Here is a 55,767-nt window from a genome sequence, read left to right as displayed (position 1 = left end):
TGGCCTTCGATCCCCGGCTCGGCCTGCCGATCGTGCTGACCTTCATGGCGGTTTCCGCCTGGCGCCGCCTGTGGGCCGTGCCGGCGGCGCTTGCGGCTTTCGTTCTCGTTCTGCTGCTGGGCGGAGAACTGCCCGCCGATGCGCTCGCGCGGCTGGAAGGGGCCATCCATCCCGATCTGGTGTTCGTGATGCCGGACTTCACGCTGAGCGGATTCGTCTCCGTGGCGCTGCCGCTCTTTATCGTCACGATGGCATCGCAGAACATTCCGGGGATCGCCATTCTCAAGGCGCATGGTTACGAGCCGCCTGCCGGACCGCTCTTCGCCGCGACAGGCCTCTTTTCGGCGATCAGCGCGTTCTTCGGCGCTCTTCCCACCAATCTGGCGGCGATCACGGCGGCGATGTGCGCGGGCGAGGACGCCCATCCCGATCCGGCGCGCCGTTACTGGGCGGCGGTGATCGGCGGCGGCGCCTATATCTTTCTCGGCCTGCTCGCGGGCGGGATCATTGCGTTCGTGGCGATGTCGCCGCCGATCCTGCTTCAGGCGGTCGCCGGTCTGGCGCTGATCGGCGCGCTGTCGAATGCGGTGCATGCGGCCTTCCACGAGCGGGAAACCCGCGAGGCGGCGGCGATCACCTTTGTCGTCACGGCCTCCGGAATCAGTTTCGCGGGCATTTCCGGCGCCTTCTGGGGGCTTCTGGCCGGCGGCCTGATGCTCGGCCTGTCGAATTTCGTGCAAACGCTGAAAAAGTGATCGGGCGCTTGCGTTTTTTCGAGGCGCGGCTATAAGGGAATTCATGAAGAACACGGGCGAAACCATCGGCGGAAAGATCATGCGCGGCGCTACTGTCGTCGTCTGCCGTTCGCGTGCCCTGTCCTCGCTTCTTCTCCTCGACCTTACTCGCGGTTGCCGGGTCCGTTGAGGAGCGCCCGGCGGCCGATAGCCCGCCAGGTCAAGGCTCCTCGCAAAAACACCCCTATCGACAGATTTCCGGACCGAGAAAGGTCCGATCCGCAAGCCGGACGCCCCAGATGACAAGGGCAGGCCGCGGAGACCACGAGGAGAATGACAATGGACGCACGCACCCGTTCCGCCGGAAAGGGCATGCCGGACGCCGCCGCGAAATACCGGCCCTATCCGCAGATCGACATTCCTGACCGCACATGGCCGTCGAAGACCATCACCAAGGCGCCGATCTGGTGTTCGGTCGACCTGCGCGATGGCAACCAGTCGCTGGTCAACCCGATGGGTCACGACCGCAAGGCCCGCATGTTCAGGCTGTTGCTGGACATGGGCTTCCGCGAGATCGAGATCGGCTTCCCCTCCGCCTCGCAGACCGATTTCGACTTCGCCCGCTGGTGCGTGGAGCAGGGCAACGTGCCCGATGACGTGTCCTTGCAGGTGCTGGTCCAGTGCCGCCCGGAACTGATCACCCGCACCTTCGAATCGCTGGAGGGCGCCAACCGCCCGATCATCCATTTCTACAACTCCACCAGCGAGTTGCAGCGCCGCGTGGTGTTCGGCAAGGATGTGGCCGGCGTCAAGCAGATCGCCGTCGACGCCGCGAAGATGATCACCGACATGGCGGCGAAGGCCGGCGGCGGCTATCGCTTCGAATATTCGCCGGAAAGCTTCACCGGCACGGAACTGGAGGTGGCGCTGGAGGTTTCCAACGCCGTCATCGAGATCGTCAGGCCGACCCCGGACAACAAGTTGATCCTGAACCTGCCGGCGACTGTCGAGATGGCGTCTCCGAACGTCTATGCCGACATGATCGAATGGATGTGCCGCAATATCGACAACCGTGAGAACGTGCTGATTTCGCTGCATCCGCATAACGACCGCGGCACCGGCATCGCCGCGACCGAGCTGGGCCTGCTGGCCGGCGCCGACCGCGTCGAAGGCACGCTGTTCGGCAATGGCGAGCGCACCGGCAATGTCGACGTGGTGACGCTGGCGCTCAACATGTACACGCAGGGCGTCGACCCGGAGCTGGATTGCACCGATGTCGAGCGCATCAAGCACGTGTTCGAATATTCCAACGAAATGCGTGTGCCCGAGCGTCATCCTTATGTCGGGGAACTGGTCTATACGGCCTTCTCCGGCTCGCATCAGGATGCGATCAACAAGGGCATGAAGGCGATCAGGAAGTCGAACACCGGCCTGTGGGAAGTGCCCTACCTGCCGATCGATCCGCAGGATGTCGGCCGCACCTATGAGGCGATCATCCGCATCAATTCGCAGTCGGGCAAGGGCGGCATCGCCTATATCCTGCAAGAGGATTACGGCATCAACATGCCGCGCGGCCTCCAGGTGGAGTTCCGCGAGGAGATCCAGCGCATCACCGACGAGGAAGGCGTGGAACTGCCCTCGAAGCGCATTTACGAGCGCTTCGTCGATTACTATGTCGAGCAGCCGAAGGGCCGCCTGAAATTCGTCGATCACCACACCTGGCCGGCGACCGACGCCAAGGGTGCGCGCATCGTCGAGGCCGAGATCACCGACAACGGCGAAACGCGGAAGATCGAGGGACGCGGCAACGGTCCGATCGACGGTTTCGTCAACGCGCTGTCGAACCATCTGGGCATCGAGCTGTCGGTGGCCGAATATTCCGAGCATTCGCTGAAGCAGGGCTCTAACGCGCAGGCCATCGCCTATGTCGAGATCACCTATCCGGGCGGCAGGCTGTTCGGTGTCGGCGTCAACGAGAACATCGTGACGGCCTCGCTTTCCGCCGTCGTTTCGGCGGCTAACCACGTTCTGGACCGTCAGGGCCGGTAAGTGCATTCCGTTTGAACGATGAAGGCGGCGTCTCCATTGAGGAGGCGCCGCCTTTTCGCATGGAAGAGGGAAGGAAAGCGGTCTATTCGATCAGTATCTGCCGGTGTTCCGGCCCGATCGTCATCGAGCGTGGATCGAGGCCGTAACGGTCGCAGGCGAGTTTCCAGGCGCCGGGAGCGCCGGAGACGGTCAGCAGGTTGTAGGCAGCGCACGGCCTGTGGCTGCCCGGCCCCTGGGAGGCCGATGCGATGCCGAGGACCGGAACCTGGCCGCCACCCCTGAGCCTGATCCAGTGGAGCGTGTTCAGATGGGTGTGGCCATGCAGGACGAGTTCGGCGCCGCCCAGCGACAGCGCGGCCGCGAAGCGGCGGATGCCGAGCATGCGCTTGTAGGCGGTGGTCGCGCCGCGGATCGGCGGATGGTGGATCATGACGATCCGGAAAAGACCTTCCTCGCCGGCCTGCCGCAAAAGCTTCACCAGATCGCGTGCCTGGCGGGGACCGAAATAACCGCTGGCCGTAAAAGGCGGGGTGGCGACGGCGGTGGAACATCCGATCAGCGCCACGGGGCCGCGGCGGCGCATATAGGGAAAGGCGTGTTCGCCGAGATTGCGCTCAGCCGGGGCGTCGTCGCCGCACATGTAGGGATACCAGGCGCTCGTCGAACGGCTGCCGGCGCCGGGCACATAGGCGTCGTGATTCCCGGGAACCACGGAAACGTCGGCGGGGGCGCCCACGGTCGCCAGCCATTCCGTCGCCTTGCGGATTTCGGTGCCGGTGGCAAGATTCACGAGATCGCCGGTGATGGCGATATGGTCGGGGGCGCGGCTGGCGATATCGGCCAGGATCATCTCCAGCGTGCTGCCGAAAAGATGCTTGCGCCGGTTCCGGTGCCAGTTCACATATCCGGTGATGCGCTTGGAGGCCAGTTCTCTCAAGGTCAGGCGGGGCAAGGGTCCGAGATGCACATCGGAAATATGGGCGAGTGTGAACATGGCACGAGCAATAAAGCCCGTCCGTTCAGGGAGCAAGGAAAATGAGCGATACCGGCAGCGGGAATGACGGGTTGCAGCTTCGCCACAGGCTGCTGCTGCGGCTGGTGCATCCGGTGCAGTTCTTCCTGCGCGGCATGACGCTCGGCGTTCGCGCCGCCTGTTTCAACGAAAGGGGTGAGGTCTTCCTGGTCCGCCACACCTATGTGCCCGGCTGGTATCTGCCGGGCGGCGGCGTCGAGCGTGGCGAAACCGCCATGCAGGCGCTGCTGAAGGAACTCCGCGAGGAGGGAAACCTGGAGCCGGTCTCGACGCCCGTTCTCTTCCATGCCTATTTCAATCACCGGGTCAGCCGTCGCGATCACGTCCTTCTCTACCGGGCCGAGGTGCGCCAGACCGCGCCGCGCCCGGCGGACCGCGAGATTGCCGAAAGCGGATTCTTCGACCCGGAACGCCTTCCGGAGAATGCGACGAAGGCGACGCGGCTGAGACTGGATGAAATCCGGGGCCTCCAGCCGCCGCCCGACCATTGGTGAACGGATCGCGGCAGGCCGATTGCTTCAATTTTACATCTTCGGATTTGCGTAATCTCAACTTTTGGTCGCTATGGGTGACAGAAGGCGGAGTCGCATTCCCTGTCGTGTGTCTGGAGTATCGTAACGCTGGAATGAGAAAAAGAATTCGACTTCATCAGGTCCGGATCGGAATGTTCGTGGAGGATCTGGAATGCACGCCGGGGGTGACGGACCCGCCTTTCAGCCCGTTTCTGATCAAGGCGCAGTCCGATGTCGCACGCATCATGAAGAGCAGCGCCATGAGCGTGGTGATCGACACGCGGCGCGGCATCGATACCGGCGAGGCGGGACCGCTCGTCACCGTGCTCGACCCCGAGCGTTTCGAAAAGTCGCTGCGCGGCCGGTTCTCCCCGGATGAAATCCGCGAAGCCCGGCAATCGGTCGAGAAAACGGTTCCCTATATCCGCAATCTTTTCGGCGAAGCGCGGATGAACGGCGTGTTCGCGGTCGATTCGGCCCACGCGGCGGTCGAGCAGGTGATGGCGAGCGCCGTCAGCAATACAGGGGCGCTGGTCGGTATCCTTCGCCTGAAGAACGCGGACGAGGCCTCGTTTCTTCATTCGCTCGCGGTCAGCGCCCTGATGATCGGCTTCGGCCGCAGGCTGGAACTGAATGACGCGGATATCCAGCTTCTCGCCTTCGGCGGGCTGGTGCACGATCTGGGCAAGATGCTGATGCCCAAGGGTATTCTGCTGAAGGAAGGCGAGCTGAGCATCCGGGAAATGGCGGTCATACGCCGGCATCCGGAGCTGGGCTACGAGATGCTGAAGGGAATCGAGGGCATTTCGCAGACGGTGCTCGATATCTGCCTTCACCACCACGAGCGCTGGAACGGCACCGGCTATCCCTCGGGCCTGGCCGGCAAGACTATTCCCCATGCGGCCCGGGTGGCCGCGATCTGCGACGTCTACGAGGCGATGACGACGATCCGGCCCTACAAGCGGGCATGGTCGCCGCAGGACACCATCGACATGATGCGGCGTTCCGAGGGCCATTTCGATCCGGTCCTTCTGCGGATGTTCGTTTCGAACATGATCAATGCCGGCGTCCTGCGATAACGGGCGGCAGGTGGCTTTCCCGGCCTGCGCCAACGCAAAAAAGCGAGGCGGCGCGGATTCCCCTCTGGACAGCGCCGGAAAATCTGCTACCCATTCCGCACCTGACAAGAGGATATTCGATCGATGACCGGACCGCGGACCCTGCGACGACGCTGATGCTCCCGACGCCCTGACGGGCGAAGCATCACCCATGTCCTGTCCGCTTTCATATTCCGGTCTCTCCATGCAGCAGCACGCGCTTGTCTACCTCACCGAGGATACGTCGCACGACGCCGTTATCGAATTCATCAACGACGAGGCCTTCGGCCCGGCCCGGTTCGCCAAGGCCGCCCAGCGGATCCGCGAGCAGGGGGGGCACGACCGCTCCCTTTCCTATGTCTGCACCGATGGCGGCGAGACGATCGCCTCCGTGCGGATGACGCCGGTGCTGGCCGGTTCGGTGAAGGGCCATATGCTGGGGCCGCTCGCCGTGCGGCCCTCGCACAAATGCATGGGCATCGGCCGGGAACTGGTGCGCATCGCCATCGAGGCGGCGCGGCGGAAGGGCTCCGAGGCCGTCATCCTGATCGGTGATCCACCCTATTACATGCCGCTCGGTTTCGAGAAGGTTGCCTATGGCGCGCTGGAGTTCCCGGGGCCGGTCGATCCGGGCCGGGTTCTGGTCGTGCCGATGGCGGACGGGGTGCATGCCGGGCTGAGGGGCGTCATCGGCTGGCGGCCCTACGACTGAGCGCCATCGATGCGGTTGGCGAGCCAGGTGAGCGTGTGGCCGCCCTTCAGCGCCCCGAGCGTTCCGGCGATCTCGAAGCCGTAGCGCCGGTAGAGCCTCAGCGCATCCGGGTTCATGGTGTCGATCTGCATGCCGGTGCAGCCGCGCTTGCGGGCTTCTTCCTCCGCCAGCGCCAGAAGCCGGGTCGCGAGACCGCGGCCGCGGCAGGCCTCGGGCACGTAGAGCAGCTTGACGAACAGCCAGCCGCGCGCCGTTTCGCCGGTCAGGCCGCCGATGACATTGCCTTCGCCGTCGCGCAGCACGATCTGCAAGGGCTTTTGGTCCGAAGGGCCGAAGCGGTCGATATTGTAGGCGCGGAGTGCGCTGTAGACGGCGTCTTCGGCCGCCTCGTCCGCGTCGGCAAGAAGTTCCGGTTCTGGCAGCGGGTTCACCGTCCTTCCCGCCACCATGTCGTGGAAAGCGCCAGAAGCAGCACGGCGAGGCCGAGGAAGCCGGCGAAGAGCGGCAGCGTGTCGATGCCCTTCAGCACCGTTTCGCCGGTCATGCGGATCGCCAGCCGCGAGGGATCGGAGACGCGCACCTCGCCGTTGACCGGCAGGACCGACGGCAGGGTGACGCCACTGCCCGAAGCGGGGGCGACGCGGGTCACGATGCCGTGCGTGCGCTCGGCGTAGGGCTGGAGCGTTTCCGTGGTCGAGACCATCGCCTTGAATTCGGGGGCGTCGACCGCGCCGGCGTGGACCAGTGTCGTCAGGTCGCCGTTGGTGATCTCGTAAAGGCCGGTTTCCTCCATGCGCCTTTCGGCGCGGTAGAGGCCGGGCGAAGCCTCGGCAAGCGGCAGGCTTTCCGTGCGGCCGGACGGATACTTGACCGTCGCGGGACCGGGATCGTCGCCGATCGTCTGGCGCAGCACCGTCAGCGTGCGGCCGGAGGCGCGGGCGGTCAGCGCCTCTTCCTCCAGTTCGGGCTGCTTCATCAGCCAGTGGGCGATACGCCGGTAGAGCGCCACATGCGGGCCGCCGCCCTCGAAGCCGCGTGCCCACAGCCAGCCCTGATCGGACAGCAGCATGGCGACGCGACCTTCGCCCTGGCGGTTCAGCACCAGAAGGGGCTTGTCGTCGTTGGCGACCATGACGGTCTGGCCGCGCGGCTGGTCGACCTCGACGGTGCGGAACCAGCGGCCCCAATGCGGCGGTTCGTCGGCCGCCCCTTCCAGACCGCGCGTCACCGGATGCTTCTCGCCCGCCTCGGACAGGCGCGGATAGAAGGGGGCCTCGTTCATGCGGCCGGTCGGGGCGGCCGGCAGCACGGAGGAAAGCGGCGTCAGCGCGATGGAGGCCTCGCTCGCATGTTCCGGCCCGGCGGCGATCAGCAGCGCGCCGCCGTTTTCGACATACTGGGAGATATAGTCGTAGTAGAGGATCGGCAGCACGTTGCGGTGCTGGTAGCGGTCGAAGATGATGAGGTCGAAATCCTCGATCTTTTCGACGAAAAGCTCGCGCGTCGGGAAGGCGATCAGCGAAAGTTCGTTGATCGGCGTGCCGTCCTGCTTTTCCGGCGGCCGCAGAATGGTGAAGTGGACCAGATCGACGGACGCGTCGGATTTCAGGAGGTTGCGCCAGGCGCGTTCGCCCGAATGCGGCTCGCCGGAAACGAGAAGCACGCGCAGGTTCTGGCGGATGCCCTCGATGACGTGGACCGCGCGGTTGTTGGCGCCGGTCACTTCGCCGGGGCGTTCGGCGACCGAGAATTCCAGCACGTTGGCGCCGCCGCGCGGCACGTTGAAGCGGAAGGAGGTTTCCGCGCCCGGTTGGGCCCTCAGCGGCGGCTGTTCCTCGCCGTTGATGCGGACCGAGATATCGGCGGGAGGGGCGTCTGCGGCCTGCGCGCCGTCGTCGAAGACGCGCAGGGTTATCTCCTGCTCCTCGCCGACGATGCCGAAGCGCGGGCCGCGAATGACCTCGATGCGCCGGTCGAACTCGTCGGCGCGGCCGGTGATGAGCCCGTGGATCGGGGCGTTGAAGCCGAGATTGGCATCGGGGCCGGGCAGATCGTGGATCTGGCCGTCCGTCAGGAAGACCGCGCCGCCGATCCGGGCCGAGGGCACGTCGGCGATGGCATCGGAAAGGGCCGAAAAGAGCCGCGTCGACGGCGTATCCGTGTCCGGGTCGTCACTGGCCTCGATCACCCGCGTCTCGATCTGCGGGAAGGCGCTGAACCGGTCGAGCAGGCCGGCCAGCGCCGCATCGGTCCGCTCCGTGCGTTCCACCGTTTCCTGGCTGGCGGAGCGGTCGACGACGATCGGCACGACGGTCGACAGGGCTTCGCGGCGCTCGTCGATCAGCAACGGATTGGCGATGGCCGCGAGCAGGGCCGCAAGGGCAAGCGCGCGCAGCGCGCTGCCGCGCATGCCGCGCCAGAAGCCGAGGGCGGCGAGCACCGCCGCCACGACGGCCAGCGCGCCGATCACGGCCCAGGGCAGGAGCGGGGAGAAGGTGAGCGCCATTCTACTGCCCCAACCGTTCGAGCAGTGCCGGGATGTGAACCTGATCGGCCTTGTAGTTGCCGGTCAGCATATACATCATGATGTTCACGCCGGTGCGGAAGGCATGTTCGCGCTGGACCTCGTCGGCCGGCACGGTCGGCAGGACGGGGTTTCCGGCATTGTCGACGGCCCAGGCTCCGGCGAAGTCGTTGCCGGTGATCAGGATCGGCGAAACGCCGTCGCCCGACGAGGAGAGCGAGGTCGAGCCGCCGTTGCGGCCATCGGGCCGTGCCTCCACCCAGAGCGGGCTGCCCGTGTAGCGGCCGGGAAAGTCGTGCAGCAGATAGAACGAGCGCGCCAGAACATGGTCCTCCGGCACGGGCTCCAGCGGCGGAATGTCGATATTGCCGAGGATCGCCTGCAACCGTTCCGTATTGGGGCTGGTCTGGCCGCCGTCGATGCCGCCGATCTGGTCGCGCGTGTCGAAAAGCACGGTGCCGCCGGCGCGCATATAGGCGTCGATGCGGGAGATCGCCTCGGGCGAGGGCATCTGCGCGCTGGCCGAGACCGGCCAGTAGATGAGCGGATAGAAGGACAGCTCGTCCCTGGTGATGTCGAGGCCGACCGGCTTGCCGGGTTCGAGCGCCGTGCGCCACAGGAGGAAGTCGGTCAGCCCCGCGAGGCCCTGCTCGGAAATGCGGTCGACATCGGCTTCGCCGGTGATGACGTAGGCGAGCCGGGTCGTTTGCAGATGGTCGAGGATCACCTCGTCGCCCGGACGGCTGTCGTCGGCGCGGGCTCGGTCCGGGGTAAGCGGTGCGAGGAACGCCAGCGCCGCGATCATCGCGGCGGCGGTGCGGGCCTTGGGAAGGCGGCGGAATGCGCCGTTCATGAAGAGCATGATGAGACTGTCGGCAAGAAGCATCAGGAAGGCCGCGAGATAGAGCCAGGGAGCGAGCGGACGGGCGGTGTCGCCCGCCAGTGCAAGCCGTGTGGCCGTCATCTGGCCGGCGGACGGGTCGATGGGCGCCAGGCTGGCGTCGGCGGCCAGAAGGTTCAGCGCGGTGAAGCCATCCTCGGATCCGTAGAGGCCGGGCGGTGTGTCGAAGCTCGCCAGCGGCGCGGCGGAGGGCGCAAGTGTCAGCGGGCGGGCATTGCCGGTTTCGGCCGTCAGGCTGCCGCTGGCGGTCAGGAGGCGCCACGGCGGCAGCGTCGCGGCGGCTGCGGCCTGCGATTCCGCCGATACGCCGCCCGAGCGCGAAAGCTGGACGAGCCGGCGCAGCATTTCCACGAAATGACCGGACAGCGGTAGGTTCGACCAGGTCGCCTCAGCGCTGACATGGAAGAGGATTACATGGCCGGAGCCTTCGTCCTTCATGGTGACGAGCGGTGTGCCGTCGGCAAGGCTGGCGAGCGTCTTCTGGGCGAGATCGGGCACCGGTTCGGCCAGAACCTGACGGGTGACGGTCACGTCGTCCGGGTTCGGGAGGCCGGCGAACGGGCCAGCTGCGGGGAAGGGAGCCAGCGGCTGCGGCTCGCTCCAGGAGAGTGCGCCGCCGAAGGCGCGTTCGCCCTGCCGCAGCAGCACCGGCACCAGCGGATCGTCGGCGGGGGCGGCGGCGAGGCGCGGCCCGGCGAAGCGGATCAGCGTGCCGCCGTTGGCGAGCCAGCGCTGCATCGGCTCGTAGACGCCGGCCGGCAGGCGGCCGACATCGGCCATGACGATGGCGGAGGGGTTCTGTTCCAGCAAGGCCGGGATGGCGGCGGCGAGATCGGGGTTGTCCGGCTTCACCAGATCGGCATAGGGGCCGAGCGCCCGTTCGATATAATAGAGCGGCTGGAGAAGCGGCTGGAAATCGCTGCCGCTTTCGCCGGAAATGAGCGCGACGCGGCGGCGCTTGAAGCCGTCGTCCAGCAGGCGGACGGCGCCGGCCGTCTGGATGCCGTCGATCTGAAGGCGGGCGAAATCGTTGCGCAATTCGAAGGGCACGGCGATTTCGGCCGTCGTTTCGCTCTGGCCGGGGCCGAAGTTCAGCGGTCCGGAGGCGATGGCGCGGCCCTGGGCGTCGAGCGCGGAGACGGTGGCGGCCAGCGGGGCGGCGGCATCGAGGCGCACGGCACGGGCCGTCATGGTGGTCGCGCCGTTGTTGACGGCCGTCAGCGCCACGGTGCGGGCATTGTCGCCCTCGACGATGCGCAGCTCGCCGGGCTCAAGAGCGGACAGGCGCTGGACGACGGGTTCGTCCGCGTCGTTCTCGATGCCGTCGGCAAGGAAGACCAATGTACCGGGACGGGCACCGGCCAGCGCGGCGGATATGGATTCGATGGCGCGGGCGCGGTCGGGTTCCAACGGCCGCGGCCGCGCGGCGGCCAGTTTCTCGCGGGCGGCGAGGGCGCTTTCCGGCGTGGCGTCGTGGGCGGTTTCGGCGGTGAAGGTGATGGAGACCGGCAGGTCGGCGCGCTCGGCGGCGTCGATCAGCGTTGCCGCCGTCTCGGTGCGTTGTTCCCAGTCGGGCGCCGCGGCCCAGCCGTTGTCGATCACCAGCGTCAGCGGCCCGGCGCTCGAAAGCGCAGTCGTATCCCGGTTCAGCACCGGCCCGGCGAGCGCCAGGATGACGGCGGCGGCGAGCGCCATGCGCAGCGCCGTCAGCCACCAGGGGCTCTTTGCCGGCGTTTCCTCCCGCTTGAGGATACGTTCCAGAATTTTCAGCGGCGGGAAGACCTCCTGCTGCGGGCGCGGCGGTGTCAGCCGCAGCAGCCACCAGATCAGCGGCAGGGCCAGAAGGGCTGCCAGAACGGCGGGGGTGGCGAAAGACAGGGCACTCATCGCTTCTCCTTTCTGGCCGGCGTGGCCGGCTGGCCGGAGAGATAGGAATGAACGGCCACCAGCGCCTGGGAGGCGAGCGCGCCGGTGGAGTGGGGGACGAAGGTCCAGCCGAGATGGCGCAGGCCGTTGCCCAGCGCTTCCCGGCGCGCGAACCAGGCGCGGCGGTAATCTTCGCGGATGGTCTCTGCCCGCCCGAAGGTGAGCTTCGCGCCGGTTTCGGGGTCGGAGAACTCGGTGCGGCCGTTATAGGGGAAGTCTTCCTCGGCCGGATCGTGGACCTCGATGACGTGGCCGCGCAGGCCGCGCCGGGCCAGCGGGCCGATGCGGGCCATCAGGGCGTCGGGATCGTCGAGGAAATCGCCGATCAGAATGATGTCGCTGGCGCCGCGGATCATGCCCGTTTCCGGCATGCCGGCGGTTTCTGGCGCATGGAGCAACGCGGTGGCGAGCCGTTCGGCGGCGTTGCGGGCGGCGACGGGCTCCATGATGCCCGGGCAGCCGATCCGTTCGCCGGAGCGGGCGAGGATTTCGGCCAGCGCCAGCATCAGGACCAGCGCGCGGCTTTCCTTGGAGACCGTGCCGAAGCGCGACTTGTAGAGCATCGACGGGGACAGATCGGCCCACAGCCATACGGTGTGGGCGGCTTCCCATTCCCGGTCGCGGACATAGAGATGATCGTCGCGGGCCGAGCGGCGCCAGTCGATGCGGGCGATGGACTCGCCTTCCGCATAGGGGCGGAACTGCCAGAAATTCTCGCCGATGCCGCGGCGGCGGCGGCCGTGCCAGCCGGCGATCACCGTGTTGGCGATCCGGTGCGCCTCGACCATGCAGTCGGGAACCAGCATGGCCCGCTGCCGGGCCCGTGAGACGACATCGCCTGCCGGTGTCGATTCGACGCTTTCACCGATAGAAGCCAAAAGGCGTCCTTCCTTCCCGGTTCATTGGCCCCGCGAGGGGATTTTATCCGCGTGCCTCTTTCACGAGGCCCGCGATCACGTCACGTATGGAAATGCCTTCGGCACGGGCGGCGAAGGTCAGCGCCATGCGGTGCTGAAGCACCGGTTCGGCGAGCGCCAGCACGTCGTCCACGGAGGGCGCGAGGCGGCCGTGGTAAAGGGCGCGGGCGCGGGCCGTCAGCATCAGCGATTGCCCGGCGCGCGGACCCGGGCCCCAGGCGACGTGCCTGTCGGTGAGTTCGCTGCCTTCGCCCGGGCGGGCCGAGCGGACCAGCGAGAGAATGGCGTCGACGACACCGTCCGGCACCGGCATCTGGCGGATGAGGCGCTGGATTTCCAGCAGGCGGACGGCATCGATGACCGCCAGCGGCTGGGTTTCCGAACTGCCGGTCGTTTCGAGAAGAATGCGCCGTTCGGCGGCAAGGTCGGGATAGCCGACGTCGATCTGGAGAAGGAAGCGGTCGAGCTGCGCTTCCGGCAGCGGGTAGGTGCCTTCCTGCTCCAGCGGGTTCTGCGTGGCGAGAACGTGGAAGGGACCGGGCAGATCGTAACGCTGGCCGGCGATGGTGATGTGGTATTCCTGCATCGATTGCAGCAGGGCCGACTGGGTACGGGGGCTGGCGCGGTTGATTTCGTCGGCCATCAGGAGCTGGGCGAAGACCGGGCCCTTCACGAAGCGGAAGGAACGGCGGCCGTTTTCGTCCTGGTCCATGACCTCGGTGCCGAGAATGTCGGAGGGCATCAGGTCCGGTGTGAACTGGATGCGGTTGGCGTCGAGGCCGAGCACCGTGCCGAGCGTCGTCACGAGACGGGTCTTGGCGAGGCCGGGCACCCCGACCAGCAGCGCATGGCCGCCGGACAGAACCGCGAGAAGCGTGCTTTCGACCACCGATTCCTGGCCGAAGATCGCTTTCGAAACCTCCTGCCGGATGGTGGCGATATCGGCGAGCGCCTTTTCAGCGGCCTCGATCATGGCCTTTTCGTCCAGTGCGCCTGCACCTGCCATCATGCCCATGCCGTTCTCCTGTTCAAAGCCTGCCTCAAGAACTTTATCCCCTCACGGGGCGCTGACAAGCGCATCCGGAATGACTATCTCGTGAGAGCGACAGTCATAGCAGCAATAAAGGCGAACCGGGACGCAAAAATGGCAGGAGACGAAAAGCAGGCAGATCGTGGCGCGGACGGGCTTTCGGCGCTGATTGCCCGGGCGCGGGAGATTTCGGGCGACGGCAAGAAGGGATTGCCGCCGGTCGAGCGCTGGAATCCGCCCTTTTGCGGCGACCTCGACATGGAAATCAGGGCCGACGGGCAATGGTTCTATCTCGGAACGCCGATCGGCCGCATGCCGCTGGTGCGTCTGTTCTCCACGGTGCTGCGCAAGGACGAGGATGGAAAAACCTATCTCGTGACGCCTGTGGAAAAGGTGGGCATCCGCGTCGCGGACGCTCCCTTCCTCGCCGTCGAGATGACGGCGGAGGGGGAAGGAGAGACGCAGCGGCTGACGTTCCGTACCAATCTGGGCGATGTCGTCACCGCAGATGCCGAGCATCCGCTGCGTTTCGAGACGGCGCCGGACGGCGGGCTGAAGCCCTATCTGCTCGTGCGCGGGCGGCTGGAGGCGCTGCTGACCCGCGCCCTGACGCAGGATCTCGTCGCGCTCGGCGAAGCGCTGGATGCCGGGGACGTCGAGACGTTCTGCCTTCGCTCATCGGGCGCCGTCTTCCCGGTCATGCCGCTTGCCGAACTGGAACGGCTGTCCGCATGACTGCCGCCGCGCTCTATTCCGCTGCCGAGTTTCGCCGCCGGGCGCTCCGCCAGAACGGCGGTCCGGCCGATACGGCCTGGCGCGAGCACGGGGACCATCTCATCAATCCCGGCGCTCACGACTTTGTGCTCGGCCTGGCGCTCAAGGATGCCGCCGTTCTCGTGCCGGTGGTGGATCACGGCGAGGATGCGCGGGTGATCTTCACGCAGCGCACCTCGAAGCTGCGCAAGCATTCCGGCCAGATCGCCTTTCCGGGCGGCGGAATCGATCCGGACGACAGGTCGCCGGAGCAGGCTGCATTGCGCGAGGCGGAGGAAGAGATCGGCCTTGCCGGCGATCATGTGGAAACGGTTTCCCGCCTGCCGCATTATCTTTCCTTTACGGGTTTCCGCATCACGCCGGTGCTGTCGGTCGTGCGGCCCGGTTTCCGGCTGAGGCTCAATCCGGACGAGGTGGACGAGGTGTTCGAGGTGCCGCTGTCCTTCCTGATGGACCCGAAAAATCACGAACGGGGAACGCGGCCGTTTGCGGGCGCCGACCGGTTCTACTACAGCATTCCCTATGAAGGGCGGAACATCTGGGGCATCACGGCGAGCATCGTCCGCACCCTCTACGAAAGGCTTTACGCATGACGAATGTCGCCGGTCAGGACTGGTTTCAAGATGCCGCCCTGCAAAGGGTGCTGGGATTGCTGAACAGCGACGGCGGCGAGGCCCGGGTTGCGGGCGGGGCGGTGCGCAACGCGCTGATGGGGCATCCGATCAACGACGCGGATATCGCCACGACACTCGTGCCGCAGGAGGTGATCGCCCGCGCCGGGGCCGCCGGCATCCGGGCCGTGCCCACGGGAATCGAACATGGCACGGTGACGCTGGTCGTTAACGGGCGCCCCTTCGAGGTGACGACCCTTCGCCACGACGCCGAGACGGACGGGCGCAGGGCTGTCGTGGTGTTCGGCACCGACTGGCAGGAGGACGCCAACCGCCGCGACCTGACGATTAACGGACTCTATGCCGATGCCGAAGGCCATGTCATCGATCTGGTCGGCGGGCTTGACGATATCCGCACGAAGACCGTGCGGTTCATCGGCAACGCCGACGAACGCATCGCCGAGGACTATCTGCGCATCCTGCGCTTTTTCCGCTTCTTCGCCTGGTATGGCGGCGGGCGGCCCGATCCCGACGGCATGCGTGCCTGCGCGCGCGGGCGACCGGGGCTGAAGACGCTGTCCGCCGAGCGGGTGTGGAGCGAACTGAAGAAGCTGCTGGCGGCGCCGGACCCGGGCAGGGCGCTCCTGTGGATGCGGCAGATCGGCGTTCTCACCGACATTCTTCCCGAAAGCGAGAAATGGGGCATCGACGCCATTCCCGCGCTGGTCGATTGCGAGCAGTCCCTCGGCTGGACGCCCGATCCGCTGCTTCGGCTCGCGGCGATCGTACCGCCGGATGCGGAGCGGCTTGCGGCGATGGCGGAGCGGTTGCGCCTGTCGAAGGCCGAAGCGGGTTTCTTCCGGCAATGGGCGCTTGCGCCGGCCATTCCGGAGGAGGTGACGGATGCGGTCTTCGCGCGGCTTCTCTACCGGCACGGCGCGCCGGGGATCGCGGTGCGGCTCAGGCTGGCGCTGGCCTCCGCCCGGGCCGAGGCGAGGGCGAAGGATGCGGCGATGCTGCGCGCCGCCCGGCTTTCGTCGCTTCTGAAGCTTGCCGAGCGTTTCGAGCGCCCGCGTTTTCCGCTGACGGGTGCGGACGTGCTGAAGGCGGGCGTTCCCGCCGGCCCGCGGGTCGGTCAGGTGCTGGAGCGGCTGGAAAGCCAGTGGGTCGAGATGAACTTTTCGCTGAGCCGCGAGAAGCTGCTGGAACGCCTGGAAAAACACGCCGCCGAGCCGGGCTGAGCGCGGCCATCGAGAAAGCCCCCGGCTTTCGACGGGGGCCTGTGACTGCGGACGAGGGCATATCGCTCTTTTTCGTCATGGTCGGGCCTGACCCGACCATCCACCGCGGCGCTTGCGGCGTGGACCCTCGGGTCAAGCCCGAGGGTGATGAAGAAGAGGGGGTGCAACGGGCCGAGCCGCTGACTTTCGACAGGGGCTTTTCAATGATCCCGGCCCGGCGGCCGTGTCATGGTTCAGTCGCCCAGCGCCCAGGCGCGGAAGCAATCGGACGATTCATACGGAGCCTGCCGGCGTTTGGATGCTTCTTCCGAAGCCGCCTTCTTCTTCTTGCCGGCGAGGCTGAGTTTCACCTGCTCGACGTAATAGGAATGCGGCAGATCGATATCGCCGTGCCGGCGCCACTCGGTCGCAAGGCGTTCGATGGACTCCGGGGTATTGAGGGGATGCGAGGTCGGGCTGTTTTCAGGCGAAGCGGGCATGCTGGTCTGCGTAACCATGATTTCCTCCTCCGGTGAAAGTACCGAAGAAAGGCTAACACGACTATCTCCGAACGCAAACGGACAAAACAGCGCAGGGCTGACCGAAAACGCAATTAATTACCCGTCTTCGTCTTATTCAAACGATTTAAATCGTCACAAGACCGTGAGGGGATTTTCCACCCCGTTTTCAGGGCCAGCGCACCACCGGCGGCATGGAGGACAGGATGGACTCCACATTGCCGCCGGTCTTGAGGCCGAAGATCGTTCCGCGGTCGTAGAGAAGGTTGAACTCGACATAGCGGCCGCGCCGCACAAGCTGTTCGTCCCGGTCCTCTTCCGTCCAATCCTTGTTGAAATTGGTGCTCACCAGCTTGGGATAGAGAAGGTTGAAGGCGCGGCCGACATCGCGCACGAAGGCGAAGGCCGCATCGAAGCCGCCCTTTTCCTCGTCCGGGTGCAGCCAGTCGAAGAAGATGCCGCCGATGCCGCGCGGCTCGTTGCGGTGCTTGAGGAAGAAATAGTCGTCGCACCATTTCCGGTAGGTTTCGTAATCGGCAACCGGTTCATGGCGGCGGCAGACGATTTCCATCGCCCGGTGGAAGAGCTGGGTGTCGGGGTCGTCCTGCGTGCGCCGGCGGTCGAGAACGGGCGTCAGGTCGGCGCCGCCGCCGAACCAGTGGCTCGTCGTGACGACCATGCGCGTGTTCATATGCACGGCGGGCACGTTCGGGTTCACCGGATGGGCGATCAGCGAGATGCCCGAGGCCCAGAAGCGCGGATCTTCCGAGGCGCCCGGAATCTGGTGGCGGAAATCCTCCGCGAACTCGCCATAGACGGTGGAGGTGTGGACGCCGACCTTCTCGAAGACGCGGCCCGCCATCATGGACATGCGGCCGCCGCCGCGGCCTTCCTCGCGCAGCCAGTCCGTGGCCTCGAAACGCCCCGGCTCCTGGTCGGACAGGGGGCCGGTCAGGCCGTCCTCGAGCGCCTCGAAGGACGCGCAGATCGCATCGCGAAGGCCTTCGAACCATTGGCGGGCCTGCTCCTTGCGGTCTTCGATGTCGTCCGGCAGGCCTGCCGGCAAGTGGGGGCGCTCCATGCTCTTCCTCCGTTTCGGGTCGCGACGGCCACGATTCGGCGTCCTTAATTTCACCATGCTTATCAGCAAGCGGAAGCCGGGACCAGATCGGCGGCTGCGGCCGATTCTCTCCGATCTGGTCAAGTGCCCGATTGCCCATTATTGTATTGCGTGGAAGGATGCGGGAAATGGCAAAACCGATGCAACCGCCGAAGATGGAGGCGCTCAAGCGCCGAATTCGCGAACATCGCCGCGACAGAAGCGCCGGCGAAGGCACCTTCGTGCGTGAAACCTTCTGCATGTCGCGCGAGGAAGCCCGGCAGAAGGCGCGGGAGTGGTTCGACGCCTTTCCGAAAGCCGCCTACTGGACGGAAGTGGAAAGCTGGCGCCAGCTCGAGGGCGACCGGATCGAATTCACGATGCGCCGCCTGCCGAGCGCCGACTGAGCGGACCCGCCGGCACACAGCAAATCGCCATGAGCCGCTTGATCGGCAGGCAAACGCACTCTACCTTACGCCATCGTCAACAGAAGGCGCGCCCGAACCGAAAAGAAGCGGGGCGTCACAGGTCTTGCTAGAACTTTTCATTGCTGTTTTTCTCATTCTGCTCAACGGCCTCTTCGCGCTGTCCGAGCTTTCCATCGTTTCTGCCCGAAAATCACGCCTCAAGGCGATGACGGCCACGGGCTACAGAGGAGCGGCAACCGCGCTCCAGCTTGCGGAAGACCCCGGCCGTTTCCTTTCCACCGTCCAGATCGGCATCACGCTCGTCGGCATCCTCGCCGGCGCCTTTTCCGGTGCGGCGCTCGGCGAGCGGCTGAGCACGATCCTGCTGGAAAACGGCGTTCCCTCCACCGTTGCCGGGCCGCTGGGGTTCGGCATCGTCATCTCGATCATCACCTATCTGTCGGTCGTGATCGGCGAACTGGTGCCCAAGCATCTGGCGCTTTCCAATCCGGAGCGGATCGCCTGCGTCGTCGCGCCGGGCATGCTTCTTCTGTCGCGGGCCGGTGCCCCGGCGGTCTGGCTGCTGAACGCCTCGACGCAGCTCATCTTCAGGCTGCTCGGCCGGACGGAAAGCGAAAACATGGTCAGCGAGGAGGAAATCCGCACGCTGGTCGCGGAAGCCGAAGCCTCCGGCGTCATCGAGGGCGGCGAACGCGAGATGATTTCCGGCGTCATGCGCTTCGCCGACCGTTCGGCGCGCGGGCTGATGACCACGCGCAAGGACGTGAAGTGGATCGATCTTTCGGACACGGACGAGGAGATCCGCGAGACGCTCATGGAGGCACGGCATTCGCGCCTGCCGGTCTCCCAGGGCGGACAGGAAACCATGATCGGCGTCATCCAGACCCGCGATGTGCTGGGCGAGGTGCTGCGGACCGGCGAGATCGACATTCGCGCCTGGCTGAAGGACGCGCCGATTGTGCCGGACACGATGGACGCGACCCGCGTTCTGGAAATCCTGCGCGGAGCCCAGGTTCCGATCCTGCTCGTCCACGACGAATACGGCCATTTCGAAGGCGTCATCACGCCCGCCGACGTGCTCGAGGCCATTGCCGGCGTCTTCCGCGCCGATCTCGATGAGGAGGACGAGCAATATCTCGTTCAGCGGGAGGACGGTTCATGGCTCGTTTCCGGTGAAATGCCGATCGACGAGATGGCCGACCAGCTCGGCGTGTCCATCCCGAAGAAGCGCTCCTACCAGACCGCCGCCGGCCTCGTCATCGACCTGCTCGGCGACCTGCCGAAGGTGGGGCAGGTGGTGGAGACGGATGCCTGGCGCTTCGAGATCGTCGACATGGACGGCTGGCGCGTCGACAAGATCCTCGCCTCGAAGATCACGAGCGAGGGGTGAGGATACCTTCAGGGGTGTCGTGAGGGTCGCTTCCCGCTCTGGCTGCCGCCATCCCCCCACAAGGGGGGAGAAAGGAAGAAGTACGGGTTTCCCTCGATGATGAAGCGATGAGCCTGCCGCGAGTCTTCTCCCCCCTTGTGGGGGAGATGGCCGGCAGGCCAGAGAGGGGATCGGACTGCGACGGTCAGAACCCCGTTTGCCGAAGCGCTTCCCCCGCGATCATCGCTGCGGAAACGGCGACATTCAGCGAGCGCTGGCCGGGCTGCATCGGGATGAGGATGCGGGCATCGGCCTTTTCGTGAACGTCGTCGGGAACGCCGGCGCTTTCACGTCCGAACAGCAGGATGTCGTCCGCGCGGAACGCGAAATCCGTGTAGGGCAGGGCGGCTTTGGTCGACGCCAGCACGATGCGGCGCGCCGTCGGCGCGCGCCATTCCTCGAAGGTCTTCCAGCTCACATGCCGGGTCAGCGCCGCCTTGGCGATGTAGTCCATGCCGGCGCGGCGCAGATTGGCATCGGACAGCACGAAGCCGGCGGGCTCGATGATGTCGACGCCGATGCCGAGGCAGGCGCCGAGGCGCAGGATCGTGCCGGCATTGCCGGGGATGTCGGGCTGGTAAAGGGCGATGCGAAGCTGGCTCATGGCGCAGGTTTAGGCAAGCCGGGGCATAAGCTCAAGCCTGTGGCGGCAAGGCAACAGGCAGAGAGGAAAGACGGGGGAGGGTTCCCAAACCGGCCGCGAATCGCTAACATCGCGCTCTCTTAACCCGTTGAAGAAAGGAGGCATACCATGATTGCACCACACAGCATCCGCCTCCTTGGGCCGGCTTTTTCCGCCTGATCTTTCCGGTTTCCGGATCGTTTCCTTCATCGGGCCGTTAATCTCCGGCCTTATTGCCTTTCAGCGGCCAGATCGCCAGCCGGCTCCCCAGCGAGCCCTGCGCGCCGGCCGGACATTCATTCTGGAGTTCCGTCATGTTCCGCTGGTTCGAACAGCGCCTCGATCCCTATCCCTCCGGCACGCCGACCACACCGCCCCAGGGGCTGGTGGCGTTCTGCTGGCACTATACCAAGCCGGCGGCATTCTGGCTGTTCGCGCTCGGCCTGCTGTCGCTCGGCATCGCCGTGGCGGAAGCCATGCTCTACAGCTTCCTCGGCAACATCATCGACTGGCTGTCCTCGGCCGACCGCGCCACCTTCCTGCAAGACGAGGGCGGCAAGCTGGTGGTGATGGGCTGCGTGGCACTCGTCGCGCTGCCGCTGATGGGTGCGCTGCATGATTTGATCCTGCACCAGACGCTCGCCGGCAATTATGCGATGATCGGCCGCTGGCAGATGCACCGCTATCTGATCCGCCATTCGATGAACTTCTTCGCCAATGAGTTCGCCGGGCGCGTTTCGACGAAGGTGATGCAGACGTCTCTGGCGGTGCGCGAAAGCGTGCTGAAGATCGTCGACGTCTTCATCTATGCGATCTCGTTCGTCGTCTCCATGCTGTTCGTCGTGGCCTCGGCGGACCTGCGGCTGGTGGCGCCGCTGGTGTTGTGGCTCGTCTGCTATATCGGCATCCTGACCTATTTCGTCCCGCGCCTGCGCAGGCTCTCCAGCGAGCAGGCGGATGCGCGCTCGGCGATGACGGGCCGCATCGTCGATTCCTACACCAATATCGCGACGATCAAGCTGTTCTCGCATGCGGGCCGGGAGGAGACCTATGCGCGCGAAAGCATGGACGATTTCCTCGGCACGGTGCATCGCCAGATGCGCCGCATCACCGGGCTCAACATGGCCGTCGACGTCAACAACGCCCTGCTGATGGGCCTGACCGCCGGCGGCGGCATCTATTTCTGGCTGAACGGCGACGTAACGGCCGGTGCGCTGGCCGCTGCCATCGCGCTCGTCATGCGCGTCAACGGCATGTCCCAGTGGATCATGTGGGAATCCACCGCGTTGTTCGAGAACATCGGCACGGTCTATGACGGCATGAACATGATGGTGAAGCCGCACGAGATCACCGACAGGCCGGACGCGAAACCGCTGGCCACGGCGGCGGGCGATATCTGCTTCGAGCACGTCACCTTCCATTACGGCAAGGCGAAGGGCGTCATCGACGACATGAACCTGACGATCCGCAAGGGCGAGAAGGTCGGCCTCGTCGGGCGCTCGGGCGCGGGCAAGACGACGCTGATGAACCTTCTCCTGCGCTTCTACGACCTGGAGAAGGGCCGTATCACCATCGGCGGCGAAGACATCGCCGGCGTGACGCAGGATTCGCTGAGGGCCGGCATCGGGGTCGTCACGCAGGACACCTCGCTCCTGCACCGCTCGATCCGCGAGAACATCGCCTACGGCCATCCGGGCGCGTCGGATGCCGAGATCATCGAGGCGGCGAAGCGCGCCAATGCGTGGGACTTCGTCGAGGGGCTCTCCGACCTGAAGGGCCGCACCGGTCTCGACGCCCATGTCGGCGAGCGCGGCGTCAAGCTCTCGGGCGGCCAGCGGCAGCGCATCGCGATCGCCCGCGTCTTCCTGAAGAACGCGCCGATCCTCGTTCTGGACGAGGCGACTTCGGCGCTCGATTCCGAGGTGGAGGCGGCGATCCAGGAGAACCTGTTCGCGCTGATGGAGGGCAAGACGGTGATCGCCATCGCCCACCGGCTCTCGACGCTGACCGAGATGGACCGGCTGGTGGTTCTCGACCGGGGCCGCATCGTGGAAGAGGGCGCCCATGAGGCGCTGGTGGCGAAGGGCGAGCTCTATGCCGACCTCTGGAGCCGCCAGTCGGGCGGTTTCCTCGCCGACCAGGCCGAGCAGGGCGGGAAGGCGGCGGAGTAATCCGCCTTCCCGCATGACGGAAATATGAGGGAGTGCGGGGCGCGGCCTTTGTCAGGCCGTTCGTTCGGCTTATAGCTGTGTCATGATCATCAAAGCCATTCTCCGTCCCTTCGAGAACTGGATCTCTCCCTTCGCCGAGAAGGGGGATGTCCGCCCGCCCGATACCGTCTGGCGTTTCGTGTGGTTCTACGTGCGCCAGGCCAAGAGCGTCATCGCCACGCTCATCGTGCTCGGCGGGCTAACGGCGCTGATCGAGGCCGGTCTTTTCTACTTCACCGGCCGTCTCGTCGACATTCTCGACGTGACGGCGCGGGAAAACGGCTGGAGCGGGCTTCTGGCCGACCACGGCTGGGAACTGGCCTTCATGCTGTCCGTCGTGCTCGTCTGGCGTTTTCTCATCATGCTGGCCAATGCGCTGACGGACGAGCAGGTGATGGCGCCCGGCTTTTCCTTCCTCACCCGCTGGCAGGCCTATCGCCATGTGTCGCGGCAATCGCTCTCCTTCTTCCAGAACGATCTGTCCGGCCGCATCGTCTCGCGCATCGCGCAGGGCACGCAGGCGGTCTACGATCTGGTCTCGACGCTGATCCAGAACATCTGGTTCGTGGCGATCTACCTCGTCTCCACCGTCGCGCTGATGGCCGGGCTTGACTGGCGGCTTGCCGTTCCCATCCTGATGTGGGTGGTCGGCTTCGCCTTCATCGCCCGCTATTTCGTGCCGCGCATCCGTGTCCGCGCCCGCGAGTTCGCCGATACGGCCTCGATGCTGAACGGCCGCATCACCGATTCCTTCGCCAATATCCAGACGCTGAAGCTGTTTTCGAGCGAGCGGGAAAGCGACGCCTATGTGCTGGATGGCTTCGAGCGCAACCGCAACGCGGCGCTGGCCTTTTCCCGGCTGATCGTCGGGGCGCGCTCCTCGATGAACCTGCTGGCCGGCATGATGATCTCGCTGCTGGCCGTGCTGAGCATCGACCTGTGGCTGAAGGGGCAGGTGACGACCGGCGGCATCGCCTTTTCGCTCGGTCTCATGCTCCGCTTCAACATGCTGCTCGGCCGCACGATGGGGCAGATCAACGGGCTGATGCGCAATATCGGCACGATCCAGAACGCGGCGGAAATGATCTCGGCCCCGATCGACCTGACCGACAGGCCGGACGCGGTGCCGCTGGTCGTGACCGGGCCGGAAATCCGTTTCGAAAACATGACCTTCGGTTACGGGGCCGCCCGGCCGGTGATCCAGGGGTTCGACCTGACGATCCGTCCCGGCGAAAAGGTCGGTATCGTCGGGCGGTCGGGGGCGGGAAAATCGACGCTCGTCAACCTTCTCCTGCGCTTCTACGATGTCAGCGGCGGCCGTATCCTGATCGACGGGCAGGATATCGCGGCCGTGACGCAGCAATCGCTGCGTTCCGCCATCGGCATGGTCACGCAGGATACGTCGCTGCTGCACCGTTCCATCCGCGACAACATCATGATCGGGCGTCCCGGCGCGAGCGAGGCGGAACTGGCGGCCGCATTGAAACGGGCGGAAGCCGACCGGTTCGTGGCATCGCTGGAGGATCATCGCGGACGCAAGGGGCTGGACGCGCAGGTGGGGGAACGCGGCGTGAAGCTGTCCGGCGGCCAGCGCCAGCGCATTGCCATTGCCCGCGTCATGCTGAAGGATGCGCCCATCCTCGTTCTGGACGAGGCGACATCCGCACTCGACTCGGAGATCGAGGCGGTGATCCAGTCCAATCTCGACCGGCTGATGAGCGGCAAGACCGTGCTGGCCATCGCCCACCGGCTTTCGACGATCGCCGCGCTCGACAGGCTGGTGGTGATGGATGCGGGCCGCATCGTCGAACAGGGCACGCATGCTGAACTGACCGCGCGCGGCGGGCTTTACGCTGAATTGTGGGCACGCCAGTCCGGCGGCTTTATTGCCGCGGAAGAGAACCTGGCTCGATGACGAGATCGGCGATCAGGCCGAAATGGTTGGAGCCGTGGTTGTCGGCAATGCGGTCGAGCGCCGTCAGGCGCATCGGCGCGCGGGCATAGATGTGGTCTATGGCGATGCCCAGCGGACCGAGCGGCGTCGGCCACGTCGCCGGCTCGTAAGGGGCCTTGCGCAGGCCGGCGCTGCGCAGGAACCACATCATGTCCGGGGCGATGCTGGCGGCGTTGAAGTCGCCGGCTAGCACGATGGGCCCCTCCATGCGGGCCATGCGCCGCCAAAGCCGCCAGAGTTCGACAGTGTGATAGTCGTCGAAATAGGGCTTGCTGAGATGGGCGGCGGCGACATTGATCCTTTCCCCGTCCTTTTCGATGACGGCGTGCATGTAGCGTTCGCTGCGCAGGTCGCTGAGATTGCCGACGGTGTGTTCCACAAACGGATGCCGCGACAGGACGACCAGGTCGCAGCCGGTCGTCTCCAGGCCGCAGCCGAGGCGATAGGGATAGGCCGAGGCCATCCGGGCAAACTGCGAGGCCAGCTGCCTTGCCTCCAGCACGATGGCGACATCGGCGTTCGAGCCGAGGATTTCATCGGCGATGGCCGGGCCGTTTTCGAGGTTCTCCGCCAGAACGTTGAAGCTCAGCACGCGCAGTGACGGCTTGCCGGCGGCCTGCTGTGCCGTCGCCATGTCGCCGAGGGCGTGGCTGCGGACCGGCAGATGCGCGGTCATGGCGATGCCGCCGAGAATGACCATTGCCATATACCACTTATGGTAGAAAACAAAGCTGAGGATGGCCAGGCCCGTGGCCAGTGCCGACAGATGCACCTGCGCGTTGTAGAACGGCGCCAGATAGGGCATGGCGAAGACATAGCGCGTCGCGATCAGGCCCAGCAGCAGGATTGCGAGGGATCCGCTCAGGCAGGAAATGGATTGACGCATACTCTATTTCCTGCGGTCAGTTACGGACGGCAGAATATCTATCATGCACTGCATCGATTGTGCAACGCGATGAAGATTCGGGCCGCTTGCGGATGGTTACGCCGTTATAAATGACGATTATCAAATACGTTTGACATGGTGCGGCAAAATTGCGCTTCCTCCTGCGACGAAAAGACTTTTCGCCCGCGACATAGTGCCCTTGTGGGGGCTTTCGTTATGGACATAATATTGCATCGAGCCTAGAAGGCGCGGTTATTGGGATGCGTCCAGATCCCTCCGGGCGGGGAGAAAAAACCCGGTGGGACGAGGCCGGATCCGGTATTTTCGCAGAGGGATTTGGAACCGTGAGCGAACACGAGGGTACAAGCGGAACCGCGGTCGAGACGACCCGCCGCGATTTTCTTTATCTGACCACCGGCGCGCTGGGCGCGGTCGGTGCGGTCGGGGTCGCCTGGCCGTTTATCAACCAGATGCGTCCGGATGCGTCGACGCTGGCACTCGCTTCGGTTGAAGTCGACGTGTCGAGTCTCGAGCCGGGCATGTCGATGACGGTGAAGTGGCGCGGCAAGCCGGTTTTCATCCGCAACCGCACGCCGGAAGAAATCGAGGCGTCGCGGAACGTGCCGGTTTCCGAACTGAAGGACCCGCTGGCGCGCAACGCCAATATCGACGCTTCCGCCGAGGCGACGGATGTTGCGCGCTCGGCTGGCGAAGGCAAGGAAAACTGGCTGGTGATGGTGGGGGTCTGCACCCATCTTGGCTGCATTCCGCTCGGCCAGTCCGGCGAATACAACGGTTGGTTCTGTCCCTGCCACGGTTCGGCCTACGACACGTCGGGCCGAATCCGCCAAGGCCCGGCGCCGGAAAACATGCTCATTCCGGTGTTCGAGTTCACGTCCGACACCGTCATCAAGGTCGGCTAAGGCTTTCGGGGGATAAATCAATATGAGTGGTCATTCCAGTTACCAGCCGACGAGCGGTCTCGGCAAATGGGTCGATGCGCGCCTGCCGTTGCCCCGCCTCGTCTACGACAGTTTCGTCGCCTATCCGGTTCCGCGGAACCTGAACTATTCCTATACATTCGGTGCCATGCTTTCGGTCATGCTGATCCTCCAGATCCTGACCGGCGTCGTGCTCGCCATGCACTATTCCGCCGAAACGACGGTCGCCTTCAACTCTGTCGAAAAGATCATGCGCGACGTCAATCACGGCTGGCTCTTGCGCTACATGCACGCCAACGGCGCGTCGTTCTTCTTCATCGCGGTCTACCTGCACATCGCCCGCGGCCTCTATTACGGCTCCTACAAGGCGCCGCGCGAAATCCTCTGGATTCTCGGCGTGGTGATCTACCTGCTGATGATGGCGACCGGCTTCATGGGCTACGTCCTGCCCTGGGGGCAGATGTCCTTCTGGGGCGCGACCGTCATCACCGGCTTCTTCACCGCCTTCCCCTATGTCGGCGAGTGGATCCAGCAGCTCCTGCTGGGCGGCTTCGCGGTGGACAACCCGACGCTCAACCGCTTCTTCTCGCTGCATTATCTCCTGCCCTTCATGATCGTCGGCGTGGTGATCCTGCACGTCTGGGCCCTGCATGTCACCGGCCAGACCAACCCGACCGGCGTCGAGGTGAAGTCGAAGACCGACACGGTTCCCTTCACGCCCTATGCGACGCTGAAGGATGCGGTCGGCGTTTCGATCTTCCTGATCGCCTATGTCTGGTTCGTCTTCTACATGCCGAACTATCTCGGCCACCCGGATAACTACATCGAGGCCAACCCGCTGAAGACCCCGGCCCATATCGTGCCGGAATGGTATTATCTGCCGTTCTACGCGATGCTGCGCGCCATCACCTTCAACGTCGGCCCGATCGACTCCAAGCTCGGCGGCGTCCTCGTCATGTTCGGCGCGATCATCGTGCTGTTCTTTCTGCCCTGGCTCGATACGTCCAAGGTCCGTTCGGCGGTCTATCGTCCGGTCTTCAAGGTGCTGTACTGGGTTTTCGTCGCCAATGCGATCATCCTCGGCTGGCTCGGTTCGCGTCCGGCGGAAGGCGTTTACGTCGTCCTGTCGCAGATCGGCACGCTCTATTACTTCGGCTTCTTCCTCGTGATCATGCCGATCCTCGGCAAGATCGAGAAGCCGCGCCGGATTCCGAACTCCATCACGGAAGCGGTTCTGGAAAAGAACGGCAAGAAGCCCATCGGCGTTCAGGCCTGAGACAAGCGGCAAAAAGGATTTGAAACGATGAAAAAGCTTGTTGCAAGCATCGCCCTGATCGCCGCCGTCACCGGCTTCGGCGCGGGCTCCGCCGTTGCGGCCGAGGGCCACGGTCTGGCCGCCGACGTCGAACATGCGGTGGCCAGCGGCCATTTCCCGGTCTACAAGCCGCAGAACCTCGACTGGAGCTTCGCCGGTCCGTTCGGGACGTACGACAAGGCCCAGCTTCAGCGCGGATTGCAGGTCTACAAGGACATCTGTGCCGCCTGTCATTCGATGAGCCTGGTTCCCTTCCGCATGCTGGGCGATCTCGGCTATACGGAAGACCAGGTGAAGGCTTTCGCGGCGGAATATACTGTCACGGATGGGCCGGACGCCGAGGGCGAGATGTTCGAGCGGCCCGCCATTCCGTCCGACCACTTCCCATCCCCGTTCCCGAACGAGGAAGCGGCCGCGGCTGCCAATAATGGTGCGGCCCCGCCGGACTTTTCGCTGATCGCCAAGGCGCGCGGTGTCGAGCGCGGCTTTCCGACCTTCATCTTCGATATCTTCACGCAGTATCAGGAAGGCGGGCCCGACTACATCTATTCTCTGCTGACGGGATATGTCGAGCCGCCGGAGGATTTCGAACTTCCGGACGGCGCCTACTTCAACCCGCACTTCGTCGGCGGTGCGACGCTCGCAATGGCGCCGCCGCTTTCGGATGAGGCGGTGGAATACGAGGACGGGACGCCGATGACCCTCGACAACTATGCGAAGGACGTTTCGGCATTCCTGATGTGGGCCGCCGAACCGCATCTGGAAGAGCGCAAGAAGACCGGCCTCATGGTCATGATCTTCCTGGTGATCTTCTCCGGCTTCCTCTACCTGACGAAGCGCTCGGTCTATGCCAGCAAGGAACACTGAGCGGGGAGCATGTCCGGCACGGATATGAGAGGGCGGCCTTCGGGTCGCCCTCAGCCTGCTGATAAACGGCTCATCGCTCTCTTTCGTCATGGTCGGGCTTGACCCGACCATCCACCGCGCCGCTCGCGGCGTGGACCCTCGGGTCAAGCCCGAGGGTAACGAAGAAGGGGACGATACAATGAGGGCGGTCTTCGGGCCGCTCTTTTTGCGTCCGGTTCAGGCGTGTTCGATCACGCTGCTTTCGAAGCTCAGGACGGGTTCCCCGTGCTGGTTGATGCCTTCGGAGAGGCCGGTGTTGATCCACAGTCCGGGTCTCGACCGGGAGGCGCGGCTGTCGAGCGGCGTCTGGTAATAGGTGATCGTGTCTCCGGCGAAGACGGGCTTCAGCCACCGGAGATTTCGGAAGCCGGGCGAGGGGCCGATGCGCGGCGGCTCGATACCCTGCGCGGCCAGGCGTTTGGCCTCGCTCTCGCGAAAGGCAACCATCGTCTTCATCCAGCCGGCGCAGGTGTGCCAGCCGGAGGCGCAGAGCGCGCCGAACATCGTATCGCGCGCCTTTTCCGCATCGGTGTGGAAGGGCTGCGGGTCGAATTCGGTGGCGAAACGGATGATGTCGGCGGCGGTGAACCGAAGGCTGCCCAGCTCGACGCGCTGGCCGGCGGGATAAAGCTCGATCATCCGCATCGCGCTGCTCCCGTGTCCGCGTCGCGCATGGCGAAGATGATGGAAAATTCCGAACGGCAGACCAGTTCGCCCCGCTGGTTTTCGATTTCGTTGAGGAAGCGGACGACACCGAGGCCGGGCCGCGATTTCAGCGGGCGCGAGGTCAGCACCGTGGAGCGGCCCGACAAGGTGTCCCCGGCGAGCACCGGCCGTTTCCAGCGCAGTTCGTCGATGCCGGGCGAGCCCTGCGAGGTGGAGCGGCCGACATAGCTGTCGAACATCATGCGCATGGCGGCGGCGTTGGTGTGCCAGCCGGAGGCGGCAAGCCCGCCGAGCAGGCTCGCCCTGCCGGCTTCCTCGTCTGTGTGCATGGGCTGCGGATCGAATTCGCCGGCGAAGGCGACGATCTCCTCGCGCGTCATCCGGCGCGGGCCGAGCGGAAAGACCCGGCCCTCGGTGAAGTCTTCGAATGCGAGGATCGCATTCTCCATATCATGCCTCCCTGAAACCAACTCTGTTCAATGCTGAACAAAATAACGGCTCCGGTCAAGCTTCCCGTCGCTTCGTCCATCATGCGGCGGAAGAAACGCAAACGCCGCCCGGGAGGGGCGGCGTTTCTGTTCAGGGCAATTCCAGCAAAAGTGCGAAGCGGTTTTGCGTCCGTAATTGCGCAAAAATAAATATTTAGAGCATTTCCGGCCGGATCAGGTGTTGAAGCGGAAGTGAATAACGTCGCCGTCCTGAACCACGTATTCCTTGCCTTCGTCGCGGGCCTTGCCGGCTTCCTTGGCCGGCACCTCGCCGCCAAGGGTGACGAAGTCGTCATAGGCGATGGTGTTGGCGCGAATGAAGCCGCGTTCGAAATCGGTGTGGATGACGCCGGCGGCCTGCGGAGCCTTGGTGCCGCGCACGATGGTCCAGGCGCGGCATTCCTTCGGGCCGACGGTGAAATAGGTGATGAGGTCGAGCAGATGGTAGCCGGCGCGGATCAGCCGGTCGAGACCGGCCTCCGTCAGGCCAAGCGCCTCGAGGAAGTCCTTGGCCTCGTCTTCCGGAAGCTGCGCCACTTCCGCCTCGATGGCCGCGGAGATGATCACGCATTCGGCACCCTGTTCGGTCGCCATCTTCTCTACCGCGGCGGTGTAGTCGTTGCCGGTGGCGGCGTCGGCCTCGGCCACGTTGCAGACGTAGAGCACCGGATGCGAGGTGAGGAGGTTCAGACTCTTCAGGATCGGAACGTCTTCAGGGGCGAGAATCTTCAGAAGCAGGCGGGCGGGCTTGCCCTCGTTGAGCAGCTTGATCACGGCTTCCATGACCGGAAGCTGGGCCAGCGCTTCCTTGTCCTTGCCTGTGGCGCGTTTGCGGGTCTGGTCGACGCGGCGCTCGAGGCTTTCGAGATCGGCCAGCATCAACTCGGTCTCGATGGTGTCGGCGTCGCCGACCGGGTCGATGCGGCCCTCGACATGGGTGATGTCGCTGTCCTCGAAGCAGCGCAGCACATGCACGATGGCGTCGACCTCGCGGATGTTGGCGAGGAACTTGTTGCCGAGGCCCTCACCCTTCGATGCGCCGCGCACGAGGCCGGCAATGTCGACGAAAGAGATGCGCGTCGGGATGATTTCCTTCGAGCCGGCGATCTCGGCGAGCTTCTTCATGCGCGGATCGGGAACCGCCACTTCGCCGGTGTTCGGCTCGATGGTGCAGAACGGATAGTTGGCGGCCTGCGCCGCCGCCGTCCTGGTCAGCGCGTTGAAGAGGGTGGACTTGCCGACATTCGGCAGTCCGACGATACCGCATTTGAAGCCCATGACCGGGGTCCTGTCCGTTTAAGAATTCTGTTGGGGAGCCTTTTGCGGAAAGGGCCGGGCAAGGTCAAGCCTTGCGGCCTGAAACAGGCCGGGATTCTGGCGATTTTCGCGGAATGCGGTTTGCGTCATGCCATGCGCGGCGGTTCCGGCGGGCGCCTCGTCTGGAAGCCGGTCTTGTCCTGCGTGAAGCCGCAATTCTCATAGAAACGCAGCGTTGCCGGATCGGTCGAACCGGTCAGCAGCATGACCTTGTAGCAGCCCGCTTCCCATGCCTTTTCGACGGCATGAGCGAGAAGGGCGCCCGCGTGACCGCGCCGGCGGTGGGCGGGGTGGGTGACGACGTTCTCGATCAGGGCATAGGGCGCGCCGCCGCGCGTCAGATTGGGAATGACGGCAAGCGTGACCGTTGCGGCCGGCACGTCCCCCACGAAGCCGATGAAGACCGACAGGCCGGGTTGCGCCAGCATTCCGGCATAGGCCCGTTCGGCCGTTGCCTTGTCGAACTCCGGATCGGCGGGGTTGAGATGGCGGTAGAGCGCGATCAGCGCTTCCAGATCCGCCGGCGTGGACCGGCGAATGAGCAGTTCCCCGTTATCCGGCATTCCGCTCATTTCTCCCTGGTTGCGAACAGCTTTTTCAGCATTTCGGCCATCGGCCCGGTTTCCGGCAGTTTGGCCGGAGCCGCTCCGCGGGCCTGGCGGATGTGCGATTGCGCGGCCGGCTTCTTTTCGGGTTTCGGCTTGTCCGGCTCGGCGGGGCCGCCGAGCGCCTGGGATATCCGGTTCTGGAACTGCGAATCCTCGCCCTTCACCAGCATGTCGGCATTGCGGGCGATCTCGTCGAGAAGGGTGTCGAGCCAGCCGGAATCGGCCTTGGCGAAATTTCCGAGCACATGGCCGTGTACGGCCTCCTTGGTTCCCGGATGGCCGATGCCGAGGCGCAGGCGCCGGTATTCCTTGCCGCAATGGGCGTCGAGCGATTTCAGGCCGTTATGCCCGCCGTGGCCGCCGCCCGTCTTGATGCGGACCTTGCCGGCAGGCAGGTCGAGTTCGTCGTGGATGACGAGAATGTCTTTCGGAGCCAATTTGTAGAAGCGCATGGCCTCGCCGACTGCCTCGCCGGAGAGGTTCATATAGGTCTGCGGCTTCATCAGCAGCACCTTCTCGAAGCCGATCGTGCCCTCGGAAATCTCCGATTTGAACTTCTTCGACCACGGGGAAAACCCGCCCGAGCGGTGGATGGCGTCGACGGCCATGAAACCGATATTGTGGCGGTTGCCCGCATACTGGCTGCCGGGATTGCCGAGGCCGGCGATGATGAACATGAGGACATTCCTCCTGATGACGACGAGCGTCTGTCTTGAGCACCGGAAAGCCGCCGCAAGTCAACCCCTCAGGGCGGCGTCTAGGTCCCCGACCTAGCGCACGTCGGAGAGGATGCGCTCCAGCTCGCCGCTTTCCGTCGCGCGCCGCAGGTTGGCGTTCATGCGGTCGATCAGATCGTCGGGAACGGACGGATTGCAGGCGATGCCGAGCGGCTGTTCGGCAAGCAGCACCGTCTTTTCCAGCTTTTCCCCGGCCTGGGTCAGGCTCCGGAAGGTTCTCTCCGACATGGGCATGAGGTCGATGCGGCGATTGAGAAGCTTGCGGAAGGAAAGGTTGAAATCGACCGCGACGTCGATCCGCGGAAATTCCAGCCGCTTCAGGAGGGCCTCGGTAAAATCATGGCGGTGCGTGCCCACGACATAGCGTTTGGCCTCCTCCAGCGTTTTGGGGCGCACGCCCGTTTCCGAGGCGGCGACCAGATAGTTGCGGGTGATCAGCAGCGGCTCGACCCATTTGAAAAGCCGCTCGCGGTCCGGCGTGCGGGCGGCGGCAAAGGCGCAATAGGCGCTGTCATTGCGCGCCAGAGCGATCGCGCGCGCCCAGGGCATGACTTCGATGCGGTAATCCTGCCCCGTCTCCTTCATGACGAGATCGACCATCCGGATGCCGCGTCCCGAAACGTTGTCGCCCTCGACCATGACGAAGGGCGGGTAGGGTTCCGTGGCCAGCACCAATATATCGGCTCGGGCGATGCAGGGCAGGAGGATCGTCGTCAAGAGCAGAAGCGACAGGCGCATCATGGTCTTCCTCCTTCGGTCCCGACCCTAGCCTGTTGCCGCTTCGGTTCCGGGTTGCGCTGCGAATTGGTTCAGGAGATCGGCAAGCGACATCGGCTCGTGGAAATAATAGCCCTGGCCGTAATCGGCTCCCGCTTCGAGCAGGATCGCAAGCTGGCTCTTCGTCTCGATGCCTTCCGCGACGACCTGGCAGTTCATCTTGTGGGAAATCATCGCGATGCCTTCGATGAGCAGGCGGCTCTTGGCGGCGATCTCCGGGGAAGGATCGGTACTGGCGCGGATGAAGGACTGGTCGATCTTGACGATATTGACCGGGAAGCGGTTGAGATAGCTCAGCGACGAATAGCCGGTGCCGAAGTCGTCGAGTGCGATGCGGCAGCCGAAGCGGGCGATTTCCTCCAGCGTCATGCGGATCTGCGGATCGTCTTCCATGAGGACGGCTTCGGTGATCTCGACGACCAGGCGGCCCGGATGGAGACCGTGATGCGAAATGGTGGCGGCGATGCGCGCGGCCAGTCCCGGATCGAACTGCATGGCCGAGAAATTCACGGCTACATAGGTATCGTGCAATCCGTCGAGGGCCGAAAGGCGGGCGAGCTGGCCGACGGCCTTTTCCAGAACGACACTGCCGATCCGGCCGATGGAGCCGGTTTCCTCGGCAACCTGGATGATATCCGCCGGCGGCAGGAGACCTTTTTCCGGGTGACGCAGCCGCAAGAGGGCCTCGAAGCCGCGGACGCCGCCGCCGCACAGGCCGTGGATCGGCTGGAAGTGGACCTCGAACCAGTCGTTCTTCAGCGCCTGCTCGATATGGGTCTCGATTTCCGACCGCCGCAACGTGTCGTCGAGCATCGAGGGATCGAAGACATGGGCGCCGTTCTTGCCGGCGTGCTTGCGGCTATACATCGCCATATCGGCATGTTGCAGCAGTTCGCCGGCGCTCACGGCCTGATGCGGATAGTGGGCAAGGCCGATGGAGGCGCTGAGGCGGATTTCCTGTCCGTCGGCCAGGAAGGGCACGTCGAACAGCGAGACGATGTGGGCGGCCAGCGTCCGCCCATGCTCGCCGGCGTCGGGGCCGCTCGTCACGACCGAGAATTCATCGCCGCCGAGGCGCGCCGCGATCTCGCCCCTTGTCAGGACAGTTTGAAGACGCTCCACGAACTGCCGCAGTACGGCATCGCCCGTGGCGTGGCCGAGCCGGTCGTTGACGGCCTTGAAGCGGTCGAGGTCGATGAAAAGGCAGGAGAGCTCGGTGCCCGCGGCCTCGGCGGCCACGATGCCGTGGGACAGGGCCTGTTCGAAGCCCTGCCGGTTGAGAAGTCCGGTCAGGTGGTCGGTGATCGCCTGGCGGCGGTTGCGCTGTTCCGACTGGCGCAGTTCGGTGACGTCGGTCATGACGCTGAGCGAGGCGGCGGGGCGGGAGTGCGTCGCCGGCAGAACAGCGCTGGCGATCAGCACGTCCATGACGTGTCCATCGGCGCAGATGAACCGGGTGGTGATGTCGCGCGGCTCGCCGTCCAGGACGGTCGAGCCGAAGCGGCTCGAATAGAAGGACTGGTCGTTTTCATGCAGAAACGAGACGAACCTGCGTCCGATAACGGCGCGGCGTTCGTATCCGGTGGCGAGAAGCCAGTAATCGCTGACGGCGGTGATCCGCTCGGCGGCATCGGTGGAGAACAGCATGGCCGGCGTGCTGTTGTAGATTTCGGTCGTGTGCTCGTGGGCCCACTTCAGCTCGCGTTCTTCCCGCTCCAGCGCGGTCTGCATGTCGTTGAAGCTCGCGGCCAGACGGCCGATCTCGTCGTTGGAACTCCAGTCGACGTGATGGCGCGAGCCGTTCGTTCGGGTCGCCTCGATCGCCGCGCTCAGCCGGAGCAGCGGCCGGGAAATCATCATCCGGTTGCCGACGACCGCCGCGCCGCAGACGAGCAGGATGGCGAGCAGGAAAATCCCGCAGAGCATGATGTTGAAGGAGTCGAAGGCGGAGAACAGGTCGACGGGCGTAAAATAGATTTCCAGCCAGCCGACATGCTTCGAACCGTTCAGGCTCTTGTAATGGATCGGCCGCGTCATGCTTTCGAGGCGGTCGTCGCTTTCGATGCCGGGCGCGTCGCGGACGATGTCGAACAGGCCGGCCGTGTCACGGACGTTGACGCGCTTGACGAGCGGATCGGAAACCAGCGAGTCGACGACCTGCCCGATAGCCTCGACGTCGAAATCCCAAAGGGGCTTGGTCAGCGCCTGGCCGCTGCCGGTGACGAGGGCCGTCAGGTGCTGGGCCTGCGTCTTGGCGATCTGTTCGGAGGAAAGGACGAGAAAGAGCGCGAACAGGGGCGCCACGACAATGAGCAGAGCGCCGCTGATGATTACCAGAAACCGGTTTTCGACCGAACTCGTCATCTCGCTTCCATCTTTGCCTGCGGGATACCCGGCCTTGCCGTCCGGGCTTGCAGGAGCCTGCCTATTTCAATGGCTTGCGCCGCGCCGTTCGTTCAGGAGCCTCCCGCGTTCGGGGAAGGGCCTTGCCGTGTTTTTTTCACGGACGCCGACCGTAATGCAGCGGTCTTAATTCATAATGAAATAATGCAATGGACAAGCCAGATTTCAGCATAAGCCGAACACGGTCGAAACGGAAAGGTTCCTTCGGATTTATATTTATCACAGGGGCTGAAAAAACAACAGGCGCCCTGCCGGGGGCAGGGCGCCTGTTGTTTTTTCGAAATGCGTTCCGGATTATTCTTCGGAAGCGGCTTCTTCTTCTTCCTCGACACCGGCCGCCGGAGCGACGATCGTGGCGATGGTGAAGTCGCGGTCCGTGATGGCCGGGGTCGCGTTGTCGGGCAGCGTCACATGCGAGATGTGGACCGCATCGCCAACCTTGAAGCCGGCGAGATCGACCGTGATGGCTTCCGGAATGTCGTTGGCCGGAACGTTCAGTTCGACGGTGTGGCGAACGACGTTCAGGACGGCGCCGGACTTGATCGCGGACTGTTCTTCATTGATGAAGTGAACCGGAACCTCGACGGCGACCTGGCTGTGGGCGGAAACGCGCAGGAAGTCGACATGCATGGTGAAATCGCGGACCGGATCGAGCTGGTAGTCCTTCGGCAGGACGCGGATCTTCTTGCCGTCCACTTCGATTTCGGCGACGGTGGTCATGAAACCCCCGGCGTGGATGCGCTTGGTGACTTCGTTGGTCGAAAGCGCGATGGCGATGGGGGCCTGCTTGTCGCCGTAGATGACGGCGGGAATCAAACCGTTGCGGCGGAGTTCACGGGCGGACCCCTTACCAACCCGTTCGCGCGCTTCGGCCTTGAGCGTGTAAGAAGAATGGCTCATGGCTTTTTCCTTTATCGTGTTATGGAGAGCCCGGCCGGGCATTGCTGGAAACCGGCAGGACCGGGGCATTTGCATGTCCCATCCGCGTTGCCTCCAAGGGTGTCTGCGCGGACGGGGGCGCTATAGACCAATCGCCGCGCAAACGCAAGGAAAAGCGGGGTTTTCCGTCGACTTTCGGGCGCCGGGAGCGGTGACGGCGCGGGAAAGGCAGCGCGGCGTCTCTTTTCGGCACGGGGCCGGGCGTGCCCGATGTCGTCTTTTACCCCGGTCGCGGATCAAATTTTCCGGAAGGCGCGCAATCCTGTCTCAAATGTGCTACAGAATGAGGTACGCGCCGGATCAGGCCTAGTTTGTTTCCGGCGGCGGCAATTGAAAGATACCAAGGTGCGTCCATATTTCATCGGAAGCTTTGGGAGGAGCGGATGTTGAATGAAACAGCCCATGCGGATCGGGTCTATTCGATAGCCCGGCAGAATTCTGCGGCGGCAAGCTCGCCGATCGTCGCCTCGTGGCGGCGGTGCATGACCATGCACAACCTAGCGCCGGAAGAGCCGCGCGATCCCCTGAGACTGAGCGGCAACGAACTCGAGGAAGCCCGCCGGCGCAGCACGGCGCTGGTCTGCGAGGCGCAGGACGAGCTGGACCGCCTGTTCCTGACCGTCGGCAAGGCCGGCTGCTGCCTGGTTCTCAGCGACGAAGCCGGGGCCATTCTGGAACAGCGCAGTTCGGCCGGAGACGAGCGGGATTTCCATCGTCTCGGATTGGGGCAGGGCGCGGTGTGGAGCGAGGCGAGCGTCGGCACCAACGGCATCGGAACCGCACTTGCCGACGAACGCAGCGTGATGATCTATCGCGACCAGCATTTCCTGTCGTCGAATGTGCGGCTGTCCTGCGCCACCGCGCCGGTTCGCGATCATCGCGGGCAGATCGCGGCGGCCATCGACATTTCCACCTGCCGCGACGACGTGAGCGAAATGACGCTTTCGATTCTCGCGCAGGCGGTGAGGGACGCCGCGACCCGGATCGAGGCCAATCTGTTCCGCCGGGCTTTTGCCGGCAGCCGTTTCGTGCTGGTTCCGATGGCCACCGGCTCCTCCGCCGCCATCCTGGCGGTCGACCGCGACGACCTGATCCTCGGGGCGACGCGGGCGGCGCGGCTGGCGCTGAAACTCGACGATGCGCGTATCGCGCAGGGCGTGCCGGCTTCGGACGTGCTTGCGGAAACGCGCGGCGAGACCGGCGACGATCTTCTGGAAGCGGAACGGGCGGCACTTCGCCGCGTCCTTTCCCGCACGAACGGGAATGTGTCGCAGGCGGCCGTTCTGCTCGGCATCAGCCGGGCGACGCTGCACCGCAAGCTGAAGCGTCTTTCGCTGCATTGAGATCGCGATAGGATATGTTTCCTCGCTGGGCAGCGATGCACAGCGTCAGACATCCGGCCAGGCGTATCCGCCGAGGACGGCGGATTTTTGCATTATATATTTGTATTTATTTTCTTTTTTGAAAATCTTGAATGCGTTCATGCGTGTCGCAATTGTGAAACAGTTTTGATCGTCAACGGAGGGAAAAGGACTTTCTTCCTGCGTATTTTGGTCGCAACCTGTTCGTCATTGAGGGTTCTCAAGTCTGTTTTTCATCAGGGAGGATGAAATCATGCTGCATCAGAAGATCGTTGAATCACCGTTCAAGCTGAAATACGGCAACTACATCGGCGGCGAATGGCGCGAGCCGGTGAGTGGCCGTTATTTCGAGAACACCACGCCGGTTACGGGCGGCGTGCTGTGCGAAGTGGCGCGTTCCGACGAGAAGGATATCGAGCTGGCGCTCGATGCGGCCCATGCCGCCAGGGAGAAGTGGGGACAGACGGCGCCTGCCGAACGGTCCGCCGTTCTCCTGAAGATCGCGCAGGTGATGGAGGACAATCTCGAGCTTCTCGCCCGGGCCGAGACCTGGGACAACGGCAAGCCGATCCGCGAGACCACGGCGGCGGATATTCCGCTCGCCATCGATCATTTCCGGTATTTCGCCTCCTGCATCCGCGCGCAGGAAGGCTCCATCGGCGAGATCGACCACGACACCGTCGCCTATCATTTCCATGAGCCGCTCGGCGTCGTCGGCCAGATCATTCCGTGGAACTTCCCGATCCTGATGGCCGCCTGGAAGATCGCCCCGGCACTGGCCGCCGGCAACTGCGTGGTGCTGAAGCCTGCCGAACAGACCCCGGCCTCCATCCTCGTTCTCATGGAACTCGTCGGCCATCTTCTGCCGCCGGGCGTGCTGAACGTGGTCAACGGCTTCGGCCTGGAAGCCGGCAAGCCGCTCGCCACCAATCCGCGCATCGCCAAGATCGCATTCACCGGCGAGACCTCCACCGGCCGGCTGATCATGCAATATGCCAGCCAGAACCTCATTCCGGTGACGCTGGAACTGGGCGGCAAGTCGCCGAACATCTTCTTCGCCGACGTGCTGGCGGAAGACGACGACTTCCTCGACAAGGCGCTGGAAGGCTTCACGATGTTCGCGCTGAACCAGGGCGAGGTCTGCACCTGCCCGAGCCGCGCGCTCATCCAGGAATCCGTCTATGACCGGTTCATGGAAAAGGCGCTGAAGCGCGTGGAGGCGATCAAGCAGGGCAACCCGCTCGATCCGGAAACCATGATCGGCGCCCAGGCGTCCAACGAACAGCTCGAAAAGATCCTCGCCTATCTCGACATCGGCCGTCAGGAAGGCGCCAAGGTGCTGACCGGCGGCGCGCGCAACGATCTGGGCGGCGAACTGGCGAACGGCTTCTACGTCCAGCCGACGGTGTTCCAGGGCCATAACAAGATGCGCGTCTTCCAGGAGGAGATCTTCGGGCCGGTGGTGTCGGTGACGACCTTCAAGGACGAGAAGGAAGCGCTCGAGATCGCCAACGACACGCTCTACGGCCTTGGCGCCGGCATCTGGACGCGTGACGGCAATCGTGCCTATCGCTTCGGCCGCGCCATTCAGGCCGGCCGCGTGTGGACCAATTGCTACCATGCCTACCCGGCGCACGCGGCGTTCGGTGGCTACAAGCAGTCCGGCATCGGCCGTGAGAACCACAAGATGATGCTCGACCACTACCAGCAGACCAAGAACCTGCTGGTGAGCTACAGCCCGAAGAAGCTCGGCTTCTTCTGACGGTTCGATCTCAATCCGCCCCGCCGGCCGATGTCGGCGGGCGGAATCTGCTCTTGCAACTCCCAACTTCCCTCGGGCGTTAACCGTCCGAGGGTTTTTCAGTGAGGAGGAGAAGACGATGGAAGAGACCGTGAATGGCGAGCCGCGTGTGCTCGCGACGGATGCGGCGGTTGCGTTTCTCCGGGAAATCCGGCGCGACCACCCGGATGTGCTGTTTCACCAGTCCGGCGGCTGTTGCGACGGCTCGTCGCCGATGCTCTATCCGACCGGCGACTACATCGTCGGCGACGGAGATGTGAAGCTCGGCGAGGTGGACGGCGTGCCGGTCTATATCAGCCGCAGCCAGTTCGAGGTGTGGAAGCACACCCAGCTCATTCTCGACGTCGTACCGGGAAGGGGCGGCATGTTCTCGCTCGACAATGGCAGGGAGCGACGCTTCCTGACCCGTTCGAGGGTGTTCGGCGGCGACGAGGCCTGTCTGATCCCGGGCGCAGCCTCCTGATCATATGGAGAAGCACGGGCGACCGGCTGTCTGCGGCTTGTTGAAAGCCTCACCACGCATTCGACGTCACCCTCGGCGTTGAGCCGAGGGTCCACGCCGCAAGCGCCGCGGTGGATGGTCGGGTCAGGCCCGACCATGACGAAGGAGAGGTTGGCACACTGTTTCAGTAGGCCGAGCAGGGCAGGTCGTCCGTGTGCTTTTCCTTTTGCGGATTTGCGTCGTTGACCCGTCAGTTGAACAGGCTGGAGACGGACTGTTCCTGCGCGGTGCGGTTGATAGCCTCGCCGAGAAGCTGGGCGGTGGAAACCACGCGGATGTTCGGAGCGGACAGCACGGCGGTCGTCGGCTGGATCGAGTCGGTGATGACCAGTTCCTTCAGCATGGACGAGGAAATGCGCGTGACGGCGCCGCCGGAAAGTACGCCGTGGGTGATGTAGGCGGTGACGCTGAGCGCGCCATTCTTCAGCAGGGCTTCGGCGGCGTTGCAGAGCGTGCCGCCGGAATCGACGATGTCGTCGATGAGAATGCAGTCCTTGCCGGCCACGTCGCCGATGACGTTCATGACTTCCGATTCACCGGGACGGTCGCGGCGCTTGTCGACGATGGCCAGCAGACAGTCGAGGCGCTTGGCGAGCGAACGGGCGCGCACCACGCCGCCGACATCGGGGGAAACGACCATGACGTTCTTCAGGTCGTAGTGTTCCTTGACGTCGCGCGACAGGATCGGAACGGCGTAGAGATTGTCGGTCGGGATATCGAAGAAGCCCTGGATCTGGCCGGCGTGCAGGTCGAGGGTGAGAACACGGTCGGCGCCGGCTTCGGTGATCAGGTTGGCGACCAGCTTGGCGGAGATGGGCGTGCGGGGCCCGGGCTTGCGGTCCTGGCGGGCATAGCCGAAATAGGGAAGGACCGCGGTGATGCGCTTTGCCGAGGAGCGGCGGAACGCATCGATCATGATCAGCAGTTCCATCAGGTGGTCGTTGGTGGGAAACGAGGTGGACTGGATGACGAAAACGTCCTCACCGCGGACGTTTTCCTGAATTTCCACGAAAATCTCCTGGTCCGCGAAGCGTTTTACGGTCGCCTTGCCGAGAGGAACATTGAGATAATTGCAGATCGATTCGGCGAGGTGCCGATTGGAATTGCCTGCGAAAACCTTCATTGGGGTCCGCCTGTTACCGTGCTGGATGGGGCGCTTTTTACCGCTCCGGCCTGCGATTGCAAGCGGTATTCCGGCTTTTTGCAGGTTTTTCCGGAAGCGTCGTTAAAACGGCCGTTACGGCCCGTTAGCCGCGCCGGGCCGCCAGCCATTCGCGATAGCTCGCGATGGTCCTGGTGCCGATGGTTTCCATCGTCCCCGCCGGAACCGACGCCCAGGGATCGGGGCCGCTGCCCTGAACGCTTTCCTGTCCCTGGATGCGGTGCAGGCGCACGCCCTCGGCGTCGAGAACATCCCACACATAGACCACATTGACCTGCCCGCCGTCGGCATAAGCGGAGAGATAACCCTTGAGGACGTGTTCGGCGTCGGCGTCGCCGGTACTCCTGATCGTCAGTCCGTTCGAGCGGGCTTCCGCGCCGAGCCGGCGCGAGAGCGGCGTGACGGCCTGAACCGGCGCTCCGATGATCGGCAGGAAACGGATGGTGGTCGCTTCCGCCGCCGTGGCGGGCGGCAATGACGCGACCTGTTCCGACGCCGCCGCGGCGGCCGGCGGCGCGGGCGTGTCCGCGGCATCCTGCGACGGCGCTTCGGCAAGGGGCGGCGATGCGGCGGGTGAAACGGATGCGCCGTCCTGCAAGGCCCGGGCCTGGGCTTCCAGCGTGTTCTGCGGCGGCGGCAGCGGCTGGTAGGCGGCCGTGCCCTGTTGAGGAGGCTGCTGTGGCGGGTTTCGGGCCATCCTGCCGGTGTCCTCCTGCGTCACCGGCGTGGTGCCGGTGCCCGCGCCGATCTCCTCGCGGGGGATCAGAACGTCGCTGGTGTTGCAGCCGGCCAGAAGGAGGGGAGCCGCCAGCAGGGCCGCTCTGAAATGGTTCACCGTGCCAGTCCTCCCTGTTCGATGGAAAACCCGTCGAACCGGACCTTATGGGCCTGCGTGGCGGCGTGTCAATTGCGGCAATTTCCCCTTTTGTTTCAGGGGGAGGGCTCATGCTTCCATCAGTGCGATGGCGGAAATCTGCCGGCCGTAGTCCGGTTCGCCCGCATGAGTCGTGCGGCGGTAGGAGAAGAAGCGCTCGCTGTCGGGATAGGTGCAGAGGCCAAGGCTCGCCGCCACGACGCCGGCGCGGCGAAGGCGCAGGAGCGTCAGGCCCGGCAGGTCGAACATGGCGTGTCCCGGCTTTCCGGACGGCGTGAAGAAGGCGGCGTAATCCGGGTCCGCCGCCACGAAACGGTCGACGAATTCCGGGCCGACCTCATAGCTTGCGCCGCTGATCGACGGTCCGAGGCAGGCGGCGATCGCCTCGCGCCGCGCACCGAGCCGGATCATCGCTTCGATCGTGCTTTCGAGGACGCCGGTCAGGGCGCCTTTCCAGCCGGCATGGGCGGCGCCGATCACGCCGTTTTCGGCATCGGCGAACAGGATGGGCCCGCAATCGGCGCTCAGCACGCCAAGGACATAGCCCGGCTCCGACGTCACCAGCGCATCGGCCTTCGCGCGCTCGCCGTTCCAGCCCGCGCCGATCACCTGTACGTCCGGCGAATGGACCTGATGCACGGTCGCCAGACGCTCGAGCGGCTGGCCGAACCAGCGGGCGACGCGGGTGCGGTTCTCATGCACGGCGTCGCGGGCGTCGTTCGAGCCGATGCCGACATTCAGGCCGCGGTAGATGCCCTCCGAAACGCCGCCCTTGCGGGTGAAGAAGCCGTGGCGTATCCGGTGGCCGGCCCGGTCGCTGAGAAGCGTGCTTTCGATCGGCTCCGGGCGGTCGTCGGTCTGCATGGCGGTTTCTCCGATTCAGTCGCCGAGCGCGCGGCGGAAAGGGGCGATATCCACGTCCGGGCTGGACACGGCAAGCACCTTGAAGAGTTCGCCCATGCGTCCCTGGCCGGTGCCGGCCAGCCGCTCGACGGCGGCGGTGATTTCCTCCTGCGTGATCGCGTCCTTGCCGCGGCCGAGCGCGCCGGCCCGCTCCAGAATGCCGAGGCCGAGCAGGAAGTCACCCTGCGGCACGCAGCCGTTGATATGCAGTCCGCAGGCCAAGGCGACGGCGGCAAGGCTCTCGAAATCCACATGGCTGGTCAGGTCGGCCTCGCCGGGATGGGCGAGCGGCGGATCGTATTCGTGCTTCAGCACGGCCTGAAGCGTGTCGCCGTAGCCGGTGACGGTGTGGCCGTAGTCGATGATGAGCGCGGTTCCGCCGAAAGTGCGCAGCCGCTCGCAGATCGCCTGCATGACGGCGGCGCGGGCCGGGGCGATCTCGAAGATCGCGCCTTCCGGCGGCGTGGAGCCGGGCGGCAGAAGATCGGGATCGATGCCTGCGGGGCCGGTGACGAAGGCGAGTTCATCGTCGGCGCCCAGCCCGACGAGCCGTTCGCGGAAACCGGTCGCCGTCCTGACGAATTGGCGGATCGGGATGGCGTCGAACAGTTCGTTGGCGGCAATCAGCGTGAAGCCCTCGGGAACCTCGTCGAAGCCACCGTGCCAGCTCACGCGGCCCTGATGCGGCTGCAACGCCTCGCGCTGGATGTCGCGCAGCCTTTCGCTGGTCTCGACCATATGCACGGTCGTGCCGGTGTAAAGCTCCGGTGCCAGCCGCGAGACGACCCGCAGCATGTCGGCCATCATCGTGCCGCGGCCGGGCCCGATCTCCACCAGGCGGACGTGCTCCGGTGAGCCGTGGCGCTGCCAGGCGTGAACGAAGAAGATGCCCAGCATTTCGCCGAACAACTGGCTGATTTCCGGCGCGGTGACGAAATCGCCGGCGCGGCCGAAAGGATCGCGGGTCTTGTAGTAGCCGTATTCCGGGTCGGCCAGGCAGAGTGCGAAATAGTCGGTCACGCTGATCGGACCGTTGACCCGGACGATGTTCTTGATCTTTTCGGCGAGCGGCGTGGTCACAGTCAAAAAGCCTCGGACTCGTTCTACGGATTGTTCAGGCGCTGTGCTTCGCGCGGGCCATTGCCCATATTCCGGCAGCGAGCATCGGCAGGGACAGAATCATGCCCATCGTCAGCCAGTTCCCCGCAAGATAGCCGATCTGCTCGTCCGGTTCGCGAAAAAACTCGACGAAAATGCGCGAGGCGGCATAAAGACTTACGAACAGGCCCGCGGTGAAGCCGGGCTTCTTCAGAATGCCGGTGAAGCGGGTTGCGGCAAACAGCACGAGAAAGGTCGCGAGCCCTTCCAGCGCCGCCTCGTACAACTGGCTCGGATGGCGGGTGAAGGGGCCGCCCGTGGGGAAGACCATCGCCCAGGGCACATCGCTGATGCGGCCCCACAGTTCGCCGTTGATGAAATTGGCGATGCGGCCGAAGAAGAGGCCGATCGGCGCAACCGCGGCAACGACGTCGAACAGGCTCCAGATGCGGATGCCATGCCGGCGGGCGAAGAGAATCATCGCGAGCGTGGCGCCGAGAAAACCGCCGTGGAACGACATGCCGCCGTTCCACACCGCGAAGGCGCTCAGCGGATTTTCAAGGACGGGGGCCGGATCGTAGAAAAGGATGTAGCCGATGCGGCCGCCGAGCACGATACCGAGCGTGGCCCAGACGACGAAATCGTCGATCTGCGCCCTGGTGGCCGGCGCCGTGCCGCCCGGCCACAGATGCGCCTTCGCAACGAGACTGCGGGCATAAAGCCAGCCGAGCATGATGCCCGCGACATAGGCGAGACCGTACCAGCGGATGGCCAGCGGGCCGATCGACAGGGCGATCGGGTCGATCTCGGGATAGGGCAAGATGGCGAGGAAGGCTGCTGCTGACTGCAAGTCGTTCGTTTCCGTTCGTTTTTCGTCGGCGGAACATGGCGTTCCGAAATGACGCGGTCAAGGTGCAAATGCGCGGCGCACACTCTTGCATCACCCGGTGCGAGGGCCTAACTCAAACGGTAGAAATCCCCGCGAATTGCGGAGGAATTGAGGAGCTACGACCATGACGACCGGACCGAGCCGCATCTTCGACGAATTCGCCAAGCTGATGACCGACGCCGCGGGCGCGGCGCAGGGCTTCAAGAAGGAAGCGGAAACCGCTTTCCATGCCCAGGCCGACCGCTGGCTGAATAGCCTCGACCTCGTGAAGCGCGAGGAATTCGAGGCCGTGAAGGAAATGGCCGTCAAGGCCCGCGACGAGAACGACGCGCTCAAGGCCCGCATCGAGGCGCTGGAAGCGCGGCTCGCCGCTCAGGACTGATCCGCTCTCGAGCGGGATTCGTGCCGATCCGGGGGAAGGGGAAGGGTTCGTGCCTTTCCCCTTTTCTCGTTTTCAGGGGCCCGCCGAAAATTTTTCGGCCCGTTTTCCACGCCTGTGGACATGCCCCAAAAAGCCAGTTTCCAGAGTCGGTTACAGGCTCCGTCTGAGGCGGCGCGGCAAGTGGTTTCCACAGCCGTCGGGCCAAAAAGCGGCAAAGGGGGGCTGGCGATGCGACTCCGCCGTTATACACTGATTTTAAATGATGATTCGAAACGGCAACGAAAGCTTCAGGCAGGGTGCGTGCGTTATCTGAAGGGCTGTTGGCAATCGTCGCAAGTGTTGTTTCCGGTAAAATCGTCTGTGTTTTTCGAGTGTTCGCGCACGAGCTACGCATTCTTTCCGGTCGAGAAGGTGCCGCATGAGCCTTAGGGAATTTGAAATCGAACGCCGCCAGTCCAACCCGGTCGACATGATCGAGTTCGTCGCGGCGACGAACGACTGGTCTTTCGAGCGGTCGGGGGAAGACGAAATCGCGATGACGGTCGCGGGGAAATGGGCCGATTACCACGTGTCCTTTTCCTGGATGGAGGATGCGGAAGCCCTGCATCTGGCCTGCGCCTTCGATATCCGGGTGCCGGACCAGCGGGCGACCGAGGTCATGCGGCTCCTGTCCTTCGTCAACGGTCAGGTGCTGATGGGGCATTTCGACCTGTGGCGGCAGGAGGACGTGGTGATCTTCCGCCAGTCGCTGCTGCTGGCCGGCGGCGCCGAGCCCACCAACCGCCAGGTCGAGGTTCTGCTGTCCAACGCGCTCGATGCCTGCGAAGCCTATTTCCAGGCCTTCCAGTTCGTCGTCTGGTCGGGCATGGAGGCGAAAAGCGCGCTCGATGCCGTCCTTTTCGAAACGGTGGGTGAGGCGTGATGACGGCTCCGTCGTTCAAATCCGGACCGCTCGTTCTGGTCGGCGCCGGGAATATGGGCGGCGCGCTGCTTTCCGGCTGGCTCACGCAAGGGGTGCCGGGCGCCCATGTGGTCGTGCTCGATCCGCTGCCGTCGCAGGCGCTCGTGGACATGGTGTCCCGGGCCGGAGCCAAGCATGTGACCGCGCCGCCGGAAGGCGTGAAGGCGGGCATTCTGTTCCTGGCGGTGAAGCCGCAGGTCATGGCCGCCGTCGCGCCGGCGCTGGCGGCGCTGGTCGGTCCGGAAACGGTGGTGGTGTCCATCGCCGCTGGCAAGACAATCGCTTCCTTCGAGGAATTCTTCGGCGAAACCGCCACGGTGCGCGCCATGCCGAATACGCCGGCGATGGTCGGGCGCGGCGTGACCGGCGCCTTCGCCAACAGCCGTGTCAGCGAGGAACAGCGTCTGGCGGTCGATTCGCTTCTCAAGGTCAGCGGTCCCGTCGAATGGGTCGGCAGCGAAGCCGAGATCGACGCCGTGACTGCCGTTTCGGGCAGCGGCCCGGCCTATGTCTTCTATCTCGTCGAGTGCCTGGCGGAAGCAGGCCGCAAAGCCGGTCTGCGGGCGGACCTCGCCATGCGTCTCGCACGGGAAACCGTCTCGGGGGCTGGTGAATTGCTTCACCAGTCCCCCGATGACGCGGCAACGCTTCGCAAGAACGTGACCTCTCCCGGCGGAACGACTGCGGCGGCGCTGTCGCTCCTGATGGCGGACGACGGCTTGCAGCCGCTGTTCGACAAGGCCGTCGAAGCCGCGCGCAAGCGCGCCGAAGAGCTTTCCGTCTGAGGAGGAACCGATGAGCGACGAAATCACCTATGCCGATTTCGAGAAGGTCGACATTCGCACAGGCACCATCGTCGAGGTTCTGCCCTTTCCGGAAGCACGCAAGCCGGCCTTCAAGCTGAAGATCGATTTCGGGCCGGAGATCGGCCTCCGCAAATCCTCGGCCCAGATCACCGTTCACTATACGCCCGAAAGCCTTCTCGGTCGGCAGGTTCTGGCCGTCGTGAATTTCCCGCCGCGCCAGATCGGTCCCTTCCGCTCCGAGGTCCTGACCCTTGGTTTCGAGGACGAGAACGGCGCCATCGTGCTGGCATCCGTCGAGCGCGGCGTGCCGGACGGCCGGAAGATGTGCTGAGGCGTTTGTCTCTTTTCCGACCGGCATAGCCCGTCAGGCGGGCAGCCGCACCAAGGCGCGCAGGCCGCCCAGCGGGCTGTCGTCGAGGGTGATGTCGCCGCCGTGGCTGCGGGCGACATCGCGGGCGATGGCAAGACCGAGGCCGGTTCCAGACGTATCGAGATTGCGGGCCTCGTCCAGCCGGAAGAACGGCTTGAAGACGTCCTCGCGCGATTCGGCCGGAATGCCCGGCCCGTCATCGTCGACAATGACCGTCAGCCACCGGGCGCTGTGAACGGCCTCGATGCGGATCTTGTCGGCATAGCGCTGGCTGTTGGCGATCAGGTTGTTCATCAGGCGGGTGAAGGCATTCGGGCGGACGGACACGGTTTCGTCGCCGCTCAGCGTCCATTCCAGTTGCAGGTCGACCAGCGCGCAATCCGCCTTCAGCTTGTCGAACAGGCTCCTGAGGTTGAGCGTGCCGACGTCCTCCTCCGCCTCGTTGCGGGCAAAGGCCATGTAGCCTTCGAGCATCGACTGCATGTCGTCGACATCCTTGTCCATGCCGGCCAGTTCGGGCATGTCGCCGGCGAGCGCCAGTTGCAGGCGAAAACGGGTGAGGATGGTGCGCAGGTCGTGGCTGACGCCCGCGAGCATGGCCGTGCGCTGCTCCATCTGCCGTTCGATGCGCTCGCGCATCAGGATGAAGGCATGGCCCGCCTTGCGGATCTCGACGGCGCCGCGCGGGCGGAAGGGCTCGGACAGTTTCTGGCCCTTGCCGAAGCTCTCGGCTGCCCGGGCAAGCGTCAGGATCGGGCGGATCTGCCCGCGCAGGAAGAGAATGGCGATTACGAGGAGGACGATCGACGAGCCGGCCATCCAGACCAGGAAGATATGGGTGTTGGAGGCATAGGTCTGGCTGCGCCGCGCCAGCACGCGCACCACGCGGTCGTCGAGCTGGATGCGGATTTCGACGAGGTTGCTGTTGCCGACGGTATCGATCCAGAACGGCCTGCGGATCTGCCGGTTGATCTCGTTGGCGAGAATGTCGTCGAGGATCGAGAAGAACGGCCGGGGGCGCGGCGGCGGAAGCTCCGTGTGGTCCTCGATGGACACGGAAAGGTCCATCCTGACGCGGGCGACGCGGACGATCTCCTCATCGATGGCGTCGTCCGGAAAGGTCTCGACCAGATCGATGATGGTGGCGATGTCGCGGGTCATGGCTTCGGAGAGCCGGCGCGTTACGAGCTGCCAGTGGCGCTCCATGAAGACGAAGGCGACGACGATCTGCAAAAGCAGCATCGGGACGATGATGATCAGTGCCGAGCGCGCGAAGAGGCCCGACGGCAGGTGGCGGTGCATGAAGCGTCCCGGTGCGTCGAGGACATGCCGGGAGAGGAACCCGGCCGGCCCGGCCAGCGACTTCTTCAGGCGCCTGATGAACTCCACGTCGATAGCCTTTCGCCTTTGCGCCCGTCAGAGCAATTCCAAGTTGGACACTTTCCAAACTGATTCAAGTCTCTGGCACGGAGATTCAGGAAAATGCGGCAAGCCGTTGAGCGGGAATCGCTTTTCGCTTCCTCAGGCTTTCAGTCCATGTTGAGGCGGTAGCCGATGCCGCGCACCGTCTGCAACCATGCCGGATTGGCGGGGTCGTCCTCGATCTTGCGCCGCAGCCGGTTGATCTGGACGTCGATGGTCCGCTCTCCCACCTCCGCATCGTCGCCGATGAGTTCGTGCCGGGGAATGGTCTCGCCGGCCCGCAGCGCGAAGAGCGTCATGATCTCCTGTTCGCGGTCGGTGAGGCGGATCGATTCCGCGCCGCGGCGCAATTCCTTGCGGGCGACCGAATAGGTGAAGGGGCCGAAGATGACCTGATCGATCTTCGGGGCGTTGGTGGCTGCCGCCCGGCGCAGGATGTTGTTGATGCGCAGCACCAGTTCGCGCGGATCGAACGGCTTGGAGACGTAATCCTCCGCCCCGGCCTCCAGCCCGGCGATGCGCGATTCGGATTCCGAACGGGCGGTCAGCAGGATGACGGGAATGTCGCCCCGGCTGTCCTTCAGCGATTCCGTCAGCGACAGCCCGGTCTCGCCCGGCATCATGACGTCGAGGATCAGCAGGTCGAAATGCAGGCTTTCGAGCTTCCGGCGCGCTTCCGCGGCATCAGCCGCGACCGTCACGCGAAAACCCTGATCCATCAGGTAGCGGTTCAACAGGTTGCGGATGCGCGTGTCGTCGTCGACCACGAGCAGGTGGGCGGCGTCATCGGTGGGGATCGGCTTAGCGGTCATGCCTGCCTCGTTGTGTAAGCGCGGTTCGGTCTCAGTCCTTCTTGTCGCGCATGGCGGAGAGGAAACGGCGGATCGTCTCCTTTTCCGCCAGCGACATTCCGGCGGTTGCCCGGGCGATCCGCCGGGACTGCGGCTCCGACAGGGCAAGTGCCAGTTCGCGGCCCGAAAGCGTCGGATAGAGCCGGCGCTGGCGGCGATCTTCCGGCCCGGCCATCTGGCGGATGTAGCCGTTGTCGATGAGCTGCTTCAGGACCCGGGCGAGACTTTGCTTGGTGATCTGGAGAGTTTCCAGCAGGTCGGCGATGGTCATGCCCGGCTGGCGGCTGACGAAATAGACGACGCGATGATGGGCGCGGCCGAAACCGAGGCGCTCCAGGATGGCATCCGGATCGGACGTGAAATCCCGGTAGGCGAAAAAGAACAGTTCGATGAGCTCGAAGTCGATGCTGCCGTCGTCGACGGCGGGCAGCGTCGGCTGCACTTTCCTGGCGTTTCCGGTCTCAGGCGGTGGCGTCACGCGAATGATTCCTCACATTGCCGCACCGCGCGCCATGCTCCGGCACAAGGCCTGACGAGCGGCAGCAGGGGCGCGATGCTTCCGGCATTGGATTAACCGGGAAAAAACCGAACAATCAACATCTGATTTCAGGTTTTCCGCCGCTTCACCGGCTCCTCGCGACCTTTTGCGGCGGGTTTACCCTCCGGCGGTTTTCCATGCGGCCTTTTCTTCCTATATGGAATGGACACATCGCGAGGAGCGTTTCATGGGCAAGCTTCAGGCCGGGATCATTCCGGTGACACCGTTTCAGCAGAACTGCACGATCTTTTTCGACGACGAAACCAAGGAAGGCGTGATCGTCGATCCGGGCGGCGATGTCGACGTCATTCTGCGGGTCGTCGAGGAGAACGGCATCACGCTCAAGGCTATCTGGCTCACGCACGGCCATCTCGACCATGCGGGCGGCGCGGCGGAACTGAAGGAAAAGCTCGGCATCGATATTATCGGTCCGCACAGGGACGACCTGCCGCTGCTCGAACGGATCGAGACGCAGGCGGAGAAATACGGCATCGCCGGATTGCGCAACGTCGTGCCGGACCGCTGGCTCGACGAAGGCGACGTGCTTTCCTTCGGCGACCATACGTTCGAAGTCCTGCATTGCCCCGGCCACGCCCCCGGCCACGTCGTCTACTTCAACCGTGCGGACAGGCTTCTGCATGCCGGCGACGTGCTGTTCAACGGTTCCGTCGGCCGGACGGACCTGCCGGGCGGCGACCACGATCAGCTTCTCGCCTCCATCCGCGACAAGGTTCTGCCGCTGGGCGACGATGTCGGCTTTCTCTGCGGCCACGGGCCCGGAAGCCGCATCCGCGACGAACGGCTGAACAATCCGTTTCTCAAGGGGCTTTGAGCGTTTTGGTACGGCGGGGCGGAACGGTCATCGCCGCGACGCCCGCCAGCACGAAGGCGCAGCCGACCCAGACGGCGATGTCCGGCTTTTCCCCGAGCAGGGCCATTCCAATCACGACGCCGACCGGCACGCGCAGATAGGCTTGCGCGGTCGCGCCGACGGAGCCCAGCGTGCGGATGAGACGGAAATAGATCGAGAAGGCCAGCGCCGTCGAGAAGACGGAGAGGGCGGCGAGCGCCAGCAGCGAACTGCCGGATGGCGCCAGCGTCCACGGCCGGTCGACGACGAGGCTCAGCGGAAGAAGAATCGCCGCGCCGGCGACGAGCGATCCCGCCGCCGGGATCATGGGGTCGTGATTGCTGAAATTCTTTCCGAAGATCGCCGCTCCCGCATAGGACACCGTCGCGGCCAGCACCGCCAGTTGCGCCCAGAGGGTCTGGCCCGGTCCGCCGAAGGCTTCGATGCCGACGATCAGGCAGGCGCCGATCAGGCCCGTGGCGACGCCGAACGCCTTGCGGGCCGTGACGCTTTCGTGCCGCGTCACCAGCGCGGTCAGCAGGAAGGCGAAGATCGGCGTCATGGAGTTGAGGATCACCGCGAGGCTGGCGTCGATGACGGTTTGCGCCCAGGCGATCAGGGTGAAGGGCAGCACGCTGTTCAGGCAGGCCTGGACGAGGAAGAGCGCCCAGGTGCCCCGGTCTTTCGGCCAGACAAGGCCGCGCGCGCGGATGACGGCGGCAAGGATCGCGCCGGCGATCAACGTGCGCGCGGCAATCAGCGTGACCGGCGGAATGGTCTCCACGCCGATCTTGATGAAGGTGTAGGAGGCGCCCCAGAGCGTGGAAAGCACCAGCAGGAGGGCGAGTTCGGTCGAAAGCTTGGGGGTGTCGGGCATCAGTCTTCCACGGGCTGCATGAAGGGGTGTTCGATGCGTCCTCTAGCCTTTCGCGGCCCGGCGATGTTTCGGCCGCGGCCGAACCGTCCCGGGCTGACTGGGTCCCGCGGCGTTGCTATGGTGTCGGCATGTCGAAGATGATTTCCGCAAATACGATTGCCGAGGTGGCCGGATTGTTCGGCGACGTCGCGCGCGCCAGCATCCTCACCGCCCTGATGGGCGGGCGGGCCTTGACGGCGGGTGAACTGGCCCGGCTGGCTGGCGTGACGGCGCAGACGGCGAGCGGGCATCTGGCGAAGCTTCTCGAGACGGGGCTGGTCGCGGTCGAGAAACAGGGACGGCACCGCTATTATCGCCTGGCGTCGGCGGACGTGGCGGAAGCCATGCAGGCGCTGATGGTGGTCGCCGCCGCCGCACCCGCGCGTCACCATCCCGTCGGCCCGCGCGACAAGGCGCTCCGGCTGGCGCGAACCTGCTACGACCACATGGCGGGGCGTCTTGCGGTGGCGCTCGCGGATACGCTGAGTGACAAGGGGTTCATTTCGCTGGCGGAGGGAGCGGGGATCGTCACCGACGAAGGGCACCGCTTCTTCTGCGATTTCGGGCTGGCGCTCGCGCCGGCAAAGAAGGGCAGCCGCCCTTTGTGCCGGACGTGCCTCGACTGGAGCGAAAGGCGCCCGCATCTCGGCGGGCGTCTGGGCGCGGAGCTTCTTTCACGCTGCCTCGATCTCGGCTGGGTGGCGCGCATGCCCGAGGGGCGGGCGCTGTCGGTTTCCCGCAAGGGCGAGGCGGGTTTTTCCGGCCTGTTCGGTTTGCCGGATGGCTGGCAGGACGAGGTTACACAGCCCGCCGGATCGTGATCGTTGGAGCGTTTCATCTTTTCACGAAAACGATGGAAACGCTCCAACTCCTTGTTTTTGTGCATTTCAGGACACAAAACCGCTGCGCAGTTTTGCCGGAAATGCTTTAGCCCGCCGTGCAGAAGTGGCGGTTGCCGTCATATCCGACATAGGTGCCGCTCGACGGATCGAAGCTGCGGTAGCGGTCGGCGCAATAATCGTACCAGCCGCGGCTCCACGGCTCCAGGGCCTGGACGCGAGAGGCCTGGGCGTTGTAGCGGCGCGGCGTTTCGGGATAGTAATCGCGGTCCGCATCGTAATAGGCCGGCGGCGGCGGTGCATGGCGGTAGGGATCGACCGGATAGGCATCGTAGACCGGTGCGTCGTTCTGGCGGCCGTTGGCGATGGCCGAGCCGACGATCAGGCCGGTTGCGAGGCCGATGACGCCGAGGGCCGCCGCTTCGCCGCGATCGTGGCGGCGCTCGACCGGAGGATGACCGTGGCGGCGCCAGCCATCGGCAAAAGCGGGGGAGACGCCCGAAAGCGCTGTCGCGCCGACGGCGAGAGAGAGAATGGCGGTTCGAATCGAACGGTTCATGGCGTTTACCTCCGTGGGCACTGACTGCGCTTTGAGCGCAACGTCATGCCGGAAAGGGATAGCGCCTTCAGCCTGAATGGTGGCTGAACAAAAAAACCCGGCACGCCTGCCGGGCTTCAACTAGAATTGAAGGCCGGTGAGGTGCCTTAGCCCGTAATCTGGAGATTGACGGCCTTGGGGCCCTTGCCGCGACGATCCGGTTCCGTGTCGAAGCTTACCTTCTGGTTTTCCGTGAGACCGGACAGACCGGAGGCCTGAACGGCTGAGATGTGTACGAAGATGTCTGCGCCACCGTTGTCAGGCTTGATAAAACCGAAGCCCTTGTCGGTGTTGAAGAATTTAACAATGCCAGTTTCGGCCATTCATCAGGTCCTTTTCACTCTGCCCGTTTCCGGCGGACAGCATTGCGATTTTGCCCTTACGGGCGTTTGGGCAGGCAGTTCTTGAAATGTGAGGAAAGGGGCCCGTCTTTATCGCAGATTACTCCTGCTGGATCGCGAAATCCTTAAGTTGTGATCCACCCGGAACTGTAAGCGTCTCCGGCGCGCATCAGTTATAGGTCTTCCCATGCTCGCAAGTTGCCCGAACATGGATAGAGTGCTGTGTTTATTCAGAATTGGCAAGCAAAAGTTTTTTAAGTGCTGCCCCAAAACAGCAGTGGACTTTGCGGAATGCGGGCGAAAACGAGCCCGTTTGCGCGTTGCCTCGCCGATTTGCATGCATTTCCGCCCGGCTTGTTGCGCGATGACGCGCTGCGGGCGCCGGGTGCGGCCTTCGCAGGCCGATATACCGGCCGGAACGAAAACTTTTGTACTATTGCCCGGACGGCTTTGCTCAGGGCGTGCCCTCGGCCAGCCGGGCGGCGATCGTGCGCCTGCGGGCCCACAAGGGCACCAGTTCGACCGCGACGACGGCGGCGAACAGCAGGGCGCAGCCGGCATAGCCGCTGACCGGCAGGCTTTCGCCGAGAAGAAGAGCGCCGAAGAGGGCGCCGAACAGGGCCTCTGACGAGAGGAAGATGGCGGCCTGGGGCGCGGGCGTATGGCGCTGTCCGACGACTTGCAGCACGAAGGCGAGGCCGGAGGCGAGCGTGCCGGCGTAGAGGATTTCCAGATAGGCCTGCCTCAGCGCCTCGACGTGGAAAGGTTCGGTGACGGCGGCGATGACCGCGCTGCCCAGCGCCGTGACGGCGAACTGCCAGGCGCAGAGGGTGAGCGGCCGGCCCGTGGCGCGAACGGCGTGGCCGGCCAGGATGATCTGCATCGACCAGAAGAGGGCGCAGATCATGACCAGCAGGTCGCCGCCCGTCAGGGCCGCAAGATCGCCGCCGCTCAGAAGATAAATGCCGCCGAGCGCCGTCAGCGCGGCGGGCCAGACGATCCAGTGCGGCGCGCGGCGGAAGAGCGCCAGCGAGATGACGGGCACGAGGACCACGTAGAGCCCGGTGAGGAAGCTGGCATTGGTCACGGTCGTCGTCAGCAGGCCCGCCTGCTGCACGGTCGCCCCGCCGAGGAGGGCAATGCCGACACCGGTGAAGGAGGCGCGTTCCGGGCGGGTCAATGGCCGGGTTGCGCGGGAGGTTTCCGCCAGCGCGAAAGGCAGGATCACGAAAGTCGCCACCATGAAGCGCACGCTGACGAACCAGAACGGAGCCATCACCTCCATCGCCGTCGACTGGGCGACGAAGCCTCCACCCCATATGGCGGCGGCGAGGAGCAGAACCAGGTTGGCCTGAATGCGGGTCATCTCTGTGCCTTGTGCGGAAAACGGCCGGCGGCCGGGCATTGCGGCGCTCTATCAGGGCGCGGATTTTCCTGCAAGGCGCGCGGGCCGGATAATCGGCCCGCGTTTCATCGGGAGTAAGCGGCCGTCAGAGCCAGTGGGAGGTCAGGCTGCCGAAGCCGTCGGTGATGAGCAGAAGGCAGGAGAAGGGTACGGTCGAAAGCGCGATCAATATCCACTTCTCCATCGGGGAGAAGCTGGCCTTCTGAACGGTTTCTGCGTGCTTTGCGTGCGTGTCGGTAGACATGGGAGGGGTTTCCGGTGGGGCTTGCTTAATGACGGGTGCGGCGGTTCTGGCTGCGGGCGGAGGAAAGGTACTGGTTCACGTCCTGACGAAGCAGGAAGACGCTGGCGGAGGCCATGACGACGAAGCCGGCGCCGACGGCGGCGATCAGGAGATCGTGGCGGGTCAACGGGCCGAGAAGGCCGGAGAATGCGGCGGCGGCAACCAGCACTCCCGACCAGACGACGAGAGCGGCGCCGGCCCAGACGGTTGCGCTGCCGGCCGCTTTGCGGTTGGCGTTTTTCGCAACAGTTTTGCGTTCCATTGTTTCGTCCTCGTTTCTTGCCTGCGAACGAGTCCTAAATGGCTCCGGGAAAGAGACTTGAGGGGGACCG

56 protein-coding genes (1 of these 56 only partly in view) are annotated in these 55,767 nt (G+C 64.7%); 24 read left to right on the top strand and 32 right to left on the bottom strand.

All coding sequences use genetic code 11. The annotated features are described in order from the left end of the window. Together NOF55_RS05780 and leuA are read left to right on the top strand one after the other, a co-directional pair. Positions 1–755: the 3' portion of a benzoate/H(+) symporter BenE family transporter gene (locus tag NOF55_RS05780; protein WP_306410393.1), read on the top strand. It extends 430 nt beyond the left edge of the window; 755 of the gene's 1,185 nt are visible here — the last part of the coding sequence; the start codon falls outside the window, past its left edge; it ends in the stop codon at positions 753–755. Between the two features lie 318 nt (positions 756–1,073). Next, on the top strand, positions 1,074–2,783 hold the full coding sequence (leuA, locus tag NOF55_RS05775; protein ID WP_306410392.1) for a 2-isopropylmalate synthase: 1,710 nt from the start codon (positions 1,074–1,076) through the stop codon (positions 2,781–2,783). An 82-nt stretch (positions 2,784–2,865) separates the two neighbouring features. Here leuA and NOF55_RS05770 read toward each other — a convergent pair whose 3' ends face one another. Then, positions 2,866–3,777, bottom strand: a complete 912-nt coding sequence (locus NOF55_RS05770) for a metallophosphoesterase family protein (protein ID WP_306410391.1) — start codon at positions 3,775–3,777, stop codon at positions 2,866–2,868. 41 nt (positions 3,778–3,818) lie between these two features. Here NOF55_RS05770 and NOF55_RS05765 point away from each other — a divergent pair, with 41 nt between their 5' ends. From NOF55_RS05765 to NOF55_RS05755, 3 genes are all read left to right on the top strand, one after another. After that, a complete protein-coding gene (locus NOF55_RS05765) occupies positions 3,819–4,310 on the top strand; it encodes an NUDIX domain-containing protein (protein WP_306410390.1) in 492 nt (163 codons plus the stop codon). A gap of 131 nt (positions 4,311–4,441) precedes the next feature. Further along, entirely contained in the window at positions 4,442–5,407 is a 966-nt protein-coding gene (locus tag NOF55_RS05760) for an HD-GYP domain-containing protein (protein ID WP_306410389.1), read from the top strand. A gap of 223 nt (positions 5,408–5,630) precedes the next feature. After that, entirely contained in the window at positions 5,631–6,137 is a 507-nt protein-coding gene (locus tag NOF55_RS05755) for a GNAT family N-acetyltransferase (RefSeq protein ID WP_306410941.1), read from the top strand. On the opposite strand, the gene NOF55_RS05750 is transcribed toward NOF55_RS05755, so the two are convergent. The 5 genes from NOF55_RS05750 to NOF55_RS05730 are packed head-to-tail and all read right to left on the bottom strand — an operon-like array spanning position 6,128 to position 13,420. Further along, positions 6,128–6,568, bottom strand: a complete 441-nt coding sequence (locus NOF55_RS05750; RefSeq protein WP_370868929.1) for a GNAT family N-acetyltransferase — start codon at positions 6,566–6,568, stop codon at positions 6,128–6,130. The genes NOF55_RS05755 and NOF55_RS05750 overlap by 10 nt on opposite strands. Then, positions 6,565–8,643, bottom strand: coding sequence for a hypothetical protein (locus NOF55_RS05745; protein ID WP_306410388.1), 2,079 nt, complete (start codon positions 8,641–8,643; stop codon positions 6,565–6,567). The genes NOF55_RS05750 and NOF55_RS05745 overlap by 4 nt, the downstream gene beginning before the upstream one ends. Before the next feature lies 1 nt (position 8,644). Next, a complete protein-coding gene (locus NOF55_RS05740; protein WP_306410387.1) occupies positions 8,645–11,449 on the bottom strand; it encodes a DUF4159 domain-containing protein in 2,805 nt (934 codons plus the stop codon). Then, a complete protein-coding gene (locus tag NOF55_RS05735; RefSeq protein ID WP_306410386.1) occupies positions 11,446–12,366 on the bottom strand; it encodes a DUF58 domain-containing protein in 921 nt (306 codons plus the stop codon). Before NOF55_RS05735 ends, NOF55_RS05740 begins: the two co-directional genes overlap by 4 nt. A gap of 43 nt (positions 12,367–12,409) precedes the next feature. Further along, on the bottom strand, positions 12,410–13,420 hold the full coding sequence (locus tag NOF55_RS05730; protein WP_306410385.1) for an AAA family ATPase: 1,011 nt from the start codon (positions 13,418–13,420) through the stop codon (positions 12,410–12,412). 129 nt (positions 13,421–13,549) lie between these two features. Between NOF55_RS05730 and NOF55_RS05725 the strand changes: the two genes are divergently transcribed. From NOF55_RS05725 to NOF55_RS05715, 3 genes are read left to right on the top strand one after another with little or no spacing between them, the layout of a single operon-like run. Then, positions 13,550–14,170, top strand: a complete 621-nt coding sequence (locus NOF55_RS05725) for a DUF1285 domain-containing protein (RefSeq protein ID WP_306410384.1) — start codon at positions 13,550–13,552, stop codon at positions 14,168–14,170. Then, entirely contained in the window at positions 14,167–14,802 is a 636-nt protein-coding gene (locus NOF55_RS05720; protein ID WP_306410383.1) for a CoA pyrophosphatase, read from the top strand. Before NOF55_RS05725 ends, NOF55_RS05720 begins: the two co-directional genes overlap by 4 nt. Next, positions 14,799–16,061 (top strand): CCA tRNA nucleotidyltransferase, encoded by a 1,263-nt coding sequence (locus NOF55_RS05715; protein ID WP_306410382.1) that lies wholly within the window; start codon positions 14,799–14,801, stop codon positions 16,059–16,061. Before NOF55_RS05720 ends, NOF55_RS05715 begins: the two co-directional genes overlap by 4 nt. Positions 16,062–16,294: 233 nt before the next feature. Here NOF55_RS05715 and NOF55_RS05710 read toward each other — a convergent pair whose 3' ends face one another. Continuing rightward, positions 16,295–16,558: a hypothetical protein gene (locus NOF55_RS05710; protein WP_306410381.1), complete on the bottom strand. Its 264-nt coding sequence runs from the start codon at positions 16,556–16,558 to the stop codon at positions 16,295–16,297. A 169-nt stretch (positions 16,559–16,727) separates the two neighbouring features. Continuing rightward, positions 16,728–17,639 carry an oxygen-dependent coproporphyrinogen oxidase gene (hemF, locus tag NOF55_RS05705; RefSeq protein WP_306410380.1) on the bottom strand — a complete coding sequence of 304 codons (912 nt, stop codon included), beginning with the start codon at positions 17,637–17,639 and terminating at the stop codon, positions 16,728–16,730. Between the two features lie 167 nt (positions 17,640–17,806). Here hemF and NOF55_RS05700 point away from each other — a divergent pair, with 167 nt between their 5' ends. Both NOF55_RS05700 and NOF55_RS05695 read left to right on the top strand, forming a co-directional pair. Further along, entirely contained in the window at positions 17,807–18,064 is a 258-nt protein-coding gene (locus tag NOF55_RS05700) for a hypothetical protein (protein ID WP_306410379.1), read from the top strand. Positions 18,065–18,188: 124 nt separating this feature from the next. Continuing rightward, a complete protein-coding gene (locus tag NOF55_RS05695; RefSeq protein WP_306410378.1) occupies positions 18,189–19,475 on the top strand; it encodes a hemolysin family protein in 1,287 nt (428 codons plus the stop codon). Between the two features lie 184 nt (positions 19,476–19,659). Here the strand turns inward: NOF55_RS05695 and NOF55_RS05690 are convergent, their stop codons facing one another. Continuing rightward, entirely contained in the window at positions 19,660–20,118 is a 459-nt protein-coding gene (locus NOF55_RS05690; protein WP_306410377.1) for a tRNA (cytidine(34)-2'-O)-methyltransferase, read from the bottom strand. A gap of 332 nt (positions 20,119–20,450) precedes the next feature. Here NOF55_RS05690 and NOF55_RS05685 point away from each other — a divergent pair, with 332 nt between their 5' ends. Both NOF55_RS05685 and NOF55_RS05680 read left to right on the top strand, forming a co-directional pair. Continuing rightward, positions 20,451–22,307: an ABC transporter ATP-binding protein gene (locus NOF55_RS05685; protein ID WP_306410376.1), complete on the top strand. Its 1,857-nt coding sequence runs from the start codon at positions 20,451–20,453 to the stop codon at positions 22,305–22,307. Between the two features lie 82 nt (positions 22,308–22,389). Continuing rightward, on the top strand, positions 22,390–24,261 hold the full coding sequence (locus NOF55_RS05680) for an ABC transporter ATP-binding protein (RefSeq protein WP_306410375.1): 1,872 nt from the start codon (positions 22,390–22,392) through the stop codon (positions 24,259–24,261). On the opposite strand, the gene NOF55_RS05675 is transcribed toward NOF55_RS05680, so the two are convergent. Beyond that, complete coding sequence (locus NOF55_RS05675) at positions 24,230–25,186, bottom strand: endonuclease/exonuclease/phosphatase family protein (RefSeq protein WP_306410374.1); 957 nt, start codon at positions 25,184–25,186, stop codon at positions 24,230–24,232. The two genes, NOF55_RS05680 and NOF55_RS05675, sit on opposite strands and share 32 nt — an antisense overlap. Positions 25,187–25,530: 344 nt before the next feature. Here NOF55_RS05675 and petA point away from each other — a divergent pair, with 344 nt between their 5' ends. From petA to NOF55_RS05660, 3 genes are read left to right on the top strand one after another with little or no spacing between them, the layout of a single operon-like run. Continuing rightward, on the top strand, positions 25,531–26,109 hold the full coding sequence (petA, locus tag NOF55_RS05670; RefSeq protein ID WP_306410373.1) for a ubiquinol-cytochrome c reductase iron-sulfur subunit: 579 nt from the start codon (positions 25,531–25,533) through the stop codon (positions 26,107–26,109). Positions 26,110–26,131: 22 nt separating this feature from the next. Continuing rightward, positions 26,132–27,403 carry a cytochrome b gene (locus tag NOF55_RS05665; protein WP_306410372.1) on the top strand — a complete coding sequence of 424 codons (1,272 nt, stop codon included), beginning with the start codon at positions 26,132–26,134 and terminating at the stop codon, positions 27,401–27,403. Positions 27,404–27,430: 27 nt separating this feature from the next. Continuing rightward, on the top strand, positions 27,431–28,309 hold the full coding sequence (locus NOF55_RS05660) for a cytochrome c1 (protein ID WP_306410371.1): 879 nt from the start codon (positions 27,431–27,433) through the stop codon (positions 28,307–28,309). Between the two features lie 216 nt (positions 28,310–28,525). Here the strand turns inward: NOF55_RS05660 and NOF55_RS05655 are convergent, their stop codons facing one another. The 8 genes from NOF55_RS05655 to NOF55_RS05620 all read right to left on the bottom strand — a co-directional run bounded on the left by NOF55_RS05655 (position 28,526) and on the right by NOF55_RS05620 (position 36,244). Continuing rightward, on the bottom strand, positions 28,526–28,993 hold the full coding sequence (locus tag NOF55_RS05655) for a MaoC family dehydratase (RefSeq protein ID WP_306410370.1): 468 nt from the start codon (positions 28,991–28,993) through the stop codon (positions 28,526–28,528). Beyond that, positions 28,984–29,463, bottom strand: a complete 480-nt coding sequence (locus NOF55_RS05650; RefSeq protein WP_306410369.1) for a MaoC family dehydratase — start codon at positions 29,461–29,463, stop codon at positions 28,984–28,986. Before NOF55_RS05650 ends, NOF55_RS05655 begins: the two co-directional genes overlap by 10 nt. Before the next feature lie 213 nt (positions 29,464–29,676). After that, complete coding sequence (ychF, locus tag NOF55_RS05645; protein WP_306410368.1) at positions 29,677–30,780, bottom strand: redox-regulated ATPase YchF; 1,104 nt, start codon at positions 30,778–30,780, stop codon at positions 29,677–29,679. Between the two features lie 125 nt (positions 30,781–30,905). Then, complete coding sequence (locus tag NOF55_RS05640) at positions 30,906–31,391, bottom strand: GNAT family N-acetyltransferase (protein ID WP_306410367.1); 486 nt, start codon at positions 31,389–31,391, stop codon at positions 30,906–30,908. Then, a complete protein-coding gene (pth, locus tag NOF55_RS05635) occupies positions 31,388–32,104 on the bottom strand; it encodes an aminoacyl-tRNA hydrolase (RefSeq protein WP_306410366.1) in 717 nt (238 codons plus the stop codon). The genes NOF55_RS05640 and pth overlap by 4 nt, the downstream gene beginning before the upstream one ends. A gap of 93 nt (positions 32,105–32,197) precedes the next feature. Beyond that, positions 32,198–32,905: a substrate-binding periplasmic protein gene (locus NOF55_RS05630; RefSeq protein ID WP_306410365.1), complete on the bottom strand. Its 708-nt coding sequence runs from the start codon at positions 32,903–32,905 to the stop codon at positions 32,198–32,200. A 24-nt stretch (positions 32,906–32,929) separates the two neighbouring features. Next, positions 32,930–35,305 (bottom strand): EAL domain-containing protein, encoded by a 2,376-nt coding sequence (locus NOF55_RS05625; RefSeq protein WP_306410364.1) that lies wholly within the window; start codon positions 35,303–35,305, stop codon positions 32,930–32,932. A gap of 333 nt (positions 35,306–35,638) precedes the next feature. Then, positions 35,639–36,244: a 50S ribosomal protein L25/general stress protein Ctc gene (locus tag NOF55_RS05620; RefSeq protein WP_306410363.1), complete on the bottom strand. Its 606-nt coding sequence runs from the start codon at positions 36,242–36,244 to the stop codon at positions 35,639–35,641. A gap of 422 nt (positions 36,245–36,666) precedes the next feature. Between NOF55_RS05620 and NOF55_RS05615 the strand changes: the two genes are divergently transcribed. The 3 genes from NOF55_RS05615 to NOF55_RS05605 all read left to right on the top strand — a co-directional run bounded on the left by NOF55_RS05615 (position 36,667) and on the right by NOF55_RS05605 (position 39,908). After that, positions 36,667–37,626, top strand: a complete 960-nt coding sequence (locus NOF55_RS05615; protein ID WP_306410362.1) for a helix-turn-helix domain-containing protein — start codon at positions 36,667–36,669, stop codon at positions 37,624–37,626. A 271-nt stretch (positions 37,627–37,897) separates the two neighbouring features. After that, the gene (adh, locus tag NOF55_RS05610) at positions 37,898–39,406 is read left to right on the top strand and encodes an aldehyde dehydrogenase (RefSeq protein WP_306410361.1); all 1,509 of its coding nucleotides are present in this window, start codon (positions 37,898–37,900) and stop codon (positions 39,404–39,406) included. A 118-nt stretch (positions 39,407–39,524) separates the two neighbouring features. Beyond that, the gene (locus NOF55_RS05605) at positions 39,525–39,908 is read left to right on the top strand and encodes a DUF779 domain-containing protein (protein WP_306410360.1); all 384 of its coding nucleotides are present in this window, start codon (positions 39,525–39,527) and stop codon (positions 39,906–39,908) included. A 229-nt stretch (positions 39,909–40,137) separates the two neighbouring features. On the opposite strand, the gene NOF55_RS05600 is transcribed toward NOF55_RS05605, so the two are convergent. The 5 genes from NOF55_RS05600 to lgt form a co-directional block, all read right to left on the bottom strand. Then, on the bottom strand, positions 40,138–41,070 hold the full coding sequence (locus NOF55_RS05600; protein WP_306410359.1) for a ribose-phosphate pyrophosphokinase: 933 nt from the start codon (positions 41,068–41,070) through the stop codon (positions 40,138–40,140). A gap of 124 nt (positions 41,071–41,194) precedes the next feature. Continuing rightward, a complete protein-coding gene (locus NOF55_RS05595; protein ID WP_306410358.1) occupies positions 41,195–41,944 on the bottom strand; it encodes a hypothetical protein in 750 nt (249 codons plus the stop codon). 108 nt (positions 41,945–42,052) lie between these two features. After that, positions 42,053–42,847, bottom strand: coding sequence for a peptidoglycan editing factor PgeF (gene pgeF, locus NOF55_RS05590; protein ID WP_306410357.1), 795 nt, complete (start codon positions 42,845–42,847; stop codon positions 42,053–42,055). Between the two features lie 15 nt (positions 42,848–42,862). After that, positions 42,863–43,966 (bottom strand): class I SAM-dependent methyltransferase, encoded by a 1,104-nt coding sequence (locus tag NOF55_RS05585; RefSeq protein WP_306410356.1) that lies wholly within the window; start codon positions 43,964–43,966, stop codon positions 42,863–42,865. Positions 43,967–44,000: 34 nt separating this feature from the next. Next, positions 44,001–44,834: a prolipoprotein diacylglyceryl transferase gene (lgt, locus tag NOF55_RS05580; RefSeq protein WP_306410355.1), complete on the bottom strand. Its 834-nt coding sequence runs from the start codon at positions 44,832–44,834 to the stop codon at positions 44,001–44,003. A 163-nt stretch (positions 44,835–44,997) separates the two neighbouring features. Between lgt and NOF55_RS05575 the strand changes: the two genes are divergently transcribed. From NOF55_RS05575 to NOF55_RS05560, 4 genes are all read left to right on the top strand, one after another. Then, complete coding sequence (locus NOF55_RS05575; protein WP_306410354.1) at positions 44,998–45,255, top strand: accessory factor UbiK family protein; 258 nt, start codon at positions 44,998–45,000, stop codon at positions 45,253–45,255. Between the two features lie 418 nt (positions 45,256–45,673). Further along, a complete protein-coding gene (locus NOF55_RS05570) occupies positions 45,674–46,177 on the top strand; it encodes a type III secretion system chaperone family protein (RefSeq protein ID WP_306410353.1) in 504 nt (167 codons plus the stop codon). Next, positions 46,177–47,001 carry a pyrroline-5-carboxylate reductase gene (proC, locus tag NOF55_RS05565; RefSeq protein ID WP_306410352.1) on the top strand — a complete coding sequence of 275 codons (825 nt, stop codon included), beginning with the start codon at positions 46,177–46,179 and terminating at the stop codon, positions 46,999–47,001. The genes NOF55_RS05570 and proC overlap by 1 nt, the downstream gene beginning before the upstream one ends. A 10-nt stretch (positions 47,002–47,011) precedes the next feature. Then, the gene (locus NOF55_RS05560) at positions 47,012–47,353 is read left to right on the top strand and encodes a tRNA-binding protein (RefSeq protein ID WP_306410351.1); all 342 of its coding nucleotides are present in this window, start codon (positions 47,012–47,014) and stop codon (positions 47,351–47,353) included. Between the two features lie 33 nt (positions 47,354–47,386). Here NOF55_RS05560 and NOF55_RS05555 read toward each other — a convergent pair whose 3' ends face one another. The 3 genes from NOF55_RS05555 to NOF55_RS05545 form a co-directional block, all read right to left on the bottom strand. After that, on the bottom strand, positions 47,387–48,694 hold the full coding sequence (locus tag NOF55_RS05555) for an ATP-binding protein (protein WP_370868952.1): 1,308 nt from the start codon (positions 48,692–48,694) through the stop codon (positions 47,387–47,389). Between the two features lie 227 nt (positions 48,695–48,921). Beyond that, a complete protein-coding gene (locus tag NOF55_RS05550; RefSeq protein WP_306410350.1) occupies positions 48,922–49,626 on the bottom strand; it encodes a response regulator in 705 nt (234 codons plus the stop codon). Between the two features lie 31 nt (positions 49,627–49,657). Beyond that, complete coding sequence (locus NOF55_RS05545) at positions 49,658–50,143, bottom strand: MarR family winged helix-turn-helix transcriptional regulator (protein ID WP_306410349.1); 486 nt, start codon at positions 50,141–50,143, stop codon at positions 49,658–49,660. Positions 50,144–50,390: 247 nt separating this feature from the next. On the opposite strand from NOF55_RS05545, the gene NOF55_RS05540 reads away from it, so the two are divergent. Then, complete coding sequence (locus tag NOF55_RS05540; protein WP_306410348.1) at positions 50,391–51,035, top strand: MBL fold metallo-hydrolase; 645 nt, start codon at positions 50,391–50,393, stop codon at positions 51,033–51,035. Here the strand turns inward: NOF55_RS05540 and NOF55_RS05535 are convergent. Further along, the gene (locus NOF55_RS05535; RefSeq protein ID WP_306410347.1) at positions 51,022–51,930 is read right to left on the bottom strand and encodes a DMT family transporter; all 909 of its coding nucleotides are present in this window, start codon (positions 51,928–51,930) and stop codon (positions 51,022–51,024) included. The two genes, NOF55_RS05540 and NOF55_RS05535, sit on opposite strands and share 14 nt — an antisense overlap. Positions 51,931–52,067: 137 nt before the next feature. Here NOF55_RS05535 and NOF55_RS05530 point away from each other — a divergent pair, with 137 nt between their 5' ends. Then, positions 52,068–52,790, top strand: coding sequence for an ArsR/SmtB family transcription factor (locus NOF55_RS05530; protein WP_370868951.1), 723 nt, complete (start codon positions 52,068–52,070; stop codon positions 52,788–52,790). A gap of 106 nt (positions 52,791–52,896) precedes the next feature. On the opposite strand, the gene NOF55_RS05525 is transcribed toward NOF55_RS05530, so the two are convergent. From NOF55_RS05525 to NOF55_RS05505, 5 genes are all read right to left on the bottom strand, one after another. Further along, positions 52,897–53,367, bottom strand: coding sequence for a BA14K family protein (locus tag NOF55_RS05525; RefSeq protein WP_306410345.1), 471 nt, complete (start codon positions 53,365–53,367; stop codon positions 52,897–52,899). A gap of 146 nt (positions 53,368–53,513) precedes the next feature. Beyond that, the gene (locus NOF55_RS05520; RefSeq protein ID WP_306410344.1) at positions 53,514–53,729 is read right to left on the bottom strand and encodes a cold-shock protein; all 216 of its coding nucleotides are present in this window, start codon (positions 53,727–53,729) and stop codon (positions 53,514–53,516) included. Positions 53,730–54,201: 472 nt separating this feature from the next. Continuing rightward, positions 54,202–55,113 carry a DMT family transporter gene (locus NOF55_RS05515; protein WP_306410343.1) on the bottom strand — a complete coding sequence of 304 codons (912 nt, stop codon included), beginning with the start codon at positions 55,111–55,113 and terminating at the stop codon, positions 54,202–54,204. A 124-nt stretch (positions 55,114–55,237) separates the two neighbouring features. Then, positions 55,238–55,396, bottom strand: coding sequence for a hypothetical protein (locus NOF55_RS05510; protein ID WP_306410342.1), 159 nt, complete (start codon positions 55,394–55,396; stop codon positions 55,238–55,240). Positions 55,397–55,421: 25 nt separating this feature from the next. Continuing rightward, on the bottom strand, positions 55,422–55,697 hold the full coding sequence (locus tag NOF55_RS05505) for a hypothetical protein (protein WP_306410341.1): 276 nt from the start codon (positions 55,695–55,697) through the stop codon (positions 55,422–55,424). Positions 55,698–55,767 lie beyond the last annotated feature (70 nt).

The sequence above is a fragment of the Ectorhizobium quercum genome, assembly GCF_026552795.1.
GTDB classification, from domain to species: Bacteria; Pseudomonadota; Alphaproteobacteria; order Rhizobiales; family Rhizobiaceae; genus Ectorhizobium; species Ectorhizobium quercum.
Note: the sequence above shows the minus strand (reverse complement) of the source record. Positions and strands in the feature narration are given on the sequence as shown.

Coding starts and splice junctions, on each gene's coding strand:
- leuA (WP_306410392.1), top strand. CDS start 1,074: ATGGACGCACGCACCCGTTCCGCCGGAAAGGGCATGCCGGACGCCGCC.
- NOF55_RS05770 (WP_306410391.1), bottom strand. CDS start 3,777: ATGTTCACACTCGCCCATATTTCCGATGTGCATCTCGGACCCTTGCCC.
- NOF55_RS05765 (WP_306410390.1), top strand. CDS start 3,819: ATGAGCGATACCGGCAGCGGGAATGACGGGTTGCAGCTTCGCCACAGG.
- NOF55_RS05760 (WP_306410389.1), top strand. CDS start 4,442: ATGAGAAAAAGAATTCGACTTCATCAGGTCCGGATCGGAATGTTCGTG.
- NOF55_RS05755 (WP_306410941.1), top strand. CDS start 5,631: ATGCAGCAGCACGCGCTTGTCTACCTCACCGAGGATACGTCGCACGAC.
- NOF55_RS05745 (WP_306410388.1), bottom strand. CDS start 8,643: ATGGCGCTCACCTTCTCCCCGCTCCTGCCCTGGGCCGTGATCGGCGCG.
- NOF55_RS05740 (WP_306410387.1), bottom strand. CDS start 11,449: ATGAGTGCCCTGTCTTTCGCCACCCCCGCCGTTCTGGCAGCCCTTCTG.
- NOF55_RS05730 (WP_306410385.1), bottom strand. CDS start 13,420: ATGGGCATGATGGCAGGTGCAGGCGCACTGGACGAAAAGGCCATGATC.
- NOF55_RS05725 (WP_306410384.1), top strand. CDS start 13,550: ATGGCAGGAGACGAAAAGCAGGCAGATCGTGGCGCGGACGGGCTTTCG.
- NOF55_RS05720 (WP_306410383.1), top strand. CDS start 14,167: ATGACTGCCGCCGCGCTCTATTCCGCTGCCGAGTTTCGCCGCCGGGCG.
- NOF55_RS05715 (WP_306410382.1), top strand. CDS start 14,799: ATGACGAATGTCGCCGGTCAGGACTGGTTTCAAGATGCCGCCCTGCAA.
- NOF55_RS05710 (WP_306410381.1), bottom strand. CDS start 16,558: ATGGTTACGCAGACCAGCATGCCCGCTTCGCCTGAAAACAGCCCGACC.
- hemF (WP_306410380.1), bottom strand. CDS start 17,639: ATGGAGCGCCCCCACTTGCCGGCAGGCCTGCCGGACGACATCGAAGAC.
- NOF55_RS05700 (WP_306410379.1), top strand. CDS start 17,807: ATGGCAAAACCGATGCAACCGCCGAAGATGGAGGCGCTCAAGCGCCGA.
- NOF55_RS05690 (WP_306410377.1), bottom strand. CDS start 20,118: ATGAGCCAGCTTCGCATCGCCCTTTACCAGCCCGACATCCCCGGCAAT.
- NOF55_RS05685 (WP_306410376.1), top strand. CDS start 20,451: ATGTTCCGCTGGTTCGAACAGCGCCTCGATCCCTATCCCTCCGGCACG.
- NOF55_RS05680 (WP_306410375.1), top strand. CDS start 22,390: ATGATCATCAAAGCCATTCTCCGTCCCTTCGAGAACTGGATCTCTCCC.
- NOF55_RS05675 (WP_306410374.1), bottom strand. CDS start 25,186: ATGCGTCAATCCATTTCCTGCCTGAGCGGATCCCTCGCAATCCTGCTG.
- NOF55_RS05665 (WP_306410372.1), top strand. CDS start 26,132: ATGAGTGGTCATTCCAGTTACCAGCCGACGAGCGGTCTCGGCAAATGG.
- NOF55_RS05660 (WP_306410371.1), top strand. CDS start 27,431: ATGAAAAAGCTTGTTGCAAGCATCGCCCTGATCGCCGCCGTCACCGGC.
- NOF55_RS05655 (WP_306410370.1), bottom strand. CDS start 28,993: ATGCGGATGATCGAGCTTTATCCCGCCGGCCAGCGCGTCGAGCTGGGC.
- NOF55_RS05650 (WP_306410369.1), bottom strand. CDS start 29,463: ATGGAGAATGCGATCCTCGCATTCGAAGACTTCACCGAGGGCCGGGTC.
- ychF (WP_306410368.1), bottom strand. CDS start 30,780: ATGGGCTTCAAATGCGGTATCGTCGGACTGCCGAATGTCGGCAAGTCC.
- NOF55_RS05640 (WP_306410367.1), bottom strand. CDS start 31,391: ATGAGCGGAATGCCGGATAACGGGGAACTGCTCATTCGCCGGTCCACG.
- pth (WP_306410366.1), bottom strand. CDS start 32,104: ATGTTCATCATCGCCGGCCTCGGCAATCCCGGCAGCCAGTATGCGGGC.
- NOF55_RS05630 (WP_306410365.1), bottom strand. CDS start 32,905: ATGATGCGCCTGTCGCTTCTGCTCTTGACGACGATCCTCCTGCCCTGC.
- NOF55_RS05625 (WP_306410364.1), bottom strand. CDS start 35,305: ATGACGAGTTCGGTCGAAAACCGGTTTCTGGTAATCATCAGCGGCGCT.
- NOF55_RS05620 (WP_306410363.1), bottom strand. CDS start 36,244: ATGAGCCATTCTTCTTACACGCTCAAGGCCGAAGCGCGCGAACGGGTT.
- NOF55_RS05615 (WP_306410362.1), top strand. CDS start 36,667: ATGTTGAATGAAACAGCCCATGCGGATCGGGTCTATTCGATAGCCCGG.
- adh (WP_306410361.1), top strand. CDS start 37,898: ATGCTGCATCAGAAGATCGTTGAATCACCGTTCAAGCTGAAATACGGC.
- NOF55_RS05605 (WP_306410360.1), top strand. CDS start 39,525: ATGGAAGAGACCGTGAATGGCGAGCCGCGTGTGCTCGCGACGGATGCG.
- NOF55_RS05600 (WP_306410359.1), bottom strand. CDS start 41,070: ATGAAGGTTTTCGCAGGCAATTCCAATCGGCACCTCGCCGAATCGATC.
- pgeF (WP_306410357.1), bottom strand. CDS start 42,847: ATGCAGACCGACGACCGCCCGGAGCCGATCGAAAGCACGCTTCTCAGC.
- NOF55_RS05575 (WP_306410354.1), top strand. CDS start 44,998: ATGACGACCGGACCGAGCCGCATCTTCGACGAATTCGCCAAGCTGATG.
- NOF55_RS05570 (WP_306410353.1), top strand. CDS start 45,674: ATGAGCCTTAGGGAATTTGAAATCGAACGCCGCCAGTCCAACCCGGTC.
- proC (WP_306410352.1), top strand. CDS start 46,177: ATGACGGCTCCGTCGTTCAAATCCGGACCGCTCGTTCTGGTCGGCGCC.
- NOF55_RS05560 (WP_306410351.1), top strand. CDS start 47,012: ATGAGCGACGAAATCACCTATGCCGATTTCGAGAAGGTCGACATTCGC.
- NOF55_RS05555 (WP_370868952.1), bottom strand. CDS start 48,694: ATGCACCGCCACCTGCCGTCGGGCCTCTTCGCGCGCTCGGCACTGATC.
- NOF55_RS05550 (WP_306410350.1), bottom strand. CDS start 49,626: ATGACCGCTAAGCCGATCCCCACCGATGACGCCGCCCACCTGCTCGTG.
- NOF55_RS05540 (WP_306410348.1), top strand. CDS start 50,391: ATGGGCAAGCTTCAGGCCGGGATCATTCCGGTGACACCGTTTCAGCAG.
- NOF55_RS05535 (WP_306410347.1), bottom strand. CDS start 51,930: ATGCCCGACACCCCCAAGCTTTCGACCGAACTCGCCCTCCTGCTGGTG.
- NOF55_RS05530 (WP_370868951.1), top strand. CDS start 52,068: ATGATTTCCGCAAATACGATTGCCGAGGTGGCCGGATTGTTCGGCGAC.
- NOF55_RS05525 (WP_306410345.1), bottom strand. CDS start 53,367: ATGAACCGTTCGATTCGAACCGCCATTCTCTCTCTCGCCGTCGGCGCG.
- NOF55_RS05520 (WP_306410344.1), bottom strand. CDS start 53,729: ATGGCCGAAACTGGCATTGTTAAATTCTTCAACACCGACAAGGGCTTC.
- NOF55_RS05515 (WP_306410343.1), bottom strand. CDS start 55,113: ATGACCCGCATTCAGGCCAACCTGGTTCTGCTCCTCGCCGCCGCCATA.
- NOF55_RS05510 (WP_306410342.1), bottom strand. CDS start 55,396: ATGTCTACCGACACGCACGCAAAGCACGCAGAAACCGTTCAGAAGGCC.
- NOF55_RS05505 (WP_306410341.1), bottom strand. CDS start 55,697: ATGGAACGCAAAACTGTTGCGAAAAACGCCAACCGCAAAGCGGCCGGC.